Origin of the sequence: Enterobacter sp. Ap-867 (assembly GCF_011752855.1) — a bacterium.
Classification (GTDB): Bacteria; Pseudomonadota; Gammaproteobacteria; order Enterobacterales; family Enterobacteriaceae; genus Cedecea.
This window is the reverse complement of sequence record NZ_VWWS01000002.1, coordinates 228,168-284,326: the sequence shown is the minus strand read 5'-3', so window position 1 is coordinate 284,326 and position 56,159 is coordinate 228,168. Positions and strand designations below refer to the sequence as shown.

Here is a 56,159-nt window from a genome sequence, read left to right as displayed (position 1 = left end):
CTTTTGTGATATCACTCAACTTATAAAGATGTATGACAAGTTATCGTTCAAACCGTCGCAGTACCTCTTGCCGGGCAACGCTTGCCCCGGCCCATGGGTGACAAGAGCAGGAACGGAGCCGATTTATCGGGAACAACGTTCACAATAAAGACGGGATGGGGTTAGAAATGCGAAAAATAAAAGGTTTACGCTGGTACATGATAGCGCTGGTGACGCTGGGCACCGTGCTGGGCTATCTGACCCGCAACACGGTGGCCGTCGCGGCGCCCACGCTGATGAGCGAACTGAATATCACCACGCAGCAATACTCGTGGATCATCGCCGCCTATTCGGCTTGTTATACCGTTATGCAGCCCGTCGCGGGCTATCTGCTCGACGTGCTGGGCACCAAAGTGGGCTACGCGGTGTTCGCCGTCGCCTGGGCTATTTTCTGTGGAGCAACCGCGCTGGCGGGGAGTTGGGGCGGTCTCGCACTTGCCCGTGGCGCAGTCGGTGCCGCCGAAGCGGCGATGATCCCCGCAGGATTAAAGGCCAGCAGCGAGTGGTTCCCCGCCAAAGAACGCTCTATTGCGGTGGGCTACTTCAACGTCGGCTCTTCCATTGGGGCAATGATTGCCCCGCCGCTGGTGGTCTGGGCCATTGTGATGCACAGCTGGCAGATGGCGTTCATGATAACCGGCGCACTGAGCTTTATCTGGGCCATGATCTGGCTGTGGTTCTACAAAAACCCCCGCGACCAGAAAAAACTCACCAGCGAAGAGCGTGAGTACATCATTAGCGGCCAGGAAGCCCAGCACCAGACCGATAACACGAAAAAGATGTCGGCGTGGAAAATCCTGCGTAACCGCCAGTTCTGGGGCATCGCCCTGCCACGCTTCCTGGCCGAACCCGCGTGGGGCACATTCAATGCCTGGATCCCGCTGTTCATGTTTAAGGCCTACGGCTTCAACCTGAAAGAAATCGCGATGTTCGCGTGGATGCCCATGCTGTTTGCCGACTTTGGCTGCATTCTTGGGGGCTATTTACCGCCGCTGTTCCAGCGTTGGTTTGGCGTTAACCTGATTGTTTCTCGCAAGCTGGTGGTCACTATGGGGGCCATCCTGATGATTGGGCCTGGCACGATAGGCCTGTTTACCAGCCCTTACGTGGCGATTGCCTTGCTCTGCGTGGGTGGATTTGCTCATCAGGCGCTGTCCGGGGCGTTAATCACCCTGTCGTCCGACGTTTTTGGCCGGAACGAAGTCGCCACGGCGAACGGCCTGACGGGCATGGCAGCCTGGACCGCCAGCACCTTGTTTGCCCTGGTCGTCGGCGCGCTGGCCGACACAATGGGATTCAGTCCGCTTTTCGCGGCGCTTGCCGTGTTCGATCTCCTCGGCGCGATTGTTATCTGGACGGTGCTGAAAAACCAGTCTGCCAGCGAACTCGCAGCCACTGCTCCCGCCCCGGAGGCCGTGACACAGTCTTGATATAAAAACCGCCGCCTTCGGGCGGCAATTCTCACGTTGGTTGCTAGAGCGTCACCGGGAAAAGTGGTATAACAAATTTATTCACGTACAGCCCTCTTCCGGAGCAACTTATGGATGCCGTAGAACCCCGCCGCCTTTATCAGCAGCTTGCCGCCGAATTAAAACAACGCATTGAAACCGGTGTTTATCAGGTCGGGGAAAAACTGCCTGCGGAGCGGTTTATCGCCGAAGAGAAAAACGTCAGCCGCACCGTCGTCCGCGAAGCAATCATCATGCTGGAAGTGGAAGGCTACGTTGAGGTTCGCAAGGGCTCGGGCATTCACGTCATGTCTAACCAGGCAAAATACATGACCGTGCCGGATGAGCGTTTTGAGTTTGCCAATTATGGCCCTTTCGAGCTGCTGCAGGCGAGGCAGCTTATTGAAAGTAATATCGCGGAGTTCGCCGCCACCCAGGTCACCAAGCAAGATATTGTGAAACTGATGGAGATCCAGGAAAAAGCGCGAAAAGAGCAAACTTACCGTGATTCTGAGTGGGATCTGCAGTTTCACGTCCAGGTTGCACTGGCTACGCAAAACGGCGCGCTGGCGACCATCGTCGAAAAAATGTGGAGTCACCGCATCCACAACCCGTACTGGAAGAAACTGCACGAACACATCGATATGCGCCCGGTAGACAACTGGTGTGATGATCACGATCAGATTCTTAAAGCTCTGATTCGTAAAGATCCACATGCGGCAAAACTGGCGATGTGGCAGCATCTGGAAAACACCCGTCAAATGCTGTTTAACGCCACCAGCGATGATTTTGAATTCAATGCCGACCGCTATTTCTTTGCAGAAAACCCGGTCATTCACCTTGATACAGCCGCAAACGGTCAAAAATAGTCATTTTTCCGGTCGAGGGTAAGCAAACCATAAATAGTGTCAGCGTTTGTAAATACCCTCGCCAGCCTCTCCCCCAGTAAGCAAAATCATTCCTCAACAAACTGCAAATACTGTGACGTATAACGCGTAGTTTTGTTACAATTAGATGCAATTTCACAGCCTGTGTGGGCTCAGCGCCATCCCGCTGTCGTTTCGCGTGGTATTAGTCCGACACCGCAGCACAGGCAGTGGGTTGTTGTCAGCAAATAAGAATAAAAACCATGCTGCATTCTGCTCATCCGTTTCACCGGCGGCCTAAACGAAGTGCCAGGAACCCTGAATGGAACTACTGACTCAACTGCTTTCCGCTCTCTGGAGCCAGGATTTTGAAACGCTTGCCAATCCATCGATGATTGGCATGCTCTATTTTGTGCTGTTCATGATTATATTTCTTGAGAACGGCATACTTCCGGCTGCGTTCTTACCCGGCGACAGCCTGCTGGTACTGGTCGGGGTACTGATCGCCAAAGGGGCGATGGGTTTCCCGGAAACGCTGGCGCTGTTGACCATAGCCGCGAGCCTCGGCAGCTGGCTGGGCTATATCCAGGGGCGCTGGTTGGGAAATACCCGTATTGTACAAAACTGGCTGTCGCACCTGCCGGCCCATTATCACCAGCGCTCACATCAGCTTTTCCATAAGCACGGGCTGTCTGCGCTGCTCATTGGCCGCTTTATTGCTTTTGTTCGTACCCTGCTGCCAACTATTGCCGGATTATCAGGTCTTAGTAGCGCACGTTTTCAGTTCTTCAACTGGATGAGCGGCCTGCTGTGGATATTGATTCTGACCACCCTGGGTTATCTGCTGGGCAAAACGCCTGTCTTCCTGAAGTACGAAGACGCCCTGATGTCATGCCTGATGCTGATCCCGGTGGTGCTTCTGGTCATCGGTCTGGTCGGTTCGTTAATCGTGCTTTGGCGTAAAAAACGCGGCCAGAGCAGTTAGAGGGATTCGATGAAATTAGCGTTCACACGCCGCCTGAAGGCGGCGCTGCTTGTTGGGGCCCTGGCGATTGCATCGCTGATGGTGTGGTCCGGCATGCAGAATAAGGATTCCACCCTCGAAATTCGTGCCTCGCGGCAGGGCGGGAGTATTCCCGATGGCTTTTATGTCTGGCACCACCTGGATGCCAACGGTATCCGCTTTAAAAGCATTACGCCGCTCAATAACACGCTATTGGTTACGTTTGATTCCAGCGCGCAGAGTGAGGCGGCGAAAGAAGTCCTCAACCGCACGCTGCCTCAGGGGTATGTCATTGCCCAGCAGGACGGCGATAAAGACGCGCTAGCCTGGCTCTCTATTCTGCGCCCTGACCACAACCACCTCGGCTGACCCCTTCTTTCAGTCTGAATTTGCTATCATCTTCTAGGTTTTTAGCAGATTCATGACTATGCTTTAGCTGTTTTTACTACGCTTTATCTGCGCTTTTTCGACACTCTGGAACGACGCATGGAGTATGATCGTCTGATACTTTTATGATTCGTCTTACAATGGAAGGTTTAACCATGAATTACCGCACCGTACTGGCTCTTGCTTTACTCACGCTAACCTCTGCCGCACAGGCAAATACCTTGTGCAACGAGAAAGAGCAGGATATTCAACGCGAGATTGGCTATGCGGAAAAACATAATAATCAGCACCGTATTGATGGCCTGAAAAAGGCCCTGAGTGAAGTACGCACCAACTGCAGCGACACTAGCCTGCGTGCGGAGCACCAAAAGAAGATAGCCAAACAAAAAGCGGAAATCGAAGAGCGTAAAGCCGATCTCATCGAAGCCCGTCAGAAGGGTGACCCGGACAAAATCACCAAACGCGAGAAGAAACTTGCGGAAGCAGAAGATAGCCTCAAAGCTTTAGAGAAGCGTGATTACTGATTGTGTAGTCGCAGACTTTAAGGATCCATCTCAAACACTCGGAGAGAACTATGTCAAAAGATACTACGTCAGAACATTTACGCGCTGAGTTGAAATCCCTGGCAGATACGCTTGAAGAAGTCCTGAGTGCGTCCACGGACAAGTCAAAAACTGAACTGGACAAACTGCGTGCCAAAGCGGAAAAAACGCTAAAAGAGAGCCGGGATCGCCTGGGTGAAACCAGCGAAGCCATCGCCAAACAGACCCGTGAAGCGGCTGCCAAAGCGGATGATTATGTTCGCGAGAACCCTTGGACCGGTGTAGGCATTGGTGCGGCGGTAGGCGTCGTGCTGGGTGTGCTGCTGGCACGTCGCTAAGATGGCGGATTCTCACCAAAGCCAGGGGCCGGGCAAAAGCGTACTCGGCGTTGGCCAGCGGCTGGTGACGATTCTGGTCGGCATGGTCGAAACGCGCGTGCGTCTTGCCGTCGTCGAACTGGAAGAGGAAAAAGCGCACATCGTTCAGCTGCTGCTGATGCTGGGGCTGACCATGCTGTTCGCTGCCTTTGGCTTAATGAGCCTGATGGTGCTGATTATCTGGGCCGTTGATCCGCAGTATCGTCTTAACGCCATGATTGCTACCACCGTCGTCCTGCTGTCGCTGGCATTGATCGGCGGTATCTGGACGCTGCGGAAGTCCCGTCAATCAACCCTGCTGCGCCACACCCGGCGCGAGCTGGAAAACGACAGGGCCCTGCTGGAAGAGGATAAGCGATGAGCGATGCCGAACGTGATAAACGTAAAGCCTATCTGCTCAGTCAGGTTCAGCAGCAGCGGCTCGATCTCAGCGCCGCAAAACGCGACTGGCTGCAGGTCACCAGCCCCTACGATCGCGGCTGGAACACCTTAGTCAGCCTGCGTAGCTACGCGATGATCGCCAGCAGCGTGTTGGCAATCTGGACGGTGAAGCACCCAGGTAAGTTCATGCGCTGGGCCAAACGAGGATTTGGCGCCTGGAGCACCTGGCGGCTGATTCGTAACACGCTTAACACGCCTTCGCGCTAAACTTAAACACCGCCTCTGGCGGTGTTTTTATTTCTGCCCCTTCTCTTCCATACCTCGTATTTTTACTTTCCTGACTTAGTTTCCTCAGGATATTTGAAGAACTTAGACAGTTTTCCTTGCTAACAATCTTTTTTCACCCCGTCTATTATCCTCCCCATCGACAGCAAACATCGGTAATCACTGGAGTTTGCACACCTTTTAAGCCCTGGCCGAGAACGCCGGAAAAAAAGAACCGCTGGAGAGAAAAATGAAAAAATTAGAAGATGTTGGCGTACTGGTTGCTCGTATTCTGATGCCAATCCTGTTTATTACCGCTGGCTGGGGCAAAATCACCGGTTATGCAGGCACACAGCAGTACATGGAAGCCATGGGCGTGCCGGGTGCGCTGCTGCCGCTGACCATTCTGCTTGAGTTCGGCGGCGGTCTGGCTATTCTGTTCGGCTTCCTGACCCGTACAACCGCGCTGATCACTGCGCTGTTTACCGTGCTGACCGCGTTCCTGTTCCACAGCAACTTTGCTGAAGGCGTGAACTCTATTATGTTCATGAAAAACTTCACCATCGCAGGTGGCTACCTGTTGCTGGCGGTCTTCGGCCCAGGCGCAATCAGCCTTGACCGCGTCCTGAATAAAAAATGGTAAGCGTTCTATACTGATGAACACCGAGAAAGCGAAGACACCGTCTTCGCTTTTTTGCTATTGAGGAGGAGAAAAAATGGGACAACTCATCGACGGCGTCTGGCATGACGTCTGGTACGACACCAAATCGACCGGCGGCCGCTTTAAACGCTCTGAATCCGCCTTCCGCAACTGGCTGACTGCCGACGGTGCAGCAGGCCCTTCCGGCAAAGCGGGATTCGCCGCAGAGAAAGATCGCTATCATCTCTATGTGTCTCTTGCCTGCCCCTGGGCGCACCGGACGCTTATCGTGCGTAAGCTAAAAGGCCTCGAGCCCTTTATTTCCGTTTCCGTCGTTAACCCGTTGATGCTGCAAAACGGCTGGACGTTCGCGGAAAATTTCCCGGAGGCAACCGGCGACACGCTTTACCACCATGAGTTCCTCTACCAGCTTTATCTGCAGGCCGATCCTCATTACACGGGCCGCGTGACGGTGCCCGTACTTTGGGATAAGAAAAACCAGACGATCGTCAGCAACGAGTCCGCAGAAATCATTCGGATGTTTAATACGGCTTTTGATGCCCTGGGTGCGCGTCCCGGCAACTATTACCCCGACGAGCTAAAAGGCGAGATTGATGAGCTGAACGGCTGGATTTATGACACGGTGAATAACGGCGTATACAAAGCGGGCTTTGCCACTTCTCAGGAAGCCTACGATGAAGCCGTTGAAAAAGTCTTTATCTCCCTGGCGCGTCTGGAGCAAATTCTTGGCCAGCATCGCTACTTAACCGGCCCGCAGCTAACCGAGGCAGACATTCGCCTGTGGACGACCCTTGTCCGTTTTGACCCGGTGTATGTCACCCACTTTAAGTGCGATAAATACCGCATCAGCGACTACCCAAATCTTTACGGCTTCCTGCGCGATATCTATCAGTTACCCGGCGTCCGTGAAACGGTAAGTTTCCCGCATATCCGTACCCACTATTATTGCAGCCATAAAACTATCAACCCAACCGGCATCATTTCCATCGGCCCTGCACAAGATTTAGACGAGCCGCACGGGCGAGATGAGCGGTTTAGGAAGAGTTAAGAATATTCAGCACAACAACGATTTACGGCCTGTGCATTCACGACTATTCTTGAATCGATCGCTTCCCGTTCAGGTGATTGTCGGATAATCAAGGCAGGCCTTAGATGGATTGGTATTTCAAAGCATTAAGAAATTACATTGGGTTTGGCGGGCGGGCTCGCCGCAAAGAGTATTGGATGTTTCATCTGGTGAACTTCATCCTGGCGGGCGTGCTGAGCGTGCTGGATAAAATGCTTGGGCTTCACATCGCCAAGGATGAAGGGGCGCTCACCACGATTTATACCGTTCTGGTTTTGCTGCCGCTTTGGGCAGTCCAGTTTCGCCGCCTGCACGACACCGACCGCTCAGCCTGGTGGCTGCTGCTGCTGTTAATCCCGATTGTCGGCTGGCTGATTATTCTGGCATTCAACTGCCAGGATGGCACGCCGGGAACTAACCGCTTTGGGCCAGATTCTAAGGCCCCCTGAACTCTACTAAACAAAAAGGGCGTCCCGTAAGGCACGCCCTTTTTCTCATCATACTCTGCGCTTAAAACGCCTGCTCACTCTGCTGTTCAGCTTTCTTCGCCAGACCATCCAGCAGTTTCTGATGAATACCGCCGAAGCCGCCGTTGCTCATGACCAGAATATGGTCGCCAGGCTGGGCCGTTTTCACTACCATCTCCGCGAGCGTGTCCACGTCTGCGCTCCAGTGCGCTGGCTGCACGCACGCTTCCGCCACTTCAGCAACCTGCCACGGAATGTGCTGCGGCTGAAGCAGGAACACTTCGTCCGCGCGCCCCAGCGAAGGAGCCAGATCGTCTTTGCAGACGCCCATTTTCATGGTGTTAGAACGAGGTTCCAGCACGGCCAGAATGCGAGCGGTGCCGCCCACTTTCCCGCGCAGGGCAGCAAGCGTAGCCAGAATCGCCGTCGGGTGATGTGCAAAATCGTCATAAACGGTGACGCCATGCGCTTCGCCGCGCAGTTCAAGGCGGCGACGAGCGTTCACAAAACTACCCAGCGCCTGGGCCGCGTCAGCGGGGGTAACGCCAACATGGCGGGCAGCGGCAATAGCCATCAGGCCGTTATGCATGTTGTGTTCGCCGACCAGCTGCCAGTTCACGGTGCCAACGCATTCGCCATCCAGGTAAACTTCCCACTGAGAAGCATCGGTCGTCAGCTTCTTCGCCTGCCAGTGGCCCTGATCGCCCACCAGCTCCTGCTCACTCCAGCAGCCCATCGCCAGGGTTTGCTTCAGATTGGCGTCGTTTTCCGGCCAGATAATTTTGCCCTGCCCCGGGACAATGCGCACCAGGTGATGGAACTGCTTCTGGATCGCTTTCAGATCGTCAAAGATATCCGCGTGATCGAACTCAAGGTTATTGAGGATCAGCGTCCGCGGGCAGTAATGGACAAATTTGGAGCGTTTGTCGAAGAACGCGCAGTCATATTCATCGGCTTCAATAACGAAGAAGGGGCTATCGCCCAGACGCGCAGAGACGTCAAAGTTGCCCGGTACGCCGCCGATAACAAAGCCAGGCTTGTAGCCGCAGGCTTCAAGGATCCAGGTCGCCATACCGGCGGTGGTGGTTTTCCCGTGCGTCCCCGCCACCGCAATCACCCAGCGGTCACGCAGCACAAAATCATGCAGCCACTGCGGGCCGGACATATACGGAATGCCCTGCTCAAGAACGGCTTCCACGCACGGATTACCGCGCGTCATCGCGTTGCCGATGATCACCAGGTCCGGGTGCGGGTCGAGCTGGCTTGCGTCATAACCTTCGATTAACGAGATCCCCTGCTCTTCGAGCAGCGTACTCATCGGTGGGTAAACATTGGCGTCCGAGCCCGTCACTTCATGCCCTAAAGAGCGTGCCAGCATCGCCAGGCCGCCCATAAAGGTGCCACAGATCCCTAGAATATGAATGCGCATACGAAACTATCCTTTCTTTGTTTGGCGCACATTCTAACCGCATGGCTGCGGAGGCGAAACGCATTTCAGGATATTCCTTATCTTGCTGGCGCGATTCACCAGTGCGCGACAATTTGAAAATTTGTTAAGATTGTTGCGATCGCTTTATCCAACATAATGATGCAGGGAAAGTGTTATGAAAACGTTAGGTGAATTTATTGTCGAAAAGCAGCATGAGTTTTCCCATGCTACCGGTGAGCTCACGGCTTTACTGTCGGCAATAAAGCTGGGCGCTAAAATCATCCACCGCGATATCAATAAGGCCGGTCTGGTCGATATCCTGGGGGCGAGCGGTGCCGAAAACGTGCAGGGCGAAGAGCAGCAAAAACTCGACCTGTTCGCGAATGAAAAACTGAAGGCAGCGTTAAAAGCGCGCGGTATTGTGGCCGGTATCGCCTCCGAAGAAGAAGACGAGATCGTGGTCTTTGAAGGCGCCGAGCAGGCAAAATATGTCGTGCTGATGGACCCGCTTGACGGATCTTCTAACATCGATGTCAACGTGTCCGTTGGCACCATTTTCTCTATTTACCGCCGCATTACGCCAGTCGGCACGCCGGTCACCGAGGAGGATTTCCTCCAGCCGGGTAACCAACAGGTTGCCGCCGGCTACGTGGTTTACGGCTCATCAACGATGCTGGTTTACACCACCGGCTGCGGCGTACACGCCTTCACCTACGATCCTTCTCTCGGCGTTTTCTGCCTGAGTCAGGAACGTATGCGCTTCCCGGAGAGAGGCAACACCTACTCCATTAACGAAGGCAACTACATTAAATTCCCGACCGGCGTGAAGAAGTACATCAAGTTCTGCCAAGAAGAAGATGCCGCCAGCAAGCGCCCGTACACCTCGCGCTACATCGGTTCACTGGTGGCGGACTTCCACCGCAACCTGCTGAAAGGCGGGATTTATCTTTACCCAAGCACCGCCAGCCACCCGGAAGGCAAGCTGCGTTTGCTGTATGAGGGCAACCCAATGGCGTTCCTCGCGGAACAGGCCGGCGGGAAAGCCAGCGACGGGAAAGAGAGAATTCTGGATATCATCCCAACCACGCTGCACCAGCGCCGCCCGTTCTTCGTCGGCACAAAACACATGGTCGATGACGTAGAGCGTTTTATTCGCGAATACCCGGACGCCTGATTTCCCAACGTGATACGCCTCTCCTTTATGGGAGAGGCGTGACGAGATTAATAGCGGAACGAAGCCATCGCGGCGACCAGCTGCTGCGACTGCTCTTCAAGCGAATGCGTTGCCGCAGTGGACTGCTCAACTAAAGCCGCGTTCTGCTGTGCCGCTTCATCCATCTGGCTGACCGCAATATTCACCTGCTCAATACCGTGGCTTTGCTCGTTTGACGCGTTGGCAATTTCGCGAACCAGTTTGGTCATGCGCATAATTTCTTCGGCGATTTCGTCCATGGTTTCCCCGGCCTGCTGCGCCAGCTCGCTGCCCTCACCCACGTGCGTTTGCGAATCGGAAATCAATGCGCGGATCTCTTTTGCTGCCTCGGCGCTGCGGCTTGCCAGGGTACGAACTTCACCGGCGACCACGGCAAAACCACGGCCTTGTTCACCCGCGCGGGCAGCTTCCACCGAAGCGTTAAGGGCCAGAATATTGGTCTGGAAAGCGATGCCGTCGATAACGCTCAGGATGTCGGCGATACGCCCCGCGCTACCGGAAATATCGCGCATTTTCTCAATGACGTAGCACACCATTTCGCTGCCGCGGTCGGCGGTATCGGAGACGACTTTCGCCAGCTTGTGCGCCTGCTCGGCGTTATCGGCGTTTTGCTTCACCGTCGCGGTAATTTGCTCCATGCTGGCCGCTGTTTCTTCCAACGAGGTCGCCGTGGACTCCGTACGCTGAGAAAGATTGAGGTTGCCGGCCGCCAGTTCACGGCTGCCGGTATCAATCTGGGAAGAGGCATCCCGCACGCGGCTGACCGACTCCACCAGCGAGGTTCTCATCGCCACAATCGCGCTGGCAAGACGGCCAAATTCATTGTTGCCCGTTTGCGGAAGCGGTTGGGTCAGGTCGCCATCGGCCACAAACTCCAGTTGGTGAATCGCCTCATCCAGCGGCTTCAACAGCAGGTGACGCAGCGCCAGCCAGACCAGCACAATAATCGCGGCGGTCAGCAGTGCGGCAAAAATAATAAAGCCCAGAACAAGGGTCTTGTGCAGCTGAACGGCAGCCACTTCACTGTTTCCGCGCGTTTCGCCCCAGCTCTGGAAAGCCTGCACGTCATTATCAAACTTCTGTCCCAGCGGGATCAGGCTTTTTTCCAGCAGGTCGTAATAGTCGTCCGGGCTTTGCTTTTGCAGCGCGGCCAGCATCGGCGTAATACCTTGTGCCTGATAGGCGCCAAAGCTTTGCGCCAGGCCGGTAAGCAGGGCGTTACCCTGGTCGTCATTCACGCCGCTGTCGATGACGGACTTCAGGTTTTTCTGCGCCAGCCCAACTTCACCCACGATATTCTGCGTGGCTTTTGTCGCGTCGTCCAGCATGCCAATTTCCATCTGGCGCACCGCCTGGCTTGCCTCGTTTCTGGCGCGAAGCAGCAGAATATAGCCATCGCTAATGCGCACCATTTGCTCACCCTGCAGGCGGTTGATGCGCTCAAGAGAAGTGGAACTTTGCTGCAGGGCATAAATGCCGATGCCGCTTACAACCAACAGCAAGAACGTCATAACCGCTAACAGCGTCAGCAGCCCCGTGCGAATCGACAAATTTCTCAACATGCTTAATTCCCGGTTTAACGATGGCTCATGAATAAAGTAGTGAGCGTGTTATCGGCAATTTTCGGAAATTGTTTAATCAATTTGCGTGATTTACGTTCGTTAAGTGCTTGTTGCCATGATGTTTAACTCAATTATGACAATGAAATGACTCAAGATTTGAGTAGCCTGAAGCGGGGCATTTGGTGCATCCGGAGGGTAGCGGTCAAAAAACAGCAAAAGACATTTAACCGCAGTTGGCTATAATATCGGGCACTTGAAATACACCAGGTTAAAGGAAACAGACATGAGCTTACTCAACGTCCCTGCGGGTAAAGATCTGCCGGAAGACATCTACGTTGTTATCGAAATCCCTGCTAACGCCGATCCAATCAAATACGAAGTAGACAAAGAGAGCGGCGCGCTGTTTGTTGACCGTTTCATGTCTACCGCGATGTTCTACCCGTGCAACTACGGTTACATCAACCACACCCTGTCTCTGGACGGTGACCCGGTTGACGTGCTGGTCCCAACTCCATACCCGCTGGAGCCAGGTAGCGTGATCCGTTGCCGTCCAGTTGGCGTTCTGAAAATGACCGACGAGTCTGGCGAAGATGCAAAACTGGTTGCGGTTCCGCACACCAAACTGAGCAAAGAGTACGATCACATCAAAGATGTGAACGACCTGCCAGAACTGCTGAAAGCGCAGATCACTCACTTCTTCGAGCACTACAAAGATCTCGAGAAAGGCAAATGGGTGAAAGTTGACGGCTGGGATAACGCCGAAGCTGCTAAAGCTGAAATCATCGCTTCTTTCGAACGCGCAGCTAAGAAGTAAGTTAGCCCGCCAGAAAGAAAAAACACCGCCCAAGGGCGGTGTTTTTGTTTCTGCCTCCACCTCATCAGGCAGACAGGCAAAAAAACGGCCACGTGTTGGCGTGGCCGCTTAGGTGTGATTAATACTTTTCTCGATCCAGCCAGTTCCCGCTGTCGATACGGGTTAACCCCTCGACAGGACGCTGATAGACATACATCCACGCGCCGCCGTAAGGGGTCTGAATCAGCTGACGGCTGTACTCTCCCCCTTTGGTGCGCAGCGCGTCCAGCTCAGAAAGCGTAGAGGCGTCTATCCGGTAAACTTCGCCGGAGACCACGCCATCACCCGGCACGGCGCCTGGATAATGCCCAAGGCTATACAACACGTAGTTTTCCTGCGTGTGGTCGCCCAGCCACTGGGCGTTGGTCATCCAGTGGCTGTTGCCTTGTTTGCGTCGTAAACTGCCGTAAACAAATATTCGCATTGCTAAAACTCAAACTGATAGAGCAGATCTAGTGCCTGATCTACGCCAGACACCGCTTCCAGATACAGCTTAGGCATCAGACGATAACGTAACGTTAACGTCGCCAGAGAGTCAAAAATACCTACGCCATATTTAACCTGTAGACCCGGCAGTACATAGCCGCTAACCACCACCTGAGAGGAATCACCCACCCCCGCGGTGTCGAGCGCCAGATTGCTTACGCCAAACGTCTCGCCGATTTTACCCACAACCTGACCACTTTGTGCAACCCCCAGACCCACAAGCATCGATGTCATCGCGTCGCCGTCGTTGCCGGAAGTGTCTAAGCCCTGGCCGCGAAGCAGGTAGGACAAGGCTTCCTGCTGGGACATCGCCGGATCCGAGAATATTTCAGCTTTTGGTTCATCTGCCGGGCCGGTCACACGCACGCCAGCCGTCACGCTGTTTTCGGTCGAGTCCGGGTTACGGATGGCTTCAATATTCAGGTACGGGTTGTCCGGCGGGCCGGAGAACAACAGCTCGCCTTTGCGGACGATAAGATCCTGCCCGTAAGCATGGAATCGGCCCTGAGGAATGTTGATCTGGCCGTTGAGGCCGAGTCCCTGCTTGTCCTGCACCATTTTCAGGTCGCCGGTCAGACGTGCTTTCAGGCCGAAAGCGTCCAGCCGCACGTTGTTGCCGACGTGAATCGTCAGGTTGCTGTTGATCGGGATCCCGGCAGATTTAGGGTTAATCGGCTTCAGATCTTTATCCAGCATCACTTCATCGCTGGAGACGCCCACGGCGCTGTCCGGCACATCATGCACCACGATTCGCGCCCACGGCACATCAACGTTACCGTTGAGGGTAAACAGGCTTGGCGTGGCCACAAATTCAATATCCGGGGAAACGTCCAGGCGCACCATCGGCGGCACGGTAATGCGCACTTTGCTGCCCTTCGCGGCTATGCGCGCCCGCCAGTTGTCGATTTGCGTCCAGTCGGCGTCACCGCTTAACACAATCTGCCCCTGCTTCGTGCGCACCACGCCCTGCAGCGTGGAGTTCATCCCGTTAAAGTTCATGGCAATCTGGCTAGGCTGCATCTCGAACGGCATAAAGTTGCCTTCGACATCGACGCCATTAAGCTGCATTTGTCCGAACATCTGCGGCCGCTCAAGGTTGCCGCCGAGGCGTAAGTTCGCGTTCAGCGTACCGTCCGCCTTTTCGCCTTTCGAGAAGATGGCGTTAGCAATCGCCAGGGAGAAGTTGCGAATATTGACGTTGCCGCCAAGGTTACGCCGCCCCTGTGGGTCGGTGATTTGAACCTGGCCGTCGAACTGCCCGTTATTCGCCACCTTCACCAGCCAGCCAAGCTGGGCGCGGTTATTCTTCAGTTCGGCGTTGAGGTTTAGCGTGTCGAAGGCAACCGGCAAAGTATTGCCGTTCACGACCTGCGCCACTTTCACGCCGCGCCCGCTGAGCGTCACCTGGCCCTGCGGCAGGCCACCAGCTTCGCTGTCCCAGCTCACGTCTGCCTTACCGGTAAACATGCCGCTGGCCTGAGTATCCGCCGGCATCACTGGTTTAAGCATGGCAAGATCGAAGCGGTTGAGGTTTACCAGCGCCCGCCCCTTCGCCCCGGCGTCGATAGTTTGCGGCACACACAGTTCGGCATTCGGGTTAACCCAGCAGTGCGGGCCAATGGCGATTTTCTGTTCTTTATTGCGGAAGTCCAGCGTCAGCTCGCGGTTGAGCGCCCACGGTCCTACCGGCGTATCAAAACGCGTATCCGTTAACTTGCCGCGCCAGCGCTCTTCGTTACGGTCGAAGCTGCCGCTCAGGTTGAGGCGCCCGGAAACAGGCTCTCCCTGAACGCGCAGTTGAAGCTGGTGCTGCTTCTCATCACCCTTCGCGTCCAGCGTGACCAGATCAACCTTCACGCCCGGCTGAGCAACACGTTCTACGCGCAGGTTGAGGTTCCCGGCAATTTGGTCGCTCGATTTTACATCGCCTTTCAGCAGAACACGGGCAATCGTCAACTCCTGCCAGCGCAGGCCGTTAGCGGTCAGGTCAGCCAGCAATTGTGGCGCTTTCACGTCGCCGCGAACCTTCACGATCCCTTTCGCCGTTCCGCCTAAACCAGGCAAGGCGTTATCCAGATTTGGGGCATTGATATTTGCGTCCAGGTTGAGATCTTTTTCGCCCAGTTCGCCTTTCACATCCACCGTATTGCGGCCCAGCGCCACATGCAGGCCCGGCACCTTCCACTGCATGTAGCTGCTACCCTGCAGAGTGCCTTCCACATTGACCTTATTCTGCTTCACATTGCCGGCAAGCTTCAGCTCGGGAATATCCAGCTGCCAGCTGCCGCCATACAGGCTGCCCCGGGTTTTGATCTTACCGTCCAGCTTCGCGGGCCAGTCCGGGAACTGCTTAGCCGTGTTGATGCCGGCCAGCGTTAACTCCCCCTGCCAGCTGATGGCTTTGCTCCAGTCCACCAGCGCTTTCAGATCCGTATTCCCCTGTAGCGCAGCCACGCGCAGCTTATCGAGGCTAAACTGCTGTTCGTTGCCTTTGCCGTCCAGCGTGATGGTGGCAGGTGGAACCTGATCGCCCTTCACGGCAGTACTAAAGGCGAGCTTGTAGTCGGTCATTTTACCGGTCAGACGCAGTTTAAGATCGTCGGCCTGGTACTGCTTCTCGCCGGTCAGCGGCCAGGCAAGCTGCTTGCTGTCCAGTTCAACGTTGAGCGGCAGCCCGGCTTCGGCAAGTCGGGTTTTGGCATTCAACTGCATCCCCACCGGCCCTGAAAGGTTGACGCCCACTTTGAGCTCGTCGCGCAGGGCGCCGCCCACGGTCATCTTCACCTTTTCGCCTTTCAGCGGGTCGATGTTCAGCGTGCTGTTGAGCGTTAAGTCAACCGGCCAGTTGTCGCGTAGCTGCGCGCTGCCGGTGGCATTCACCAGCCCCTGAGAGGAGTCCACATCCAACGCATCCAGCTTGAGATTGCCGTCGATGCTGCTCACTTTCAGCAGCAGCGAGTTGACCAGCAAATCCGTATCGCCGGTCAGTCGCAGGCGTGCGCCGCGAAACTCCTGAATATTCAGATTTACCGGCAAATTCACATCCGTCATTTCCGGCAGCAGCGGCTTCTCAAACAGTTGCTTCAGCGTTTCCCCGAGCGGCGCTTCTTCCGGCTGAGGGTGTTGAATTTTCGGCTCAACAATCTCTTCTTTTGCCACCTGCGCGGCCTTCGGCAACGCAATCAGCAAGCCTTCAAGCGATGTCGGGGTCAGCGTCAGGTTGCGCTGCTCCCAGGTCAGGCCGCTGGTGAAGTCCATCACCGAGACGGTGGTGTCGTCGATTTTCACGTTAACGTTATTCAACGCCACGCGGCTCAGGGTAATCGGGTACGGCGTGGAGAGGTTCAGCGGGCCGCTGTCCTCTTCCTGCACCGGGGCAGACGGCGGCATTTTTTTCGTGTCGACCGCAACATCCACATCTTTCAGCGAGAAATCATTTACGCACAGGCTGCTGTGCCACAGGCAGTTTAGCTTCACCGCAAGGTGAACCTCGCCCGCACGCACCGCGACCCCGGGCTGCTCATAGCGCAGGTTCTTTAACATCAGATTACGCCAGCCGCCGTCAACCTGAGCGATATTCAGCCCCGGCACCCAGCGATTAGCGCCTTTAAACAGCAAATGCAGTCCTGGCGTAGTCCCCACCAGGAAACCGACTGCTGCGATCAGCAGCACAATCACAGCCAGCACCGCGAGGCTTATTTTCTTCCAGCGACTCATAGTTCAGGCCCCAAACCGATGTAAAACTGTAAACCGTGCTCTTCCTTGTCACCCACCGGTACGGCGAAGTCGAGCTTGATAGGCCCAACCGGGGACTGCCAGCGCACGCCAACGCCCGCGCCGGTTTTGAAGTTGCTGCGTTTGATGTCATTCACCGCTTCACCGGAGTCAACGAACGCCGCGCCCCACCATTTGCCGGTCACGTTGTACTGGTACTCCAGCGAGCCGGTTGCCAGCTTGGAGGCCCCCGTTAACTTGCCGTTGCTATCTTCTGGCGATATCGATTTGTATTTATAGCCACGAATACTGCGGTCGCCCCCGGCGAAGAAACGCAGATCAGGCGGCACTTTTTTGAAGTCGTTGGTTTCGATCCACCCCACGTTGCCGCGCACGACAAAACGATGTTTTTCATACAGCGAACGTATCCAAACGTTTTGTGCCTGGAACACGCCGAAATCGACGCCGGAACCCCAGGCCGTATTAGAGACATCGATCGAGTAACGCTGTGAGTCACCCCACGTAGGCATCAGGCCCCCACGTGAGCGGGTACGGTTCAGGCTGACGCCGGGGTAAAGCAGCATGGTCGTGTTGGTGACATCTGCCTGCGTAAAGTGGTCGAGGCTCCAGCGCAGGTTAACGGCGCGTTGCCAGCCGCTGGACATATCCCAGTAACGGGACAGCGCTACGGTGGTGGAGTCCGATTTTGTGTCGTTGAGATCGGTTCGCTTAAAACCGCCCTGGACCAGGTAGTACTGCTCCAGCGGACTTTTTAACAGCGGAACTTTGTAGCTGAAATCGAGCGTTTGCTCCGGCCCGGAAAGGCTGGTGCTGGTTGTCAGGCTGTGGCCGTAGGAGTTCATCCACGGTTTTTTCCAGCTGGCCTTCACGCGCGGCCCTACGTCCGTGGAGTAACCCACCCCGGTTTCAATTGTGTTTTCAGTGCGCGGCGTCACCACGCCCTGCAATGGCAGCACTTTAGTCTGGCGTGATTTGTCAAATTCGGGCGCCACCACTACGGAGTTAAACCAGCCGGTGGCGGACAGGCGGCGGTTAAGCTCGGCCAGATCGCTCGACTGGTAATAGTCCCCTTGCTTGAAGGGCACAAGATTTTGCAAATACTCTTCGCGAATCTGGGAGCCCTGAAAGGTCACCGCCCCAAAGCGATAGCGCTCGCCGCTGTCGTAGTCGATATCCCAGAATGCCTGATGCCTTTCGAGAGATACACCTAGCTGGCTCTTACGGAAATCGCTGTCGAAGTAGCCCTTACGCAGCGCGATACTGGAGAGGCTTTTTTTGAAGTTATCGTAGTCAGCGTGATCGAGCACGGTACCTATTTTTGGCCGCTTGGGCAGCAATGCCAGATAGTCTTTATCCGTCCGCGCACCGCCGCGCAAAATCACATCAGTGCCGCCGATTAACACGGGCTGCCCGGCGTCAACTTGTGCCAGCAAAACCTGACGCCCCCCGTTCTGCGGCGGTGGTTTAAGCGTGAAATTGATGGTGGGCTCGTAGTAGCCCAACGCCTTTAGCCCTGCGCGAATGGCGTCGTCGACGCGTGCCTGGAAGCGACGATCCGGCGTCACTTCATCGCTTTGGATGGTTGAAAGCTGAGCGCGGACGTTTTTTTGCAGTTCACCGCTGAGTCCCTCAACCTGCAAACGCACGCTCGCGGCGTTTGCCCATGCGCTCGCCACACACAGGCTTGTAATACATAAAGTACGGATTACTGGCACGTTTTCTCCTGAATATCCTTGTTCCCACCCCTGGAAGGAAACGTCATTCCCGCTCCGCGGATTAACAAAACCCTAACATCGAGGGTTGAAAATAACTCACTAGCCTAAATCTTTCTTATATGTAATGTAGTCTGTAACTCGGATGTATTGTCTGCAATTGCAGGTCTGATGACAACCGCTCGCTTTTTTGCCGATTTTCGGGAGATCCAACACCATGTCATTCTTCGACAAAACTCACAATGTGACGCAGGCCGATGCCCTGCCGGGCCGCAACACGCCGATGCCGGTCGCCACGCTTCACGCGGTTAACGAACACTCGATGACAAATGTACCAGACGGGATGGAAATCGCGCTGTTTGCGATGGGATGTTTTTGGGGCGTAGAGCGCCTGTATTGGGAGATTCCTGGCGTCTACAGTACGGCGGCCGGCTACAGCGGCGGCTACACGCCCAACCCAACCTATCGCGAAGTTTGCAGCGGCCAGACCGGCCATGCTGAAGCGGTGCGAGTGGTTTATGATCCGAAAGTCGTGAGCTACGAGCAGCTTTTACAGGTGTTCTGGGAAAATCACGATCCGGCTCAGGGGATGCGCCAGGGCGGGGACGTCGGCACCCAGTACCGTTCGGCCATATACCCGCTCACGCCGGAACAGGACAAAGCCGCCCACGCCAGCCTTGAACGTTTCCAGGCCGCGATGAATGCCGCCGGCGATAAACGCCAGGTCACCACTGAAATCGCCAACGCAGGTCCGTTCTACTACGCGGAAGACGACCACCAGCAATATCTGTACAAGAATCCGCACGGCTACTGCGGCATTGGCGGCATCGGCGTTTGTCTGCCGCCTCAGTAAGCTTCGCGATAAAGCCAGTCAACCGACTGGCTTTTTCTTTAACGTCGTTAGCCAAAGCCAACCCAGGCCTTTTGATTATTCACATCCAGCGTAGCGGAAGTATGCCCATTCCCGAGGCTGGCCATGCTGATGTTATTTGCCACGCCATGCTTATTCAGCGCCGCCAGCATCGCCCGCACGTTACCCGCCGATCCCTGATCGTTAGCCCCGACCAGGAACACCTCGGTTTTGCGCGCCGACGGATGCAAATGCCGGGACAGCATATCCTCCAGAGGGATCCCACCTGAGCCACTGCGCTGCGGATTATCCATATGCAGAGCCAGGCTTTTCCCATCCTGAACAATCATCGCCGCCAGACAAGGTGCCAGGTCGGTGGTGAATAAGGCCGTTTTCTGCCGGGGAGGCTGATGAATTACCTGCGCGCGGTTATTGCCCTGGGCAAAAAACTGCAGTTTGTAACCTTCATCCGCAAAACGTTCATGCGAGCGACGAAACGGTACGCCCTGGTTGTGCTGATTCATCGCCAGTTGCAGCGTTTGCAGGGAGCCCAACTGTAAAAGCGCTTTGGCCGGAAAGGTCTGCAGCGGGTTGCCGGACAAATTCAAATGTTTAAGGTGCGTCAGCGCGCCCAGGGAGTCAGGTAGCGCCGTCAGACCTCGCTCGCTCAGATCTAATGTTTCCCCACGGCACTGAAAGTTATTCATTATTTCGCTACACGCCGCCGCTCTGGCTTTGCCTTCTTCCGCTGTAGGAGCCGCAGCGGTCCAATTCTTGAGATCGCCGTGTAAATCACTCGCGTGCAGGCCAGAGGAAGCGGCCTTCACCGCTGCCGTTGAGGATGTGGTGGAGAATGGTGGCAGACCTGAAGGTCGCGCTGCCGTAGAATTAATATGCATAATCAGGCTCCGAAAATAGACTGCCTGTGTGTGGACGTAACTCCCCCATCGGTTCCTTTACACCTGCTGCTCTGCGGCATTAAGGGAAGTTGCTGGCTGGCGATTTAAGGCCGCCCGCAGCTGATGCCCGATCCAGCCTGCCGCCGAGTTCACGGCAGCAGGGACCTTTTCCTGCAGCGTTTGTGTCATTTTGTCCGCCACGGCGTCAGCAAGGATCTCAGCCGCAGGTACGGCGAAGAACACCGGGGCAGAGGCCACGACGTTGGTCGAATGGCTGATGGCGCTCAGCGAAGCGGCATTCACTCTGGGGAAGGCGTGGGCAACAGCTGCGCCAATCGCGCTACGCAGGCTAATCACACCGGCAAAGCCCCCGGCCAGCATCGCCGTTTTCCCAAGGCTCGGTGCAGAAAGAACGCTTGCCGTCGCTTTCAGGCTATCCGTGGCAATGTCCAGGGGCAGCTTCGCCACGCGCTGAGCGGCGTTTTTAAGCGTATCGCTCACCACATGCGTATTTTTCAAGTCAGTGAACCGCTGCTGCCAGTCGTTGCGCCCCAGCAAATACTCGGGCCCGGTTCGGCCTTTGTTTTCGTCCACCGCATGCAGAATGGCGCTCATCGCACCACCCGCCACCACGCCGCCCGCTGCGGACAGCCACGTATCGGCTTCACCGGCCACTTTCGCCCCGGCAAAATGCGTCAAGGTGGCCGCCGTCGCCAGGCGCGCCAGGTTACGTGCCGAATAGGTCTGAATGGCTAACCCGGTTTCTGCCACCGTCGTCAGCAAGCTCGCTTTTGCCTCTTTTACCGCTTCACGCATGGCCGGATGCAGGTCGCTGTCTTTGGCAGACAGCCACGGATTTGTTGCCGTGGCGCGGTTAAGCAGCGTGGTGCCAATGGTGTCGGCGATGCTGGACTGCAGGCCAGCATGGAGGCCAATTTCCGCCGCAGTGTGGGCAAAAGCGCTCAGCAGCGGAACTTTATCGTAGGCAACAGACGCGGCGGCAAACGGGATAGCTCGCACAGCACCTCGCGCAACTTGCCCTAGCCTGTCCAACTGGTGCCCTTTAGTCAGCACGGCTTCAACAGAGGCAGGCGTTTCCCCCATTTTGTGTAATTCACGGGTTCTCGACTCAATCAGAGCATGCATTTCAGCATGGTTATCGCCGTTAATATGTTTGCCAAACAGCGTGCCAAGCTGGTGATGGATCGCGGCTTCATTGGCCGAGCCATAAACGCTGTTACCCACGAAATGCAGGCTTTCATGCGCGCTTACGGCAGCAGAAGTGGCCACAGATGAACCCGAAGCGATCGACGCCGGTCGCTGGCTGCTGTGTTCCGGTAAGGGAGGAAGCTCCGCCGCCTGTCTGTGCACGGAAGTAACGGAATTGACCATGTGAACGCTCTCCTGATAGTGGGCTAACCGGTCAGGTGAGTGGCAAAAATAGAAGAAAAGTTCCGGGGATAAAAAGAAGAACAGCAGCTTATACAATGCGCCAAACGTTAATCCCATTAATCAAAAAACAGATCAATATAAACGCGGCTTTCCGCCGGTTAAATTACAGCCTCTGGTAGCACATCCCATCCTTACGCTATACTACCCCTTGAATTTGCTGGCTCGTTCACAAAAGCGGCCAGCATTTCTTGTGTTTGACCCCTGAGATTTATCCACTTTTCCCTTCCGAGGACCTGGCCACAACAGCCAGATAAATTATGTTAAACAGTATTTTGATAATACTTATCCTGATTGCTATTAGTGCCTTTTTCTCAATCTCTGAGATCTCGCTTGCCGCCTCTCGTAAAATCAAACTTAAGCTGCTGGCCGATGAAGGCAACGTCAATGCCCAGCGCGTGCTAAAGATGCAAGAAACGCCGGGCATGTTCTTTACCGTCGTACAAATTGGCCTTAACGCCGTGGCAATTCTCGGCGGTATCGTCGGCGATGCGGCTTTCTCACCGGCGTTTAAAATTCTGTTGGAGCGTTTTCTGGCTCCAGAACTCGCCGACCAGCTCAGCTTTATTATCTCATTCACCCTCGTCACCAGCCTGTTCATTCTGTTCGCAGACCTCACCCCGAAACGCATCGGTATGATTTCTCCCGAAACGGTTGCTTTACGTATTATCAACCCGATGCGCTTCTGTCTGTTTGTTTTCAGACCTTTAGTGTGGTTCTTCAACGGCCTGGCTAACGTTATTTTCCGCATCTTCAAGCTGCCAATGGTGCGTAAAGACGACATTACTTCTGACGACGTTTACGCGGTGTTTGAAGCCGGTGCGCTGGCAGGCGTGCTGCGAAAGCAGGAACACGAACTGATTGAAAACGTCTTTGAGCTGGAATCGCGTACCGTGCCGTCTTCCATGACCTCGCGCGAAAACGTGATTTGGTTCGACCTGCACGCCGACGAGCAAAGCCTGAAGTCCACCATCGCTGAACATCCGCATTCCAAGTTCCTGGTGTGTAACGGCGATATCGACCACGTCGTTGGCTATGTTGATTCCAAAGAGCTGCTGAACCGCGTGCTGGGCAACCAAAGCATGGCGCTGAACAGCGGCGTGCATCTGCGTAACGCCCTGATTGTGCCGGACACCCTGACGCTCTCCGAAGCGCTGGAAAGCTTTAAAACCGCCGGGGAAGACTTCGCGGTTATCATGAACGAATACGCGCTGGTGGTGGGTATCATTACCCTGAACGACGTGATGACGACGCTGATGGGCGACCTGGTCGGCCAGGGGATGGAAGAGCAAATCGTTGCCCGCGATGAAAACTCATGGCTGGTGGAAGGCGGCACGCCAATTGACGACGTGATGCGCGTGCTGGATATCGATGAGTTCCCGCAGTCCGGTAACTACGAAACCATCGGCGGGTTCATGATGTTTATGCTGCGTAAGATCCCGAAACGCACCGACTCGGTGAAGTTCTCCGGCTACAAGTTTGAGGTGGTGGATATTGATAACTACCGCATCGACCAGCTGCTGGTAACGCGTATCGACAATAAGCCTGTCGCGCTGTCGCCAAAGCTGCCTGATGGCGAAGCGCCTCAGGAGCAGTAAGCAAGCTCTACAAACACTAACGGCCCCTTCGGGGCCGCTTCAGGCAACGAGCAGCAGAACCAGAAAGAAGCATTGTCAGCCGCAGTTTCTACATAAACCAGGAAAACCATTGCATTGGTTTTCGGCTGATAGCCACAAAGAGGGAAAAACCACGCTTTTTCCCTCTTTGTCTATAAACACTAACGGCCCCTTCGGGGCCGTTTTTTTTACAACTTTTGGGCCTAACCCATATCCGCCTGTAAGCGCATCACCTGGCGGTTGACCTCGGACATGACCGAGTAGTGCTGCTTATCCTTAACTTTAGGGACAAGGATTTTGCCCTTATCAAATTCGAAAGCGCCAACGTCCTTGATATACAACCGTCCACGGAACAGGATCTTCACGTACTTCGCCACCTGAAGGGGGTTGTAACGTTGGAAAATTTTCATTGTTCTTTACTCCTGCATGTTAACGCCTCTGCGAGCTACATTTGGCCCGACAAAATGAGGCGAAAAAGTTTGGTGCTCGAAAACTATAGTCCAGATATCGAAGGTCACCTAGTGTGTAGAAGTTTTTTTACTAAAAGATTACAAAGTTGCAGAACAATATTTTTAAATGTAAAAAACGGCAGCGTAAGCCTTCAAATTTCAGGGTTATGTGCGTCAGCCCGCAAACTGGCACTTTGCTTGCGGGACAGATGCTTATTCAGCACATATGCTTAAAACATCGGCCCAAGTGGTCGGATCACCTGCTAACAACAATAAGGAGTCACCGATGACCCTGCGCAAAACGCTGGCGCTGTCTCTTCTGCTGCTGCTGCCGCTCATGGCCTCAGCCCACAACTTTGAAAATAATCAGCGAGTTTCCCCTATTGGCATTACCGATAAGGGCGAACTGGTGCTGGATAACAATAAGTTTAGTTATAAAAACTGGAATAGCGCGCAGCTGCCTGGGAAAGTGAGAGTCCTGCAGCATATTGCCGGCCGTTCGAGCGCCAAAGAAGAAAATGCGGCCATGGTCGAAGCCATCAAAGCGGCAAAATTCCCGCATGATAAGTACCAGACCACCACCATTGTGAACACCGACGACGCAATTGTTGGCACCAGCATGTTTGTGCGCAGCAGCATCGAAAGTAATAAGAAAGAGTTTCCGTGGTCGCAGTTTATCGTCGACAGCAACGGCGTAGCGGCGAAAGCGTGGCAGCTGCAACAGGGCGGCTCAGCTATCGTGGTACTGGATAAAGAAGGCAGAATTCAGTTCGCCAAAGATGGCCCGTTAACCCAGCAGGAAGTGCAGCAGGTGATTAGCCTGCTGCAAGGGTTACTCAGTAAATAGAAACACGGAAACCGGGGTTCAGGAACGACTCGCGCGGGGTATAGTCCAGCGGCTTACCCTGCCAGTCATGAACGTGCGCCCCGGCAGCGACCGCCACGGCGTGCCCTGCTGCGGTGTCCCAGATATTGGTTGGCCCAAAGCGAGGATAGAGCTGGGCCTGACCGTCTGCCACCAGGCAGAACTTCAGCGACGAGCCAATGGCCGTGGTTTGGTGCTCACCCATCTGCTGGAGATACTCTTTTAGCTCGCTATCGTTGGCGGCATGAGACCGGCTGACCACCACGCGCGGTGGGCGGGCATCCCGCACATGAATCTGATTGCGTACGCCGCACTCTTCTTTCCAGGCCTTCCCCTCTGCGGCGCTGTACATAATCTTCAGCACCGGCGCGTAGACAACGCCCATCACCGCTTTTCCACCTTCAATAAGCGCGATATTCACGGTGAACTCGCCGTTACGCTTAAGAAACTCTTTTGTACCGTCCAGCGGATCAACCAGCCAGTAGCGCTGCCAGCTTTGGCGGGTATCCCACGACTGGGGATCTTCTTCTGACAGCACAGGGATGTCCGGCGTCAACGCTTTCAGCCCTTTCAGAATAATGTCGTGGGCAGCAAGATCCGCCGCCGTTACCGGAGAGTCATCAAGCTTATGTGTCGCCTGAAGCGGTTTCTCTCCCTCATAAACTTGCATGATAGCGGCCCCGGCCTCGCGGGCCAGCTGGCAAATTTGTTCTAACATTCTCCACCTCGCGTTGTGTCTCTGCGCTACATCGAGCGAATAACTTATTGTTTTACTTATATCTCATTGCACCACGATGCGCTATCTGTGAAGCATTTCTGGTTTACCGGGCTTAAATTCTGGCAGACTTCACAAAATTGTAAGCAACAGTCTGTATATACATTGCCCTCTGTGGCGTACCTCTAAAAAGGACATTTAAACATGATTAAGTTTAGCGCAACGCTTCTGGCGACGCTGATAGCCGCCAGCGTCAATGCGGCCACCGTTGACCTGCGGATCATGGAAACGACCGATCTGCACAGCAACATGATGGACTTCGATTACTACAAAGATACGCCGACAGAGAAGTTCGGTCTGGTACGCACAGCAAGTTTGATCAATGCCGCGCGCGGTGAAGTCACTAACAGCGTGCTGGTGGATAACGGCGATATTATTCAGGGCAGCCCGCTCGGTGATTACGCGGCCGCAAAAGGGCTTAAAGCCGGGGAAATTCATCCGGTTTATAAAGCGCTGAATACGCTCGACTATACGGTCGGCAACCTGGGCAACCACGAATTCAACTACGGCCTCGACTTCCTGCACAAAGCCCTCGCTGGCGCGAAATTCCCGTATGTGAACGCCAATATCATCGACGTGAAAACCCAGAAGCCAATGTTCACGCCGTACCTGATTAAAGAAACAGAAGTCAAAGACAAAGACGGTAAAACCCAGACGCTGCGCATCGGCTACATCGGCTTCGTGCCGCCGCAAATCATGACCTGGGATAAAGCCAACCTGAGCGGCAAAGTGACGGTGAACGACATTACCGAAACCGCCAAAAAATACGTGCCGGAAATGCGCCAACAGGGCGCTGATGTAGTCGTCGTGATTGCCCACTCGGGGCTGTCCAGCGAGCCTTATCAGGCGATGGCAGAAAACTCCGTTTATTACCTCAGCCAGGTACCAGGCGTGGACGCCATTATGTTCGGCCATGCCCATGCCGTATTCCCTGGAAAAGACTTTGCCAATATTAAAGGGGCCGATATCGAAAAAGGCACCCTGAACGGCGTGCCTGCCGTGATGCCGGGCATGTGGGGCGACCACCTCGGCGTGGTAGATCTGGTGCTGAACAACGATTCTGGCAGTTGGAAGGTCACCAGCAGCAAGGCGGAAGCGCGGCCAATTTATGACAGCGTAGCCAAAAAATCGCTGGCGGCAGAAGATCAGAACCTGAAGAAAGTGCTTGAGCACGATCACACTGCAACCCACGAGTTTGTCAGCAAGCCGGTGGGTAAATCGGCTGACAACATGTACAGCTATCTGGCGCTGGTGCAGGACGATCCCACCGTTCAGGTGGTGAATAACGCGCAGAAGGCCTACGTCGAGAAATACATTCAGGGCGACCCGGATCTTGCGAATCTGCCGGTGCTTTCCGCCGCCGCGCCGTTCAAAGTGGGCGGGCGTAAAAACGATCCGGCGAGCTTTGTTGAAGTTGAAAAAGGCCAGCTGACCTTCCGCAACGCCGCCGATCTCTACCTTTACCCGAACACGCTGGTGGTGGTGAAAGCGACCGGGAAAGAAGTTAAAGAGTGGCTGGAGTGTTCCGCCGGGCAGTTCAACCAGATCGACGTGAACAGCACTAAGCCTCAGGAACTGATCAACTGGGACGGCTTCCGTACCTACAACTTCGACGTCATCGACGGCGTGAACTACCAGATAGACGTCAGCCAGCCGGCTCGCTACGACGGTGAATGCCAGATGGTGAACCCGAAGGCCGAGCGCATCAAAGACCTCACCTTCAAGGGTAAACCTATCGACCCGAATGCCGTCTTCCTGGTGGCAACCAATAACTACCGCGCTTACGGCGGCAAGTTTGCCGGAACCGGCGACAGCCACATCGCGTTTGCTTCCCCGGATGAGAACCGCTCGGTGCTGGCTAACTGGATCGGTGCTCAGGGCGAAATTCATCCTGCGGCGGACAACAACTGGCGTCTGGCGCCTATAGCCAGCAAGCAGCCGCTGGACATCCGCTTTGAAACCTCGCCGACCGACAAAGCCGCCGCCTTTATCAAAGAAAAAGGCCAATACCCAATGAAAAAAGTCGCTAACGACGACATTGGTTTTGCTGTCTATCAGCTTGATTTAAGCAAGTAAGTGCCTCAGGCGTCCCGTTTCTCCCGGGACGCCATTACCTGCGGCAAATTCCCCTCGATCCAGTCGGCCAGCGCGGCCACTTTCTCGGCAATTTCGTGGCCCATCGGCGTCAGCGTGTACTCTACGTGCGGCGGTACAACCGGGTAAGATTTGCGATCCACAAAACCGTCCGCCTCCAGCCACTGCAGCGTCTGCGCCAGCATTTTCTCGCTCACGCCGCCCATCTTGCGCCTTAAATCGCTAAAACGATGAGTGCCGTCCTGTAATGCCACTAAAATTAAGACACCCCAGCGGCTGGTCACGTGTTTCAGCACATCCCGCGAGGGGCATTTGTCGCTAAACAGATTGCCGTTGCGCAGCTGCTCGCTCAGCGTCATGGGCGCTTCGATGATTTCACTCATTTAACACTTACCTTTTTGTACGTACTTACTAAAAGTTAGTTAGGGTGCTAGTGTGGCACAACTTGTTCGAAACATCACTCAGGAGATTGATCATGATTGCGATTACCGGCGCATCCGGCCAGTTGGGCCGCCTTGTTATTGAAGATTTGTTGAAAACCGTGAAAGCCGAAGAGATCGTGGCCGTTGTGCGTAACCCGGCCAAAGTTGACGATTTTGCCAGCCGTGGCGTACAGGTTCGCGAGGCAGATTACGGGGATGTGTCAGCCCTGGCAAAAGCGTTCTCAGGTGTGGAAAAAGTGCTGCTGATCTCCTCCAGCGAGGTTGGCCAGCGCGCCGCTCAGCACAACAATATTATTGCCGCAGCTAAACAGGCAGGCGTGAAACTCATCGCCTATACCAGCCTGCTGCATGCCGACAAATCGCCACTGGCCCTCGCCGAAGAACACATTGTCACGGAGCAGCAGCTCAAAGCCTCCGGCGTTCCATTCGTGCTGCTGCGTAACGGCTGGTATACCGAAAACTACCTGGCCAGCGTACCGCCTGCGATTCAGCACGGCGTGTTTATCGGCAGCGCCGGGGAAGGCAAAATCGCCTCTGCAACGCGGGCTGATTACGCGGCAGCGGCTGCTAAAGTGATGACGCTGGATAACCAGGCAGGCAAAGTTTATGAGCTGGCGGGAGATCGCGGCTGGACGCTGACCGAACTGGCGGCGGAAGTCAGCCAGCAAAGCGGCAAGCCCGTGGTTTATCAGAACCTGAATGAGGCCGATTTTAAAGCTGCGCTGCAGGGCACTGGCCTGCCGGAAGGCTTTGCCGCGCTGCTGGCCAACTCCGATGCTGGAGCGGAAAAAGGTGGTCTTTTTGACGACAGCCACCAGCTCAGCAAACTGCTCGGTCGCCCAACCACATCGCTTCGCGACAGCGTGAAAAGCGCCCTTTAATTGTTAAAAAGTGGTTAATAACTAGCCCTGTACGCGGACATCTCTATAATAACGGGAGAATCCGCGTGGAGAGAAAGCGTGCAGGGAGTTCCCGAGCAGTTTAGCGATGAGAGAGACAGCGCCCAGTTTCGGCATTTGCCGCAGTTGCCGGGCGTTGAGCTTTATCATGCCCATATTGCGAAGTACGCCTTTGAGCCACACACCCACGAAGCCTTCGGCATCGGGGCCATCACCTGGGGTGCAGAGCGTTTCCGCTACCGGGGCGAGCAACTGGTTGCCCCCACGGACTCGCTGGTGCTCATGAACCCGGATGAGCTGCATACTGGCGAAGCCGCCAGCGAAGACGGCTGGCAGTACCGCATGATTTACCTGGATCCTAACCTGCTGGAGTCGCTGACCGGGGAGAGAAGCTGGTGGTTTAACGCCGCCGTGAATCACGATCCCGCCCGCGCCCGCCAGGTTTCGCAATTTATTGCGGGCCTTTGGCAGGCCGAGGATACGCTCACTCAGCAGGGGCTGTTGCTGAATCTTGTTGAGGCATTTCGCCCCTATGCCCGCCATCTTCCAGGGCCTCACGAGGCGGCGAACCGCTTCGCCCTCGTCCGCGAATACCTTTACGACAACTATATGCACACCATCACCCTTGAAGATTTATCGGGGCTGGTGTCCCTTAGTCCTTACCATTTCCAAAGGCAGTTCAAAGCCTGTTATCACGTCACTCCGCATCAGATGCTGATGGCGATTCGCCTGTGGCACGCCAAACAATTCCTCACTAACGGCATGCCCGCGGCCCAGGTTGCCGCCGCCAGCGGCCTGACGGACCAGGCGCACCTGACCCGCGCCTTTGCCCAGCGCTATGGCATTACTCCCGGGCGTTACCAAAAGCAGGTCACCCGCTAACAAGACAGCAACCTGGTACAATACGCCACAGTACGATCACCCTACACTGCCGCTAAATTGTGTTGTTGCAGGAAATAAAGATGTTAAGTGGTGTGCTGTACGCCCTGCTGGCGGGGCTGATGTGGGGATTAATTTTTGTAGGGCCAATTATCGTCCCGGACTATCCGGCTGCCCTGCAGTCGACCGGGCGCTATCTGGCCCTTGGGCTGATTGCGATTCCCATTGCCTGGCTTGGGCGTAAGCGCCTGCGCGAGCTGAGCCGCCAGGACTGGTTTACCGCCCTGAAGCTCTCGAGCGTCGGGAACCTGATTTATTACGTCTGCCTGGCAAGCGCCATTCAGCGTACCGGGGCGCCTATCGCGACGATGATCATCGGCACGCTGCCGGTGGTGATCCCCATTTTTGCTAACCTGCTATACAGCAAAAGAGACGGCAAGCTGCCGTGGCGACGCCTTGCCCCGGCGCTGGTGGTGATTGCCGCCGGGTTAATTATGGTAAATACCGCCGAGCTTCGCGGAGAGCAGGCCGATTTCAGCTGGTGGCGCTACGCCAGCGGTATTCTGCTGGCCTTTGTTTCGGTGGCCTGTTGGGCCTGGTATGCCCTGCGCAATGCCCGCTGGCTTCGGGAAAATCCGGATAAAAACCCAATGATGTGGGCCACGGTTCAGGGGCTTTCCACGCTGCCCTTCTCGCTTATCGGTTATGTCGCCGTGTGCATTTGGATGGGCAGTCATGATTCAGGCTTTACCCTGCCTTTCGGCCCGCGCCCGGAAGTCTTTATCACCCTGATGCTGGCGATTGCCGTTCTTTGTTCGTGGCTGGGTAATCTGTGCTGGAACATCGCCTGCCAGCGCCTGCCGACGGTCATTGTCGGCCCGCTGATCGTCTTTGAGACCTTAGCCGGCCTGGCTTACACCTTTATGATTCGCCAGAGCTGGCCGCCGCTGCTGACGCTCGGCGGGGTGCTGTGCCTGACGATTGGCGTGGTGCTCGCGGTGCGATCCAAACCGGAGAAAGCAACGGTGGTTCAGGTTTCCGAGGCATAAAAAAGCCGGGATTTACCCCGGCCTTAAGAAGAAGGTCCCGGCTAAATATCGCCGGGGTTTTTTTAGAAGGTTTCCCAGTTCGCATCCGAAACCGGCATCACCTGTTTGGCTTTTAATTGCGGCGTTTTTACGTGAGCTGCTTTTACGAGACTCGGCGCACGACGGCTGATTTTAAACACCGCTACCGCTTCATTAAGGCGCGAAGCCTGCTCTTCAAGCGCAGCCGCTGCGGCCGCGGACTCTTCGACCAGCGAGGCATTCTGCTGGGTCACGCGGTCCATCTCCGCCACGGCCTGCCCAACCTGGTCGATACCCCGGCTTTGCTCGTCCGACGCGGACGCAATTTCACCCATAATATCGGTAACCCGGGTTACGGCGCTGACGATTTCCGCCATCGTTTTACCGGCTTCATTCACCAGATCTGAGCCTGCGTTAACGCGCTCGCCGGAATCATCGATCAGCGCTTTAATCTCTTTTGCCGCCTGGGCACTGCGCTGGGCAAGCGTCCGCACTTCACCCGCGACCACGGCGAACCCACGCCCCTGCTCACCCGCTCTGGCCGCTTCTACCGCAGCGTTAAGCGCCAGGATGTTAGTCTGGAAAGCAATACCGTCAATCACGCTGGTGATTTGGGCGATTTTGCTTGAGCTGGTGGCAATTTCATCCATCGTCCGCACCACGCCTTCGACCACATTGCCGCCTTTTTTCGCGGTCGTGGAAGCGTCCAGCGCAAGACGAGAAGCCTGCCGTGCGTTGTCGGCGTTTTGCTTCACCGTCGCCGTCAGCTGTTCCATGCTGGCCGCCGTTTCTTCCAGCGAAGCCGCCTGCTGTTCGGTACGGGAAGAGAGATCGTTGCTGCCGGCAGAGATTTCACCGGCGCCGGTATAAATGGTGTCGGCCCCGTCGCGCACTACGCTGACGGTATTTGCCAGGGCGGTTTGCATCTCTTTCACGCTATTAGCCAGCAGGGCCATTTCGTTTTTGCCTTCGGCCTCAATAGGCCGGGTCAGGTCACCTGCGGCAATGGCACGAATATGATCCATCACTTCACGCAGCGGCATCAGCAGGACGCGACGCATCGCGACCCAGCTCACCACAATCACGCCGATGACGCCAAGCATGACGACGCTGAGGATCCACAGAATCCGCTGGTAGTCGGCCTGATTATCGCGCACGCCCTGGCTGGACAGCTCGGCCTGCTCATCGCGCCATTCGCGGTAGACCTTCTGCATCACCACCTGCTTTTGTTCCGCATTCTGCTTGAACATTTGCTCGAGGTTGCCCTCGGCCAGGAAGGTGTTCATTTTGGCAAGCGTTGAAGCGTAGTTATGGTATTGCGCTTCCAGCTCATCGCTCAGGTGTGGACGTAAACCTGGGGTATCGGGTAACGCCTGATACTTTTCGAAATGGCTTTGCGCTTCCGCCAGCAGTGAATTAGCCGTGGCGACTAACTCCTGGAGCTGCCCGCCGTTGATCTGATTCGCCATGCTGCCCTGAATACGCAGCATGCCGCGGTTCAGCGTGACGCGAGCCTGGTTGAGGCCGATCCAGGCATCGGTAAATTCAGCCACGTTCTGGCTGGAGAGTTGGGAGACAGTGAAGTTGTTCTTATCGTTATTGAGGGCATTGATGAAAACCGTGGCTGACAGCAGCTGCATGAGCCCCAGCACAATTAACACGGTAACCAGTAAGGTGATAACTTTCATTCTTTTAAACATGTATAGCCTTTTCTTATGCAGATATTGTCCGACGTCTAACTATCGGCAGTACCTCATGGTTATTTATGCTTCGTCCATCAACAAACCACCATTTTTGGGGATTTTTTGTAATCATTCAGTATGTTAAGCAGAAAACATTTTTTGTGATCCACATCTCGCTATGATCGCTGCCCCGAAAGGGTTATAGTGCCCACATAAAGATGCATTTAAAATGCATCTTATATTTCATGATGAGGAATCAAGCTATGGCCTACCGCGATCAACCTTTAGGTGAACTGGCGCTGACTATTCCACGCGCTTCCGCGCTGTTTCGTAAACTGGATTTGGATTTTTGCTGCGGCGGGAAACAGACGCTACTGCGCGCGGCAACGCGTAAGGAATTGGATCTGGACGCTATCGAAGCTCAGCTGACCGCATTATCCGAAGAGCCGGTAGAAAAAGACTGGCGCGCTGCGCCGCTGGCAGAAATCATCGACCACATTATTGTGCGCTTCCACGACCGCCACCGTGAGCAGTTGCCGGAGCTGATTCTGCAGGCAACCAAAGTCGAGCGTGTCCATGCCGATAAGCCCAACGTGCCGAAAGGGCTGGCGAAATACCTCACCATGCTGCATCAGGAATTGAGCAGCCACATGATGAAAGAGGAACAAATCCTGTTCCCAATGATTAAGCAGGGCATGGGCACTCAGGCCGGCGGCCCGATTAGCGTGATGGAAAGCGAGCATGATGATGCGGGCGAACTGCTGGAGGTGATTAAGCACACCACCAATAACGTCACGCCTCCGCCGGAAGCCTGCACGACGTGGAAAGCGATGTATAACGGGATTAATGAACTGATTGAAGACCTGATGAACCACATCAGTCTGGAGAATAACGTCCTGTTTCCACGCGCGTTGAGCGGGGAAAAATAAGTAGTTCGCCTTACAAAAAAACCTCTCCAGAAAAGGAGAGGTTTTTTAACATTTATACTGCGCGCTTACTTACCGATATTTGCCAGACGTTTCTTACCGATGAACAGCCAACCAGCCCCCAGCACAATGAACCACAGCGGCGTCACGATCAGCGCCTGACGGGTATCATCTTCCAGCGTCAGCAGGACAATCACAAAGACGAAGAACGCCATGCACACCCAGCACATCAGCTTGCCCAGCGGCATCTTATAGATGGACTTCTCGTGCAGATGAGGACGCTGTTTGCGGTACACCAGATACGAGCAAAGAATGATGGTCCAGACGAACATGAACAGAATCGCGGAAACCGTGGTGATCATAGTAAAAGCCGCAATCACGTTCGGGTTCACGTAAAGCATTACCACGCCGCCCAGCAGACAGATACAGGAGAAGGTTAACCCTTTCGCCGGTACCGCACGTTTGGAAAGCTTAGCGAACGCTTTAGGCGCCACGCCGTCCTGCGCCAGGCCGAACAGCATACGGCTGGTGGAGAACACGCCGCTGTTCGCGGAGGAAGCCGCAGAAGTCAGCACCACAAAGTTGATGATACTTGCCGCAGCCGGCAGGCCGACCAGCATGAAGAGCTCAACGAACGGGCTCTTGTTCGGCACCACGGAGCTCCACGGCGTCACCGACATGATGATGATCAGCGAGAAGACGTAGAACATAATGATACGCACCGGGATCGAGTTAATCGCCCGCGGCAGTGATTTTTCAGGATCTTTGGTTTCCGCGGCCGTGGTGCCCACCAGCTCAATGCCCACGAAGGCAAAGACCGCTATCTGGAACCCGGCAAAGAAGCCGCTGATGCCTTTCGGGAACCAGCCGCCATCGTTCCAGAGGTTGTTGAAGGAGGCCTCAACGCCGGACGGGGAATGGAAGCTAGTCAACACCATCACCAGGCCGATGACGATCAGCGCCACAATAGCGACGATTTTGATCATCGCGAACCAGAACTCCATCTCACCGAACATTTTCACGGTGGCCAGGTTCAGGCTCAGCAGCACCAGCACAACGGCCAGCGAGGCGACCCAGTCGGAAAGCCCGGGGAACCAGAACTGGGCGTAGGCGGTTATCGCCACGACGTCCGCCATACCGGTCACCACCCAGCAGAACCAATACGTCCAACCGGTGAAATATCCCGCCCACGGCCCCAGCAAATCTGCGGCAAAATCGCTGAACGATTTATATTCCAGATTCGATAGCAGCAGCTCGCCCATCGCACGCATCACGAAGAACAGCATAAAGCCGATGATCATGTAGACGAAGATGATGGACGGCCCCGCAAGGCTGATGGTTTTCCCTGACCCCATGAACAAGCCGGTGCCGATGGCACCCCCAATGGCAATAAGCTGAATATGGCGGTTTGTTAAATTACGCCGCAGCGACTGCTCGGTCGGCGCCTGAGCGTCATCCGCGACTTTGACCTGATCTACCATGTTTGTATTTTCCTGTACCTGTCTGTTTTTTCAGGCTCTACTGGCCCGTGAACTGTTTTTACGTGATGTTGTTTTGTGTGATACGAGGTAAGAATCGGTGGGATAAATAATAAGCACAAGGGTAATGTTAATTTTTTGTTTAATTTGAGTGTGAAATCGCATTCACTGCGCGATATGGCTCACAAAAATACCCGTAAAACAGGTTAATGCAAGATAAAATCACGCTAGTTTATTATTAGGCAATGCAAAACCCCGCACCTGGCGGGGTTCTGAGCGCTTTACAGAATTTCCAGCAGCTCGACTTCAAACACCAGGGTGCTGAATGGTGGGATAGAAGCACCGGCACCGCGCTCACCGTAAGCGAGGTTGTGCGGAATGGTCAGTTCCCATTTGGAGCCAACCGGCATCAGGGTCAGCGCTTCGATCCAGCCAGCAATAACGCCGCTTACCGGGAACTCTGCCGGTTCGCCACGCTGGACGGAGCTATCGAAAACGGTGCCGTCGATCAGCTTACCGGTGTAATGCACGCGCACGTGATCTTTCCGGGCAGGAATTGGGCCAGTACCCTGAGTGATAACGCGGAACTGCAGGCCAGATTCGGTGCTGCTCACGCCTTCTTTCTCTGCGTTCTCAGCCAGGTATTTCTGGCCTTCTACCGCCAGCTCTTTCTGACGTTCGCGACGCACTTCGTCCGCACGTTCGTGAACTTCACGCAGAGCGCGGTGTACAACGTCAACAGGCACGGCAGGGGCATTCCCTTCCAGCGCGTCACGGAGGCCAGCGACCAACGCTTCTGGCAGTAAACCTTGCAGGCCGGACTCGCTCAGCTGCTGGCCTACCTGCAGACCAATACCGTAACTTGCTTGCGCTTCGACGCTGTCAAAAGAAGGGGTTGTCATGGATTTTCCTTTCATGATGTTTAAAAGCAAGCCCGAAGCATAACAGCGTCAATCCGCAGGGTAAATGACATTGGAGGAAAGGTGACAAATGCAAACGAAACGGGAACAATAGCTTAAGCGGGCGCAAAACTGCGGTTCACCGTCACGGAAACCGGGATTGCCACAGGCATCAAACAGTTAGCGTTTACACTCTAAATAATTCGAGTTGCAGCCAATACCGGCAGCTTGAAGCAGGACGAGTCTATACTGGAAAGTATTCTTTTGAGGAGGGTTGCCCATGCAATTCGCTGTTAAACCATGGCTTACGCGGATTTGGCATGCACCTGAGCATATCCGCTTGTTGGATCCGTTACCTCCCCTGCACCGCCGAGGCATTATCCTTGGCTTCGCGTGCGTCATTCTCGGCTTTCTCCTGCCAGGGGCAGATAATGATAGTCGCCCGGTCTCACGCGATGCACAGCTCTCCGTACAATCTCAGTCACCGATGCAGGCTGAACTGACGCCTTCAACCAATAGCAATGTTCCAGCGACACCGGTTGAGCCTCCACGCGTGGAGGAGCAACCCCAGGCTCCCGTTCCCCATGACAACAATGATATTGAGCAGCAGTGGCGCTCCTATCGCGTAGCGGCCGGCCAGACGATGGCCCAGCTGTTCCGCGATCATAATTTACCGCCAGCGGACGTTTACGCGATGGCGCAGGTTGAAGGTGACAGCAAGCCGCTGAGCAACCTACAGACCGGGCAAATGGTGCAGATCAGGCAGAATGCCAACGGGGTGGTGACGGGCTTAACCATCGATATCGGCAACGATCAGCAGGTGCTGTTTACCCGCCAGCCGAACGGCAGCTTTATTCGCGCGCAGTAAACGCGTCCGGCCTCAGAAAAGCAAAACGCCAGCACGAGGCTGGCGTTTTTACGAGCAGTGAATAAAAACTTATTCAGCTACAACGTTTACAGTCAGTTTAGCGAATACTTCGCTGTGAACCTGGAAGTCCACTTCGTGCTCACCGGTGGTGCGCAGAACGCCGTTCGGCAGGCGAACTTCGCTCTTAGCAACAGCAACGCCAGCTGCAGTTACAGCGTCAGCGATGTCGCGAGTACCGATGGAACCGAACAGTTTACCTTCGTCGCCAGCTTTGGACGCGATGGTTACGGTTTCCAGTGCGTTGATTTTCTCAGCGCGAGCTGCAGCAGCAGCCAGAACGTCAGCCAGTTTAGCTTCCAGTTCTGCACGGCGTGCTTCGAAGAACTCAACGTTTTTCTTGGTAGCAGGAACAGCTTTACCCTGTGGTACCAGGAAGTTACGAGCATAGCCCGCTTTAACGTTAACCTGATCACCCAGGCTACCCAGGTTTGCTACTTTATCAAGCAGAATAACTTGCATTACCTTATCCTCTCAAAGTCGTATTAATGGACCGTGACCGATTACTGATGACGATCAGTGTACGGCAGCAGAGACAGGTAGCGAGCGCGTTTGATAGCGCGAGCCAGCTGACGCTGGTATTTTGCACGGGTACCGGTGATACGGCTTGGGACAATCTTACCGCTTTCGGTGATGTAGTTTTTCAGCGTAGCGATATCTTTATAGTCGATCTCTTGAACGCCTTCCGCGGTGAAACGGCAGAACTTGCGACGACGGAAATAACGTGCCATATGGCTAGTCTCCAGAATCTATCAATTCAATCTGCTCGGCATGCAAGACCACTTTGTTCAGGCCATTTTTCATCTGATGACAAGTAATGAACCCATGAACCGTGATTTGCGTACCGACCGTTATACTGTGAGTAATGGCCTGGTTCGCGTGCCCGCTAACAATCACTGGCATTCGGCACCATGCCTGCCGGTTAAGACCGGCTTCCTCTTGCACAGAACGGTGCTCAAGCACGAACTGGCAGTGAGGAATTCCTGAGGGGCTGACCTTGCGAAGGGGCGTCTTGCACACTGTGCCAGACAACGCCAGGCGGTTGGCCATCATCAGAATTACTCTTCAGAATCCCCAGCATCTGCATCATCAGCGGTTTCGTTAGCGAAATCATCGCGACGCTCACGGCGCTCGTCTTTCGCTTTAACCATTGGAGATGCTTCGGTAACCGCGTGCTTAACGCGCATAACCATGCTGCGGATAACGGCGTCGTTGAAGCGGAAGTTAGTTTCCAGCTCATCGATCGCTTCCTGCGGAGCTTCAACGTTCAGCAGAACGTAGTGAGCTTTGTGCAGTTTGTTGATCGGGTAAGCCAGCTGACGGCGGCCCCAGTCTTCCAGACGGTGGATCGTACCTGCTGCTGCAGTGATTGCACCAGTGTAACGTTCGATCATGCCCGGAACCTGTTCGCTCTGGTCAGGATGGACCATAAAAACGATTTCGTAATGACGCATCGAATTGCTCCTTACGGATTATTCAGCCTCCTGTCAGGGTCAGCCGCGGCCCATGGAAGCAAGGAACGTGTTTGAATTGCGGCTGAAAAATTGACGCGTAATCATACTTACCCAGGCCGCCAAACTCAAGGCCGCAGGCAAATAAATTCTCTTTATGACAGGGGGAATGGCTAACCCTGTGAATTTCAAAACAAAGCAGCAGATCGTCAAAATATTTTGAAAGAGACCATCAGAAATGGTCACTTTTTATTCAGCCATCAGGAATTACACTTATTGGTAACAGGCCGCCACAGCCATTAACAGGAGCGACGACCACGGATTTCAGGTTTGTTGTAGTGGAGCGCATCATGAAAAATATCGTTATTGCCCTTGCCGCTGTTCTGCTCTTTAGCGCAACTGCGGCCGCAGCTATAAAAATCGACGCCCGCCAGGCCAGAAATATGGACGACGTTCAGAGCCTGGGCGTTATTTACATCAACCACAACTTCGCTACCGTTTCTGAAGCGGAATCGGCAATTCAACAGGATGCTGACCAGCACAACGCGAAGTTTTATCACACGATAATCATGAGAGAACCGGGCAGCAACGGCAATATGCACGTCAGCGCTGATATCTACCGGTAGTTTGAGAGTACGCGTAAACACCAGAGAAGACACCACGACCTAAAAATCCATGTTTGACTTGCCCCCGCTTGCGGGGGCTTTTTTTGGATAACGCCCCAATACCGCTGGTGACAGCGGCTTTAACATCCAACACACGCGTTCACTTTTGCCCGTAATAGGCATTCGGACCATGCTTACGCATGAAATGCTTGTTTATCAGGTAATCATCCATGCGGCCAAGGAGGGGATTAATGCCGCGAGCAATCCACGCCATTCTGGCGACTTCTTCCATAACGACCGCGTTATGCACCGCATCATGAGCATCTTTGCCCCAGGCAAAAGGCCCGTGTTGAAACACCACAATTCCCGGCGTATGCAGTGGCTCCATTACGTCCAGCGTTTCAATGATCACCCGCCCGGTGTTCAGCTCGTAATCCTCTTCAACTTCACTGGCGCTTAACGCTCTGGTGCACGGGATGTCGCCAAAGAAGTAGTCCGCATGAGTCGTGCCCAGCGCAGGAATGGCAAGACCGGCCTGCGCCCAGGCCGTAGCATGCGTCGAGTGGGTATGCACCACGCCGCCAAGACGCGGATAGTGGCGATACAACGCCAGATGCGTAGCCGTATCGGAAGAAGGACGGAGCTTACCTTCCACCACATTGCCCTCCAGATCCACCACCACCATATCGTCCACACTCATGATCTCGTAGGCTATGCCGCTGGGTTTAATGACCACCAGCCCACGCTCCCGGTCAATGGCACTCACGTTGCCCCAGGTGAAGGTCACCAGGCCATAGCGCGGTAAATCCATGTTAGCGTCAAAAACCTGCTGTTTGAGCTTTTGCATTATGATGCCTCCACCAGTCCAGCCTGCACCATCCGCGCTCTCACCCAATCGCGCGCGCGCGCCACTTCTGCTGCCGGGTCATCGGCCGTTTCACTCCACATTTCAATCAGGTAGGGGCCACAATAGCCACTCTGTTGGAGAGTCTCAAAACAACCTTCGAAATCAACCACGCCTTCACCAAACGGCACGCTTTTAAACACACCTGGCCTTGCATCCTTCACATGCACTGCGACGATATGCCCCATCCCGGCCTGTAGCTCCATCTGCACATCGTTATCCCACGCGGACAAGTTGCCAATATCAGGATAGAGCTGGAACCACGGATTATTCAGGTAATGGACATAGCCCAATGCCTTACTGACTGAATTCATCAGCGGGTAATCCATGATTTCCATCGCCAGCATCACCTGCGCGCGGCTTGCCAGTTCGACGCACTCTTTAAGGCTCTCGCGAAAACGGCGGCGCGTCTCGTCATTGGCCTCCTGATAATAAACGTCATAACCCGCCAGTTGGATAACTCGAATGCCCACATCCTGTGCCAGTTGAATCGCCTTGCGCATGATCTCCAGACCGTGGTTCCGTACCGCATCGTCTTCGCTACCGAGAGGGAAACGTCGATGAGCACTGAGGCACATAGAAGGAACACGCACACCGGTTTCGGCAATCGCGTTGATCAAAGCGAGGCGCTGTTCTTTGCGCCAGTCCAGGCGAGCCAATCGGGCATCGGTTTCATCAACCGACATCTCGACGAAGTCAAAAAGGAGTGTTTTCGCCAACCGCAGGCGTTCCAGCCAGCACTCCCCGGAGGGAAGTGCTTTTTCATAGATGCCGAGCGGAATATGTTTCGACAGCATAACCGCTCCTTAGCCCCACAACTGGGCAATAGAACGTTTAAACTGCCGTGCCGCTTCCGCAGGTGCAGCCGCATCGCGAATGCTGCGACCGGCAATAAAGACGTGAATCGGAATCCCCTGGAAAAGCGGCAAATCTTCCAGCGTCAGGCCGCCGGTTACGGTGACCTTAAAGCCCATATCAGACAGACATTTAATGGCATTGATATCTGCTTCGCCCCACGCCATACCGGCCGCCTGTGCATCACGGCTACGGTGATAAACCACCTGCGCGATGCCCGCATCACGCCACGCCTTCGCCTGCGACCACGTCCAGTAGCCTGTCAGTTCAATCTGTATGTCACCGTCAAACTCTTTCGCCACATCCAGTGCGCCCTTGACGGTGTTAAGATCCGCACAGCAAATAACGGTTACCCAGTCGGCGCTCGCTTCAAAACACATGCGGGAAAGAATTTTACCGGCATCGGCAATTTTGGCATCAGCCAGCACAATTTTTTGCGGATAGAGCGACTTCAGATCGCGAACGGAGCGTACACCTTCAGCCACACAAAGAATGGTACCAACTTCAATGATGTCCACTTCATCGGCAATCAGGCGGGTTGTTTCATATGCGGAAGACATTGATTGATTATCCAGCGCAACCTGCAACATTGGTAATGACATTTGATGCTCCTTTTAAACAGCCGCCGCAGTGGCATTATCAATTAAATCGAGTACTTCCTGCGTGGTGCGGCAGGCACGTAAACGGTCAAAATTAGCCTCATCTTCAAAGAGATTGACGATCTGCATGATGCCCACTTCCTGATGGGTGCTGGCGTCAATGGCCGCCATGGTGATAAGAATATCGACCGGATCATTATCTTCATGGTTGAACACCAGAGGCGTTTTTAGCGTCACCAGCGCGAAGCCGGTTTTCTTGACCCCCTCTTCCGGGCGGCCATGCGGCATCGCCAGCCCTGGCGCAATCACAAAGTAAGGACCATGCTGCTCAACACCATCAAGAATGGCCTGGTAATAACGCGGCTCAACAATGTCAGCCTTAACCAACAGATCAACACTCAGCTTTACCGCTTCCTGCCAGGTACGGGCCTCAGCCTGTAAAAGGATGGTGTTATTGTCTGCCAGCGAATTACGTAGTTTCATTAGCTGCCCTCCTTCACATCCTGTGGAAAGTGAGCATTGATCACCTCCAGCAGTTTTGGTCCAAAATCAGCAGGCGAGAGCATATTTCGCACCCCCACAACATATTTATTGCCTGTTACGGTGATTTCTCCCGCGATATGCGTGGATGCGATGATGATGTCCGCGCCGTTGAGTTCACTTTTGTATTCCCCCACCGCGCAACTGTTTACCGTATGGTCAATATTTGACTGAGTTAAAAACTGGTCCACTTTCATCTTCATGATCATGGAACTCCCTTGCCCATTGCCACACACGGCCAGGATACGTACGGTCATAATCGAGACTCCTTAGCGAGCAGAAACTTCTGCTGTTTGTTTTTCCGCATCTTCCTCCGCTCGCAAACAACGGCCAGCGAAGAACATATAGGCCAGAGCAATCAGAATGATGACGGCCATAAAGACCAGTCCGACAGAGGCGAAGCCCTGCATCATCGGTGGTGCCAGAATTGACCAGTCGGCCATCCCCATCCAGGCGCTCATGCCAGTGAGTTTTACCGCCCAGACACAGCCAAAGATTTCAATCATCCCCATCACCAGACAAATCTTCAGCGCAGCACGCCAACCGCCAAAGTGATTAGCAAAGACGCCGATGGTGGCGTTCGAGAAGAACATTGGGATAAAGCCCGGAATAATCAGAATGGAAGAACCGAGGCCCACCAGAATACCGACGGCGATCAACTGGCCGATGGTGCCCCACAAAAAGCCCCAAACTACGGCGTTTGGCGCAAAGCTATAGATAGCGGCACAATCAATCGCCAGCACTGCGCCAGGAATCAAACGCTGGGAAATACCGTTGAACGCTTCGGACAGCTCGGCGACGAACATACGCACGCCCTGAGTGATGATGAAAATAGCCACGGCGAACGAGAAACCGGTTTGCAGGATATAGACCGTCCAGTGGGTGCTGCCCGCCATCGCCTGGACAACGTCGATACCAAAGGAGAGCAAAATGGCACCGAAGAAGAGGGTCATCACAATCGCCGTAGAGACGATGTTGTCATGGAAAATATTAAGCCAGCCCGGTAGCTTGAGGTCTTCAACGCTCTCCTCTTTTTTACCAAGATACGGCGCGACTTTATAAGCCACCCAGGAGGCAAACTGCTGTTGATGGCCAATAGAGAAACCGCAGCCGTCAGTCACTTCCTGCGTCGGCTTAAACATCATATTGGCGGTAATGCCCCAGTAGAGCGACACCAGCACTGCAGTACAGATAATCGTCGTCAACATTGGGTAGCCGAAGATATAGAAAGCAACGGCAATCAACCCCGCCTGCTGGAACATGATGTGGCCGGTCAACATGATGGTGCGAATGCCTGTGATCCTGCGAAGCAGAACGTAAATGATGTTCAGCGCCAGCGCGAGTAGTACGGCATATCCCACCCAACTGTAGGCATCACCCATACGCTCAATAGTTGCCATCATTGACGCATAGGTGTCAGAGATCGCGCCATTGATACCATACACTTCCGACATTTTTGCCACCACGGGCTTAAAAGTGCTAGTCAGAATGCCGGAACCCGCCTGCAGCAACATGAAACCAATAATGGTTTTGATGGTGCCTTTAATGATGACGCTGACGCTTTTGCGTAGAAGGATGTAGCCCAGACACGTCACGATACCCAGCAACAGCGGGGCGTTAGTCATGACCTGATTAAAGAACACGGTAAAGACGTTGTAGAGGATCTCCATAACTCTCTCCAGAAATAAGAACGCGAGGGGCAATCCCTTCGTGGTGGGTGCCATCACTCTAGCAATCACAAATGATCACAAAAAGATCAAATTTGATTATTTGTGATGCATCACGCAAATTATTTCCATAGGATGAGAATGGATTATCACCGCCGTTCAAAGCAAAGAAAATAAATCATTAAATTCAATTAAATAACCACAGTTCACCGATATCAAACCAACATAAAGATAGATTTACGCTGCCGTTTTCAAGTCGAAATATCACTATCAGGCTATTGCAAGCTGAATCAAATAGTGCCACTTTAAATCAAATGAAATCACCATATGATTTATTTTGAATTAAAAAGGAGTGAAAACGATGAATAAAGTGAACACGATCACCCGTGAATCATGGGTTCTGAGTACCTTTCCGGAATGGGGGAGCTGGCTGAATGAAGAAATTGAACAAGAGCAGGTTGCGCCGGGCACCTTTGCCATGTGGTGGCTGGGCTGTACAGGCATCTGGCTGAAATCAGAAGGCGGGGCCAATATTTGCACCGATTTCTGGTGCGGAACAGGTAAGCAAAGTCACGGCAACCCGCTGATGAAAATAGGCCATCAGATGCAACGCATGGCGGGCGTGAAGAAACTCCAACCCAACCTACGTACTACACCGTTTGTTCTGGATCCATTCGCCATTCGCCAGATAGATGCCGTACTGTCCACGCACGATCATAATGATCACATTGATGTGAACGTTGCTGCCGCAGTCATGCAGAACTGTGCTGATGACGTACCGTTTATCGGCCCGCAAACCTGCGTTAATCTGTGGATTGGCTGGGGTGTACCGAAAGAACGCTGCATCGTGGTAAAACCTGGCGACGTTATAAAAATAAAAGATATTGAAATCCATGCGCTCGATGCGTTTGACCGTACCGCGCTGATCACGTTACCGGTCGATCAAAAAGCTGCGGGGGTGCTGCCGGACGGGATGGACCAGCGCGCAGTGAACTACTTATTCAAAACGCCGGGTGGCACGCTGTACCACAGCGGTGATTCTCACTACTCTAACTACTACGCAAAACACGGTAACGAGCACCAAATCGATGTGGCTCTGGGCTCCTATGGCGAGAACCCACGCGGTATTACCGACAAAATGACCAGCGCGGATATCCTGCGTATGGCCGAATCACTGAACGCCAAAGTGGTCATCCCGTTCCATCACGATATCTGGTCAAATTTCCAGGCCGACCCACAGGAAATCCGCATGCTGTGGGAAATGAAGAAAGATCGGCTGAAATATCACTTTAAGCCCTTCATCTGGCAGGTTGGGGGGAAATTCACCTGGCCGTTGGACAAAGACAACTACGAATACCACTATCCACGTGGGTTCGATGACTGCTTCACCCTGGAACCCGATCTGCCCTTTAAGTCCTTCCTGTAAGATGTCTCCGGCGAGCGGTCAATACAAACCGCTCGTCGGAATTTCTTTCCGTCCACATTAGTATTTTCATCTGATTTTAAATATTATCTTTGCTTATCACTTTTAATCGGATTTGCTCATGACGGAAGCGCAAAGACATCAAATTTTACTGGATTTGCTTGCACAAACGGGGTTTGTCACCGTGGAGCAAGTGATATCCCGGCTGAAAATCTCTCCCGCAACGGCTCGGCGTGATATCAATAAACTCGACGAGAGCGGCAAACTGAAAAAAGTCCGCAACGGTGCGGAAGCCGTTAGTGAGCAGCGTCCGCGCTGGTCGCCGATGAACATTCATCAGGCTCAAAACCATGATGAAAAAGTACGGATTGCCCGCGCGGCTTCTCAGTTGGTCAGCCCAGGTGAAAGCATTGTTATCAACTGCGGCTCCACAGCCTTTCTGCTCGGCCAACAGATTTGTAGTAAACCGGTACAAATCATTACCAACTACTTACCGCTGGCAAATTATCTTATCGAACAGGAGCATGACAGCGTGGTTATCATGGGGGGGCAGTACAATAAAAGCCACTCTATCACCCTCGGGCCACAGGAGAATGAAACGTCGCTGTATGCCGGACACTGGATGTTTACCAGTGGCAAGGGACTGACCGCCGAAGGTTTGTATAAAACCGATATGCTAACCGCAATGGCAGAGCAGAAGATGCTGGGAGTGGTGGGCAAACTGGTGGTGTTGGTTGACAGCAGCAAAGTCGGGCAACGGGCTGGAATGCTGTTCAGCCGCACAGATCAAATAGATCTGGTCATTACCGGCAAGCAGGCCGATCCTGAAGTCGTGTTAAAACTTCAGGAACGTGGCATCAAAGTCATCCTGGTTTAGTGCTTACAGGTACCGGACAAAAAACTGGCTTGTGGCGTCTAACGCTTCGGGCGTAATGCGATGTTTGACGCCCGCTTCCCATACGCAAGTCAGGTTTTTATCCAGCTTGTTCGCCCCCAGCGCCTGCTGCAACCTGAACGTTTCGACGGCGGGCACAACATCATCTTCTTCACCGTGCCAGAGCAGTAACGGCCTGTTGCTTAGCGCTTCAAGCTGCTCGCCAACATCGTAATCCTTCAGACTGACGATAATCTTGTCACGTACCTCCACCGAAGGTGGAAACAGCGTCTGGGCGAGCGTCGTAAAATAGCCAGATCCCATCAGGCAGGCAACGCAGCGGACTTCAGGCTGCCGCGCCATAATCCCCAGCGCCGTCATGCCCCCCATAGAAGCCCCTCCCACGGCAAGTCTGCCCTCAGCAACACTGCCGGAGTTGATTAATGCCTGATAGAGAGCCGGGAATTCATCAATACTGTTTTTTAAAATCGGCCAGAACTTCTGCAGGCGAGCGTGAGCATCACCGCTGTATCGAGCGCCATGATCGAGCGCATCAGGCATGACAACACGAAATCCCCGCTGCGCCAGCGCCACAGCGAAATAGCTATAGACCAGTTTTGAAGAGGTAAACCCGTGATAGAAAATAACCGTCGGCAGCGGGGACTGCTTCATTCTGGCAGGGACCGCGTGCAGCACTTCAACATCGGCAAACCGCTCATTATAAATTTCGATCATCTTCTCTTCTCCTCCGGCGAAATATCAGGGAAAGTAACGCAGATTAGGGATTATTGTAACGATGAGATCTAGCTAGCGATTTTCATTCGAAAGTCAGCCAAAAGCGCGCCTGAGATAACAAATCGGGAACATTCCCCCTTTGCACGGCCAAACCCGGAACTACACTATGATCGTCAAGAAACGAGAAACCATCATGCCACGGCTATCCGTACTATTTTTGGCAGCCTTACTCAGCGCCTGCAGCGTGCTTCAGGGTACACCGCAACCAGCACCGTCGCCGACGAATTATCCGCAGGAAGTACAGCGCACTCAGACTGCGGAATTAACAAAAATAGGCACCGTGACCGCCGTGGTACGTGGCTCTCCGATGGACTCAGAAGCCATTATTAAGAAGAAAGCCGCAGCAGCAAAAGCCGATTATTATCTCATCATTATGAATGATGAGACGGTTATCCCGGGCCAGTGGTATTCACAGGCTATTTTGTATCGAAAATAGCCGAGGCCGATAGCCGTTATTTATTGATATTTACACAGCTTTTCGCCGCTTGATCGTTTCTTATGCACAATGGACCTCGCCCTCAGGAAGCGGGGTCAGCTTTGAGTAAGCGAAGGATTGCCCTGTCACTTCGGGGTAAAATGATAAGGAACTGACAATGAAACGATCCCTTGCCTTAACGACACTGCTGTTATCTGTTGGCCTCATTCCGACTCTGGCGCAGTCCGCCGAGTTTGCCAGCGCGGACTGCGTAACGGGCCTCAATGAAATCGGATTAATTTCGGTCAATAACATTGCCGGCAGCCCGCAGGACGTCGAACGTATGATCGCGCTGAAAGCTGACGAGCAAGGCGCTTCCTGGTACCGCATTATTCAGATGCAGGAAAACTCTCTGGCCGATAGCTGGCGAGCGCAGGCCATTCTCTACGCGTAAAGGCCCGCGATTTTATTAAGCCACGCCTCCCGTTGCCCGCAGCAGCACGTCATTGATGACCTGCTCGGGCAAAAGCGATTCTCCCCGTTCATCCAGCATCATACGGCACCAGGCTTCCGCTGCCGGGGGTGAAAGTGATTTAAGTAATTGTGCCCCACAGGCGAGATTAGCCAGCTGCTGAGTAATTTCTCTGCCTCTCTCCTCCTGAGGCTTCCGCAAACGCTGCTGCAACTGCCGCCAGTTGCGATCGAAATGCCGGTTTTGCCCTTTAACCTCATCAAATTCGCTGCACAGCATCTCCATTGCCGCAGGCTGTTTGGCGAACACGCGCAGCACATCAAGGCTCATAATATTGCCCGATCCTTCCCAGATGCTGTTTACAGGCATTTCACGATATAACCGAGGCAACTCGCTCTCTTCGCAGTAGCCCACGCCACCCAGTACCTCCATCGTTTCTGCCACAAAAGGGATCCCTGCTTTACAGATGCTGAATTTCGCGGCCGGGGTCAACAAACGACTGTAGGCCAGCTGTAGAGCATTGTCCGGCGACTCCCACGCTCGCGCCAGACGGAAAAGAAAAGCCGTCTGGCCTTCAAGCCGCAGCGCCATTTTTCCCAGTAGCTGACGCATCATCGGCTGTTCGATAAGCGTTTTGCCAAAGGCCTGCCGCTGAAGGGCGTGGCACAAGGCCACGGAGAGTGCTCGCCGCATCAGACCGTGACTCCCCAGCGCACAGTCGAAGCGGGTAAATCCGCCCATCTTCAAAATATGACGAATGCCTTCGCCTTCCTCACCAATAAGCCAGGCCGTGGCATCACAGAACTCGACTTCACTGCTGGCGTTTGAACGGTTACCCAGCTTGTCCTTGAGCCGTTCAAGACGAACGGCATTGCGCTGGCCGTCCGGCAGAATACGCGGTAAGAAGAAGCACGACAGTCCGTCCTTAGCCTGAGCAAGCACCAAATGCGCATCGCTTTGCGGCACGGAGAAAAACCATTTGTGCCCCACCAGCCGGTAAGCCTCACCGGCCCCTCGGCCAGCCAGCGGTTCTGCGCGAGTCGTGTTACTCAGCACGTCAGATCCACCCTGCTTTTCAGTCATTCCCATACCGATCAGCAAACCACGTTTTTGTTCACCCGACAGCAAATGTGCATCATAGCGATCGCTCAGCAAGGGCTTGCGCCAGCCTTCAAATACTTTGGGTAAATGCTGTAGCAGCAGTGGCGTTGCTCCAAACGTCATCGTAATCGGGCAAAGCGTGCCCGCTTCAACCTGAGCATGTTGGATAAACCGAGCCGCACGGGCAACAAAAGCGCCCTGACGAGCATCTTCTTGCCAGGCCAGGTTGTGAACCCGATTAGCAAACAGGCCTTGCATCAGCAAATGCCAGGCGGGGTGAAAACGAACGTCGTCCAGGCGCTCTCCGCTGGCGTCAAACCGCAGCAGCTCCGGCGGATTGATGTTTGCCAGGCGGCCGAGCTCCAGAGATTCTGCAGATCCCAGCTGTTGGCCGATGCTGGCCAGCAGTTCAACATCCCAGCCAGCCCCTTCACGGACGACAGCTTCTCGCAACGGGATGTCTGAAAGAAAAAGATTGCTGTTGCTGAGGGGTTTGGGTTGATTAAAAACGGTGTGAGTTTGCCAGCGCATGCTGTTCCCTCCATCTGTGGCAATGCCAGTAAGTATGGACGGAGATGCGGGTTCTGCGCGGAGGGGGATCACAAACGGGGTGTTTCCACCCCATTCAGATGATGTGGCTTAACCGCGCTGACGCACGATTTCGAACAGGCAAACGCCGGTGGCAACGGACACGTTCAGAGAAGAAACGGTCCCGGCCATTGGAATGCTGACCAACTCATCGCAGTGCTCGCGGGTCAGACGACGCATGCCTTCACCTTCTGCGCCCATAACCAGCGCCATCGGGCCAGTGAATTTGCTCTGGAACAGAGTATGGTCCGCTTCACCGGCGGTGCCGACGATCCAGACGTTCTCTTCCTGCAGCAGACGCATGGTGCGGGCCAGGTTGGTGACGCGAATCAGCGGCACATTCTCCGCTGCGCCACAGGCAACTTTTTTTGCCGTCGCATTCAGCTGCGCGGAACGATCCTTCGGGACGATAACGGCATGCACACCGGCCGCGTCTGCGCTACGCAGGCAGGCACCAAGGTTATGCGGATCTGTTACACCGTCCAGAATCAGCAGGAACGGACGTTCGTGTTCGGCGATCAGGTCAGGCAAATCGTTTTCCTGATACTGGCGGCCCGGCTTCACTCGGGCGATGATACCCTGGTGTACCGCGCCTTCGGCTTTCTCGTCGAGCCACTGGCGATTTGCCACCTGCACCGGGATCCCTTGTGCTTCAATAGCGTGGATCAGCGGCAGCAGGCGCTTGTCTTCGCGACCTTTCAGGATAAAGACTTCCTGAAAACGCTGCGGAGCACGTTCAAGCAGGGCCTGGACGGCGTGAATGCCGTAAATAATTTCACTCATCGATATCACTCATTGCGGACGAGGGTTCGCCCGTGTTGGTTTGTTCATAATCGGGATTTTTCCCCTCACCCCGGCCCTCTCCCCAAAGGGGCGAGGGGGAAAACGATAAAAGCATACATTATCGTTCTGTTTGCCCCCTCTCCCTCTCCGGGAGGGAATACGCCAGAGTGAGGGTAATATCAGCTCGCCTGCTTCTTCGCGGCGCGCTTCGCCTTCGTTGCTGCGGCTATTTTACGGGTTTTGTCAGACGGCGCTTTGGCTTTCTTCGGTTTCTTTCCAGCCTTCTCTTTCTTTGCTTTCGCTCCGTCTTTCTCTTTACGGAAAGCATTGTCCGGTTCGAAGTTTACGCGCTTGCCTGCCTGACGGCGCTTAGATGGCGCACCACCCTTTCCGCCTCGCTTCGCTTTGTCTTTTGCCGTTTTACCTTCGCCACGCGGCGCACGCGAGCTTGAGATCAACGCGAAGTCAATTTTACGTTCGTCCATGTGTACAGCTTCCACCCGAACCTCAACGCGATCGCCCAGACGATAAGTCTGCCCGCCGGATTCGCCAATCAGGCGCTGACCAATCTGGTCAAAGCGGTAGTAGTCGTTGTCCAACGTCGAGACGTGAACCAGGCCGTCGATAAACAAATCGTCCAGACGCACGAAGAAACCGAAGCCTGTTACGCTGGCAATAATGCCGTTGAATACCTGGCCGACCTGATCCTGCATAAAGTCGCACTTCAACCAGTCCGCTACGTCGCGAGTCGCTTCGTCAGCGCGGCGTTCGGTCATCGAGCAGTGCTGACCCAACTGCAGCATCTCTTCCATGCTGTAGTGCCAGCCGCCGGATTCGGTGCTGTTCCCGGTATGCCCCTGCTCTTTTGCCAGTAAGTATTTAATGGCGCGGTGCAGGGACAAGTCCGGGTAGCGACGAATTGGCGAAGTAAAGTGCGCGTAGGACTGCAGCGCCAGACCAAAGTGCCCCCGGTTTTCCGGATCGTAAATCGCCTGTTTCATCGAGCGCAGCAGCATGGTTTGCAGCATTTCGTGGTCAGGGCGATCGGCGATAGATTCCAGCAGATCGGCGTAATCACGCGGTTCTGGTTTCTGCCCGCCTGGCAACTCAAGGCCCAGCTCAGCCAGCACCGAACGGAACGCAGTGATCGCATCGTTGCTTGGGCGATCGTGATCGCGGAACAGCGCTGGCTCGTTATTCTTCTCGACAAAACGCGCCGCCGAGATGTTAGCGAGGATCATACACTCTTCGATCAGTTTGTGTGCATCGTTACGCACGGTCTGCTCGACGCGCTCAATGCGGCGCTCAGCGTTGAAGATAAACTTTGCTTCTTCGCTTTCAAACGAGATCCCGCCGCGTTGAGCACGAGAAACTTCCAGCACTTTGTAGAGGTTATGCAGCTCTTCGATGTGTTTAACCAGCGGCGCATATTGCTCGCGCAGTTCCTGATCGCCCTGCAGCATATGCCAGACCTTGGTGTAGGTCAGACGCGCATGGGAGCTCATCACCGCTTCATAGAATTTATAGCCCGTCAGGCGCCCTGCCGCGGAGATGGTCATCTCGCAGACCATACACAGGCGGTCAACCTGCGGGTTGAGGGAACACAGGCCGTTTGAAAGCACTTCCGGCAGCATCGGTACTACCTGCGACGGGAAGTAAACTGACGTCCCGCGATTGCGGGCTTCGTTATCCAGCGCCGTAGGGGGACGAACGTAGTAACTTACGTCGGCAATCGCAACCCACAGGCGCCAGCCACCGCCGCGTTTTTTCTCGCAGAATACGGCATCGTCAAAGTCACGCGCGTCTTCGCCGTCGATGGTCACCAGCGGTAGATCGCGCAGATCAACACGGCCGATTTTAGCTTCTTCCGGCACTTCTTCTTTCAGTTTTGCAACCTGGGCTTCAACTTCTTTCGGCCAGACGTGCGGGATTTCATGGGTACGCAGCGCCATATCAACGGCCATGCCGGTATCCATGTTGTCGCCAAGCACTTCAACAATCTTACCGATCGCTTTGGTACGACGGGTCGGACGCTGGGTCAGCTCGACCACCACCACAAAGCCCATACGGGCGCCCATCAGCGCTTCCGGCGGGATCAGAATGTCGAAGCTCAGGCGGCTGTCGTCCGGCACCACAAAACCTACGCCTGCGTCGGTAAAGTAGCGGCCAACAATCAGCCCGGTTCTTGGCTCCAGCACTCGCACAATACGCGCTTCGCGGCGGCCTTTACGGTCCGCGCCGAGCGGCTGCGCCAGCACCAGATCGCCATGCATGCACATTTTCATCTGCTCGGATGAAAGATAGAGATCGTCTTTACTTCCTTCAACTCGCAGGAAACCGAATCCGTCGCGGTGGCCGATCACTTTACCTTTCAGCAGATCCAGGCGTTCCGGCAGCGCGTAACACTGGCGGCGGGTGAAGACCAGTTGGCCATCACGCTCCATCGCACGGAGGCGGCGGCGCAAAGCTTCAAGCTGTTCTTCACCGGAGATTTTTAGTTCTTCCGCCAGCTCTTCGCGGCTGGCCGGTTTTTCACGTTTTGAGAGATGGTCGAGAATAAACTCCCGGCTTGGGATCGGGTTTTCGTATTTTTCGGCTTCTCGTTCCTGGAAAGGATCTTTTGACATTTCGGGTCCTCCGTTGTCATCCGCAGATGGAATCGTGATTATTCCACCAGCAGTAATTTGTAGAGCGGTTGGTTTTGGTCCACCAGGTCGGCCAGCGTGTGCTTGTCCAGTTCCTGAAGGAAACTCTGCACCGCCTCAGCCAAAGCCTGTTTGAGTCGGCAGGCGGGGGTGATATGACAAAACTCACTGCTACAGTTCACCAATGAGAGCGGCTCCAGCTCGCGCACCACGTCGCCAATGCGGATCGTTTCCGCTGGCTTACCAAGGCGAATGCCGCCATTTTTTCCTCGCACGGCCATAACATAGCCCGCGCGGCTGAGTTGATTGATGATTTTCACCATGTGATTACGGGACACGCCGTACACCTCTGTGACTTCAGAGATATTGGTCATTCTCCCTTCGGGAAGAGAAGCCATATAAATCAAAGCACGTAAACCGTAATCAGTAAAACTCGTTAACTGCACATCAACCTCATGGGTGGGAGGGGAAACGCTTTGCGTAAGGCAAGTTGTACCTTAAAGCAGGTACATATTGATGATAAACCAGCCATATGGTTGCCAGCTAATTTATTTGATTGGAATGATGAATAAAGCGGCGGGAAGAAAGCGATACGGGGTGTGAAACCACACCCCGTGACATCATTATGCGTCGAACGGATCGCGCAGAATCATGGTTTCAGTCCGGTCCGGGCCGGTTGAAATAATATCAATCGGTACGCCGGTGACTTCTTCAATGCGTTTGATGTAGTTCAGCGCTGCCTGCGGCAGACCGCTGCGCTCTTTCACGCCGAAAGTGGTTTCAGACCAGCCTGGCATCACTTCATAAATCGGTTCGATACCTTCCCAGTCATCCGCAGCCATTGGCGTGGTGGTCACTTCACGACCATCAGGCATACGATAGCCTACGCAGATTTTCACTTCTTTCAGGCCGTCCAGGACGTCAAGCTTGGTCAGGCAGAAGCCGGACAAGGAGTTGATCTGCACGGCACGACGCACGGCAACCGCATCCAGCCAGCCGGTACGACGGCGACGACCGGTAGTAGCCCCGAATTCGTTACCCTGTTTGCACAGGAATTCGCCGATGTCATCAAACAGTTCAGTTGGGAACGGACCAGCACCCACGCGAGTGGAGTAAGCTTTGATAATACCCAGAACGTAATCCACATAGCGCGGACCGATGCCGGAGCCGGTCGCAACGCCACCTGCGGTGGTGTTAGAGGAGGTTACGTACGGATAGGTACCGTGGTCGATGTCCAGCAGCGTACCCTGAGCACCTTCGAACATGATGAAGTCGCCGCGTTGACGCGCCTGATCCAGCAGGTCAGAGACATCCACAACCATGCTGGTCAGAATGTCGGCAACCGCCATCGCATCGTCCAGCACTTTCTGGTAGTCAACGGCTTCAACTTTGTAGAAGTTCACCAGCTGGAAGTTATGGTATTCCATCACTTCTTTCAGCTTGTCTGCAAAGGTGGCTTTGTCGAACAGGTCGCCAACGCGCAGGCCACGACGGGCCACTTTGTCTTCGTAAGCCGGCCCGATGCCGCGACCGGTTGTACCGATAGCTTTCGCGCCGCGAGCTTTTTCACGCGCAACGTCCAGCGCAACGTGGTAGTCAAGGATCAGCGGGCAAGCTTCTGACAGCAGCAGACGCTCACGTACTGGAATACCGCGGTCTTCCAGACCTTTCATCTCTTTCATCAGCGCAGCTGGAGACAGCACAACGCCGTTACCGATGATGCTGGTGACGTTTTCGCGAAGAATGCCTGATGGAATAAGATGAAGAACGGTTTTTTCACCGTTGATTACGAGAGTGTGACCTGCGTTGTGACCGCCCTGGTAGCGCACAACATATTTAGCCCGTTCAGTCAGAAGATCGACGATCTTTCCTTTACCTTCGTCACCCCATTGGGTGCCCAGTACGACGACGTTGTTACCCATTTTTCAAAATCACCGTTTGCTTAAAAATGGATTCTACCATCGGTTTCTCAGATGAACAGCCCTTTTAGTATACAAAATCAGTTTCTGCCGGATAAATTTCACTCAGCTACTGGCGCGACTCAACATGTAGTAGATAACGATGCCAGCAACCACAAGACCACCGCCAAAACGGCGCAATAGCGTGTCCGGTAATTGCGCCATAGCCAGAATCATTCGCCGCCAAATGCGCGGAAAAAGCATCGGTCCCAGGCCTTCGAGTACCAAAACCAGCGCAAGCGCCAGCCAGATTGTTGAATTCATAATCATCCTTTGCGGGCATAAAAAAAGAGCCGGTAAACCGGCTCTTTCTCATTACTCAGCGATTAGCGTGAGCTATTAGCTGGCGTTTTCATGTAGCGGAAGAAGTCGCTGTCCGGGCTCAGTACCATGATGTCCTGATTAGACTGGAAGCTGGCTTCATAAGCACGCAGGCTACGGATAAAGGCGTAGAAGTCTGGATCCTGGCTAAACGCATCAGCAAACAGCTTCGCGGCTTCAGCATCACCTTCACCACGAGAGATACGTCCTTCACGCTCGGCTTCTGCCAGCGTACGGGTAACTTCGTAGTCTGCGGTTGCACGCAGCTTCTCAGCTTCTTCCTGACCCTGTGAACGGTGACGACGGGCAACCGCTTCACGCTCTGCACGCATACGGTTGTAAATCGCCTCGGACACTTCAGCAGGCAGGTTAATCTGCTTAATACGGACGTCCACAACTTCAATACCCAACGCCGCCATACTGTTCGGGTTAACCACCGGCACTTTACCGTTGGTCTCTTCAGTAATACGCGCCGCTGCGGAAGCAATGGCATCGTCAGCTGCAGGCGTTGCGACTTCATCATCCGTGCCCGCAGAACCGGAGTTCAGAGCGTCACGGACGTCCAGCGTCAGGCGACCACGGGAATCGGTCACGATGTCTTTCACATCCAGACGACCAATCTCAGACCGCAGACGGTCACTGAACTTACGCTTCAGCAGGACTTCTGCCTGAGAAACATCACCACCACCGGTGGCAAGGTAGTAACGGCTGAAGTCGCTGATGCGCCACTTGATGTAGGAGTCAACGATCAGGTCTTTTTTCTCTTTGGTTACAAAGCGATCGGCCTGGTTGTCCATCGTCTGGATACGCGCATCCAGGGTTTTCACGGTTTCAATGAACGGGATCTTGAAGTGCAGACCAGGCTCATACACGACCGGTTTGTTTTCATCATCACGCAGGACTTTGCCGAAGCGTAATGTAATGCCGCGCTCGCCCTCATGCACCACAAACAGCGAGGTGTAGATCACGACCAGCACGATGATAATTACTGCCACAAAAGACTTACGCATCGTTATTCACTCCCTACGCGCTGGGTATCGTTGCGCAGTGCGTTGGCACGGCGCTGATCCATGATATCGCCACTCGAGGAGGACGAAGAGGTACTGGCACTGCTGCTTGAGCTGGACGCTGGCGGCAGACGCAGCAAATTGTTCGCTGCGCTGTTATCGCTCTTCGCGGCCGGCTGCTGAGCGCCGCCCTTCAACATCTGATCCAACGGCAGCACCATCAGGTTGCCACCTTTATCGTTAACCAGCACTTTACGGGTGTGGCTAAGGACTTTTTCCATGGTTTCGATATATAGACGCTCACGAGTAATCTGCGGTGCGGCTTTATATTCTGGCAGCATCTTAGCGAAGCGAGCCACTTCACCCTGCGCTTCCAGAACGGTTTGTGCTTTATATGCACGCGCTTCTTCCAGAATACGCTGAGCCTGGCCGTTTGCACGCGGCTGTACTTCGTTGCTGTAAGCTTCTGC

Annotated in this window: 59 protein-coding genes (1 of these 59 only partly in view); 27 read left to right on the top strand and 32 right to left on the bottom strand. The window is 54.4% G+C overall.

From position 1 onward, the window contains the following. The first annotated feature begins 167 nt into the window (after positions 1–167). The 11 genes from F3J26_RS08930 (at position 168) to F3J26_RS08880 (ending at position 7,483) form a co-directional block, all read left to right on the top strand. Positions 168–1,469, top strand: coding sequence for an MFS transporter (locus F3J26_RS08930; protein ID WP_166877176.1), 1,302 nt, complete (start codon positions 168–170; stop codon positions 1,467–1,469). A 110-nt stretch (positions 1,470–1,579) separates the two neighbouring features. Then, positions 1,580–2,356 (top strand): transcriptional regulator ExuR, encoded by a 777-nt coding sequence (gene exuR / locus F3J26_RS08925; RefSeq protein ID WP_039299895.1) that lies wholly within the window; start codon positions 1,580–1,582, stop codon positions 2,354–2,356. A gap of 319 nt (positions 2,357–2,675) precedes the next feature. Continuing rightward, the gene (yqjA, locus tag F3J26_RS08920; protein WP_008460467.1) at positions 2,676–3,338 is read left to right on the top strand and encodes a DedA family general envelope maintenance protein YqjA; all 663 of its coding nucleotides are present in this window, start codon (positions 2,676–2,678) and stop codon (positions 3,336–3,338) included. 9 nt (positions 3,339–3,347) lie between these two features. Next, a complete protein-coding gene (mzrA, locus tag F3J26_RS08915) occupies positions 3,348–3,725 on the top strand; it encodes an EnvZ/OmpR regulon moderator MzrA (RefSeq protein ID WP_166867124.1) in 378 nt (125 codons plus the stop codon). Between the two features lie 173 nt (positions 3,726–3,898). Continuing rightward, the gene (locus F3J26_RS08910; protein ID WP_008460462.1) at positions 3,899–4,267 is read left to right on the top strand and encodes a DUF1090 domain-containing protein; all 369 of its coding nucleotides are present in this window, start codon (positions 3,899–3,901) and stop codon (positions 4,265–4,267) included. 50 nt (positions 4,268–4,317) lie between these two features. Continuing rightward, positions 4,318–4,623 carry an ElaB/YgaM/YqjD family protein gene (locus F3J26_RS08905; protein WP_008460461.1) on the top strand — a complete coding sequence of 102 codons (306 nt, stop codon included), beginning with the start codon at positions 4,318–4,320 and terminating at the stop codon, positions 4,621–4,623. A gap of 1 nt (position 4,624) precedes the next feature. Continuing rightward, entirely contained in the window at positions 4,625–5,023 is a 399-nt protein-coding gene (locus F3J26_RS08900) for a phage holin family protein (RefSeq protein ID WP_008460458.1), read from the top strand. After that, entirely contained in the window at positions 5,020–5,310 is a 291-nt protein-coding gene (locus tag F3J26_RS08895) for a YqjK-like family protein (protein WP_008460455.1), read from the top strand. Before F3J26_RS08900 ends, F3J26_RS08895 begins: the two co-directional genes overlap by 4 nt. Positions 5,311–5,557: 247 nt before the next feature. Beyond that, a complete protein-coding gene (locus tag F3J26_RS08890; RefSeq protein ID WP_038476076.1) occupies positions 5,558–5,950 on the top strand; it encodes a DoxX family protein in 393 nt (130 codons plus the stop codon). Between the two features lie 73 nt (positions 5,951–6,023). Further along, positions 6,024–7,016 carry a glutathione S-transferase family protein gene (locus F3J26_RS08885; protein ID WP_166993361.1) on the top strand — a complete coding sequence of 331 codons (993 nt, stop codon included), beginning with the start codon at positions 6,024–6,026 and terminating at the stop codon, positions 7,014–7,016. A 104-nt stretch (positions 7,017–7,120) separates the two neighbouring features. Continuing rightward, positions 7,121–7,483 carry a DUF805 domain-containing protein gene (locus F3J26_RS08880; protein WP_166993359.1) on the top strand — a complete coding sequence of 121 codons (363 nt, stop codon included), beginning with the start codon at positions 7,121–7,123 and terminating at the stop codon, positions 7,481–7,483. A gap of 61 nt (positions 7,484–7,544) precedes the next feature. Here F3J26_RS08880 and mpl read toward each other — a convergent pair whose 3' ends face one another. After that, positions 7,545–8,930, bottom strand: coding sequence for a UDP-N-acetylmuramate:L-alanyl-gamma-D-glutamyl-meso-diaminopimelate ligase (gene mpl / locus F3J26_RS08875; RefSeq protein WP_008460447.1), 1,386 nt, complete (start codon positions 8,928–8,930; stop codon positions 7,545–7,547). 175 nt (positions 8,931–9,105) lie between these two features. On the opposite strand from mpl, the gene fbp reads away from it, so the two are divergent. Next, on the top strand, positions 9,106–10,104 hold the full coding sequence (gene fbp / locus F3J26_RS08870; RefSeq protein ID WP_008460446.1) for a class 1 fructose-bisphosphatase: 999 nt from the start codon (positions 9,106–9,108) through the stop codon (positions 10,102–10,104). A gap of 47 nt (positions 10,105–10,151) precedes the next feature. Here the strand turns inward: fbp and F3J26_RS08865 are convergent, their stop codons facing one another. Next, positions 10,152–11,705: a methyl-accepting chemotaxis protein gene (locus tag F3J26_RS08865; RefSeq protein WP_166993357.1), complete on the bottom strand. Its 1,554-nt coding sequence runs from the start codon at positions 11,703–11,705 to the stop codon at positions 10,152–10,154. A 283-nt stretch (positions 11,706–11,988) separates the two neighbouring features. On the opposite strand from F3J26_RS08865, the gene ppa reads away from it, so the two are divergent. After that, positions 11,989–12,519 (top strand): inorganic diphosphatase, encoded by a 531-nt coding sequence (ppa, locus tag F3J26_RS08860; RefSeq protein WP_008460444.1) that lies wholly within the window; start codon positions 11,989–11,991, stop codon positions 12,517–12,519. A 118-nt stretch (positions 12,520–12,637) separates the two neighbouring features. Here the strand turns inward: ppa and F3J26_RS08855 are convergent, their stop codons facing one another. The 3 genes from F3J26_RS08855 to tamA are packed head-to-tail and all read right to left on the bottom strand — an operon-like array spanning position 12,638 to position 18,494. Beyond that, positions 12,638–12,982 (bottom strand): gamma-glutamylcyclotransferase family protein, encoded by a 345-nt coding sequence (locus F3J26_RS08855; RefSeq protein WP_008460443.1) that lies wholly within the window; start codon positions 12,980–12,982, stop codon positions 12,638–12,640. Between the two features lie 2 nt (positions 12,983–12,984). Beyond that, positions 12,985–16,761, bottom strand: coding sequence for an autotransporter assembly complex protein TamB (gene tamB / locus F3J26_RS08850; RefSeq protein WP_166993354.1), 3,777 nt, complete (start codon positions 16,759–16,761; stop codon positions 12,985–12,987). After that, entirely contained in the window at positions 16,758–18,494 is a 1,737-nt protein-coding gene (tamA, locus tag F3J26_RS08845) for an autotransporter assembly complex protein TamA (protein WP_008460440.1), read from the bottom strand. The genes tamB and tamA overlap by 4 nt, the downstream gene beginning before the upstream one ends. A gap of 214 nt (positions 18,495–18,708) precedes the next feature. Here tamA and msrA point away from each other — a divergent pair, with 214 nt between their 5' ends. Further along, complete coding sequence (gene msrA / locus F3J26_RS08840) at positions 18,709–19,344, top strand: peptide-methionine (S)-S-oxide reductase MsrA (RefSeq protein ID WP_008460438.1); 636 nt, start codon at positions 18,709–18,711, stop codon at positions 19,342–19,344. A gap of 47 nt (positions 19,345–19,391) precedes the next feature. Here the strand turns inward: msrA and F3J26_RS08835 are convergent, their stop codons facing one another. Further along, positions 19,392–20,048, bottom strand: a complete 657-nt coding sequence (locus F3J26_RS08835; protein WP_008460437.1) for a leucine-rich repeat domain-containing protein — start codon at positions 20,046–20,048, stop codon at positions 19,392–19,394. Positions 20,049–20,297: 249 nt separating this feature from the next. Continuing rightward, positions 20,298–21,632 carry a hypothetical protein gene (locus F3J26_RS08830; RefSeq protein ID WP_166993350.1) on the bottom strand — a complete coding sequence of 445 codons (1,335 nt, stop codon included), beginning with the start codon at positions 21,630–21,632 and terminating at the stop codon, positions 20,298–20,300. Between the two features lie 317 nt (positions 21,633–21,949). Here F3J26_RS08830 and paeA point away from each other — a divergent pair, with 317 nt between their 5' ends. Beyond that, on the top strand, positions 21,950–23,287 hold the full coding sequence (paeA, locus tag F3J26_RS08825; RefSeq protein WP_039299843.1) for a polyamine export protein PaeA: 1,338 nt from the start codon (positions 21,950–21,952) through the stop codon (positions 23,285–23,287). 221 nt (positions 23,288–23,508) lie between these two features. Here the strand turns inward: paeA and F3J26_RS08820 are convergent, their stop codons facing one another. After that, positions 23,509–23,715: a DUF1107 domain-containing protein gene (locus tag F3J26_RS08820; RefSeq protein WP_008460430.1), complete on the bottom strand. Its 207-nt coding sequence runs from the start codon at positions 23,713–23,715 to the stop codon at positions 23,509–23,511. A gap of 325 nt (positions 23,716–24,040) precedes the next feature. Between F3J26_RS08820 and F3J26_RS08815 the strand changes: the two genes are divergently transcribed. Further along, on the top strand, positions 24,041–24,601 hold the full coding sequence (locus F3J26_RS08815) for a YtfJ family protein (RefSeq protein ID WP_166993347.1): 561 nt from the start codon (positions 24,041–24,043) through the stop codon (positions 24,599–24,601). Here F3J26_RS08815 and cysQ read toward each other — a convergent pair. Beyond that, a complete protein-coding gene (cysQ, locus tag F3J26_RS08810) occupies positions 24,591–25,337 on the bottom strand; it encodes a 3'(2'),5'-bisphosphate nucleotidase CysQ (RefSeq protein WP_008460426.1) in 747 nt (248 codons plus the stop codon). The two genes, F3J26_RS08815 and cysQ, sit on opposite strands and share 11 nt — an antisense overlap. Positions 25,338–25,538: 201 nt before the next feature. Between cysQ and F3J26_RS08805 the strand changes: the two genes are divergently transcribed. After that, the gene (locus F3J26_RS08805) at positions 25,539–27,470 is read left to right on the top strand and encodes a bifunctional 2',3'-cyclic-nucleotide 2'-phosphodiesterase/3'-nucleotidase (RefSeq protein ID WP_166993344.1); all 1,932 of its coding nucleotides are present in this window, start codon (positions 25,539–25,541) and stop codon (positions 27,468–27,470) included. Between the two features lie 5 nt (positions 27,471–27,475). On the opposite strand, the gene F3J26_RS08800 is transcribed toward F3J26_RS08805, so the two are convergent. Then, positions 27,476–27,871 carry a winged helix-turn-helix transcriptional regulator gene (locus F3J26_RS08800; RefSeq protein ID WP_008460422.1) on the bottom strand — a complete coding sequence of 132 codons (396 nt, stop codon included), beginning with the start codon at positions 27,869–27,871 and terminating at the stop codon, positions 27,476–27,478. Between the two features lie 92 nt (positions 27,872–27,963). Here F3J26_RS08800 and F3J26_RS08795 point away from each other — a divergent pair, with 92 nt between their 5' ends. The 3 genes from F3J26_RS08795 (at position 27,964) to F3J26_RS08785 (ending at position 30,758) form a co-directional block, all read left to right on the top strand. Beyond that, the gene (locus F3J26_RS08795) at positions 27,964–28,812 is read left to right on the top strand and encodes an SDR family oxidoreductase (RefSeq protein ID WP_166993341.1); all 849 of its coding nucleotides are present in this window, start codon (positions 27,964–27,966) and stop codon (positions 28,810–28,812) included. A 78-nt stretch (positions 28,813–28,890) separates the two neighbouring features. Continuing rightward, on the top strand, positions 28,891–29,712 hold the full coding sequence (locus F3J26_RS08790; protein ID WP_166993338.1) for an AraC family ligand binding domain-containing protein: 822 nt from the start codon (positions 28,891–28,893) through the stop codon (positions 29,710–29,712). A gap of 80 nt (positions 29,713–29,792) precedes the next feature. Further along, on the top strand, positions 29,793–30,758 hold the full coding sequence (locus tag F3J26_RS08785; protein ID WP_008460419.1) for a DMT family transporter: 966 nt from the start codon (positions 29,793–29,795) through the stop codon (positions 30,756–30,758). 62 nt (positions 30,759–30,820) lie between these two features. On the opposite strand, the gene F3J26_RS08780 is transcribed toward F3J26_RS08785, so the two are convergent. Then, positions 30,821–32,476, bottom strand: a complete 1,656-nt coding sequence (locus F3J26_RS08780; protein WP_166993335.1) for a methyl-accepting chemotaxis protein — start codon at positions 32,474–32,476, stop codon at positions 30,821–30,823. A 245-nt stretch (positions 32,477–32,721) separates the two neighbouring features. Between F3J26_RS08780 and ytfE the strand changes: the two genes are divergently transcribed. Then, positions 32,722–33,387: an iron-sulfur cluster repair protein YtfE gene (gene ytfE, locus F3J26_RS08775; protein WP_008460417.1), complete on the top strand. Its 666-nt coding sequence runs from the start codon at positions 32,722–32,724 to the stop codon at positions 33,385–33,387. A 65-nt stretch (positions 33,388–33,452) separates the two neighbouring features. On the opposite strand, the gene cycA is transcribed toward ytfE, so the two are convergent. Both cycA and bamJ read right to left on the bottom strand, forming a co-directional pair. Next, a complete protein-coding gene (gene cycA, locus F3J26_RS08770; RefSeq protein WP_039289735.1) occupies positions 33,453–34,865 on the bottom strand; it encodes a D-serine/D-alanine/glycine transporter in 1,413 nt (470 codons plus the stop codon). Between the two features lie 278 nt (positions 34,866–35,143). Further along, entirely contained in the window at positions 35,144–35,764 is a 621-nt protein-coding gene (gene bamJ, locus F3J26_RS08765; protein WP_008460415.1) for a BamJ family beta-barrel-assembly machinery protein, read from the bottom strand. Between the two features lie 271 nt (positions 35,765–36,035). Between bamJ and F3J26_RS08760 the strand changes: the two genes are divergently transcribed. After that, entirely contained in the window at positions 36,036–36,629 is a 594-nt protein-coding gene (locus F3J26_RS08760; RefSeq protein ID WP_166993332.1) for an OapA family protein, read from the top strand. 69 nt (positions 36,630–36,698) lie between these two features. On the opposite strand, the gene rplI is transcribed toward F3J26_RS08760, so the two are convergent. From rplI to rpsF, 4 genes are read right to left on the bottom strand one after another with little or no spacing between them, the layout of a single operon-like run. Continuing rightward, a complete protein-coding gene (rplI, locus tag F3J26_RS08755; protein ID WP_008460412.1) occupies positions 36,699–37,148 on the bottom strand; it encodes a 50S ribosomal protein L9 in 450 nt (149 codons plus the stop codon). A 41-nt stretch (positions 37,149–37,189) separates the two neighbouring features. Beyond that, positions 37,190–37,417, bottom strand: coding sequence for a 30S ribosomal protein S18 (gene rpsR, locus F3J26_RS08750; protein ID WP_000135199.1), 228 nt, complete (start codon positions 37,415–37,417; stop codon positions 37,190–37,192). A 4-nt stretch (positions 37,418–37,421) separates the two neighbouring features. Next, on the bottom strand, positions 37,422–37,736 hold the full coding sequence (priB, locus tag F3J26_RS08745; RefSeq protein ID WP_008460409.1) for a primosomal replication protein N: 315 nt from the start codon (positions 37,734–37,736) through the stop codon (positions 37,422–37,424). An 8-nt stretch (positions 37,737–37,744) separates the two neighbouring features. Next, complete coding sequence (rpsF, locus tag F3J26_RS08740) at positions 37,745–38,140, bottom strand: 30S ribosomal protein S6 (RefSeq protein ID WP_008460407.1); 396 nt, start codon at positions 38,138–38,140, stop codon at positions 37,745–37,747. Between the two features lie 347 nt (positions 38,141–38,487). On the opposite strand from rpsF, the gene yjfY reads away from it, so the two are divergent. Then, positions 38,488–38,763 carry a DUF1471 family protein YjfY gene (yjfY, locus tag F3J26_RS08735; RefSeq protein WP_166993329.1) on the top strand — a complete coding sequence of 92 codons (276 nt, stop codon included), beginning with the start codon at positions 38,488–38,490 and terminating at the stop codon, positions 38,761–38,763. 139 nt (positions 38,764–38,902) lie between these two features. Here yjfY and F3J26_RS08730 read toward each other — a convergent pair whose 3' ends face one another. Genes F3J26_RS08730 through ulaA form a run of 6 tightly spaced genes read right to left on the bottom strand, consistent with a single transcriptional unit; the run spans position 38,903 to position 43,310 of the window. Further along, positions 38,903–39,589, bottom strand: a complete 687-nt coding sequence (locus tag F3J26_RS08730; protein WP_008460404.1) for an L-ribulose-5-phosphate 4-epimerase — start codon at positions 39,587–39,589, stop codon at positions 38,903–38,905. After that, on the bottom strand, positions 39,589–40,443 hold the full coding sequence (locus F3J26_RS08725) for an L-ribulose-5-phosphate 3-epimerase (protein WP_166993326.1): 855 nt from the start codon (positions 40,441–40,443) through the stop codon (positions 39,589–39,591). The genes F3J26_RS08730 and F3J26_RS08725 overlap by 1 nt, the downstream gene beginning before the upstream one ends. A 9-nt stretch (positions 40,444–40,452) precedes the next feature. Continuing rightward, positions 40,453–41,103, bottom strand: coding sequence for a 3-keto-L-gulonate-6-phosphate decarboxylase UlaD (locus F3J26_RS08720; RefSeq protein ID WP_008460402.1), 651 nt, complete (start codon positions 41,101–41,103; stop codon positions 40,453–40,455). Positions 41,104–41,115: 12 nt separating this feature from the next. Continuing rightward, positions 41,116–41,583, bottom strand: coding sequence for a PTS ascorbate transporter subunit IIA (gene ulaC, locus F3J26_RS08715; protein ID WP_166993323.1), 468 nt, complete (start codon positions 41,581–41,583; stop codon positions 41,116–41,118). Further along, complete coding sequence (gene ulaB / locus F3J26_RS08710; RefSeq protein WP_008460400.1) at positions 41,583–41,897, bottom strand: PTS ascorbate transporter subunit IIB; 315 nt, start codon at positions 41,895–41,897, stop codon at positions 41,583–41,585. The genes ulaC and ulaB overlap by 1 nt, the downstream gene beginning before the upstream one ends. A gap of 12 nt (positions 41,898–41,909) precedes the next feature. Further along, positions 41,910–43,310: a PTS ascorbate transporter subunit IIC gene (gene ulaA, locus F3J26_RS08705; protein ID WP_008460399.1), complete on the bottom strand. Its 1,401-nt coding sequence runs from the start codon at positions 43,308–43,310 to the stop codon at positions 41,910–41,912. A gap of 358 nt (positions 43,311–43,668) precedes the next feature. On the opposite strand from ulaA, the gene ulaG reads away from it, so the two are divergent. Together ulaG and ulaR are read left to right on the top strand one after the other, a co-directional pair. Further along, a complete protein-coding gene (gene ulaG / locus F3J26_RS08700) occupies positions 43,669–44,733 on the top strand; it encodes an L-ascorbate 6-phosphate lactonase (protein WP_166993320.1) in 1,065 nt (354 codons plus the stop codon). A gap of 118 nt (positions 44,734–44,851) precedes the next feature. Continuing rightward, positions 44,852–45,607: an HTH-type transcriptional regulator UlaR gene (ulaR, locus tag F3J26_RS08695; RefSeq protein ID WP_008460394.1), complete on the top strand. Its 756-nt coding sequence runs from the start codon at positions 44,852–44,854 to the stop codon at positions 45,605–45,607. A 3-nt stretch (positions 45,608–45,610) separates the two neighbouring features. On the opposite strand, the gene yjfP is transcribed toward ulaR, so the two are convergent. Beyond that, positions 45,611–46,339 carry an esterase gene (gene yjfP / locus F3J26_RS08690; RefSeq protein ID WP_166993317.1) on the bottom strand — a complete coding sequence of 243 codons (729 nt, stop codon included), beginning with the start codon at positions 46,337–46,339 and terminating at the stop codon, positions 45,611–45,613. Between the two features lie 166 nt (positions 46,340–46,505). Between yjfP and bsmA the strand changes: the two genes are divergently transcribed. Next, positions 46,506–46,835, top strand: a complete 330-nt coding sequence (gene bsmA, locus F3J26_RS08685; RefSeq protein WP_008460390.1) for a biofilm peroxide resistance protein BsmA — start codon at positions 46,506–46,508, stop codon at positions 46,833–46,835. A gap of 157 nt (positions 46,836–46,992) precedes the next feature. Beyond that, the gene (yjfN, locus tag F3J26_RS08680) at positions 46,993–47,268 is read left to right on the top strand and encodes a DUF1471 family protease activator YjfN (protein WP_008460389.1); all 276 of its coding nucleotides are present in this window, start codon (positions 46,993–46,995) and stop codon (positions 47,266–47,268) included. A gap of 15 nt (positions 47,269–47,283) precedes the next feature. Here yjfN and F3J26_RS08675 read toward each other — a convergent pair whose 3' ends face one another. From F3J26_RS08675 to hflK, 8 genes are all read right to left on the bottom strand, one after another. Further along, on the bottom strand, positions 47,284–48,918 hold the full coding sequence (locus F3J26_RS08675) for an isovaleryl-CoA dehydrogenase (protein ID WP_166993314.1): 1,635 nt from the start codon (positions 48,916–48,918) through the stop codon (positions 47,284–47,286). A gap of 108 nt (positions 48,919–49,026) precedes the next feature. Then, entirely contained in the window at positions 49,027–49,758 is a 732-nt protein-coding gene (rlmB, locus tag F3J26_RS08670) for a 23S rRNA (guanosine(2251)-2'-O)-methyltransferase RlmB (RefSeq protein WP_008460387.1), read from the bottom strand. Between the two features lie 179 nt (positions 49,759–49,937). Then, the gene (gene rnr, locus F3J26_RS08665) at positions 49,938–52,385 is read right to left on the bottom strand and encodes a ribonuclease R (protein ID WP_008460386.1); all 2,448 of its coding nucleotides are present in this window, start codon (positions 52,383–52,385) and stop codon (positions 49,938–49,940) included. Positions 52,386–52,423: 38 nt separating this feature from the next. Then, positions 52,424–52,849: a nitric oxide-sensing transcriptional repressor NsrR gene (gene nsrR, locus F3J26_RS08660; RefSeq protein ID WP_008460383.1), complete on the bottom strand. Its 426-nt coding sequence runs from the start codon at positions 52,847–52,849 to the stop codon at positions 52,424–52,426. 177 nt (positions 52,850–53,026) lie between these two features. Then, complete coding sequence (locus F3J26_RS08655) at positions 53,027–54,325, bottom strand: adenylosuccinate synthase (RefSeq protein WP_008453598.1); 1,299 nt, start codon at positions 54,323–54,325, stop codon at positions 53,027–53,029. Between the two features lie 102 nt (positions 54,326–54,427). Further along, positions 54,428–54,625 (bottom strand): DUF2065 domain-containing protein, encoded by a 198-nt coding sequence (locus tag F3J26_RS08650; RefSeq protein WP_166993311.1) that lies wholly within the window; start codon positions 54,623–54,625, stop codon positions 54,428–54,430. Positions 54,626–54,687: 62 nt separating this feature from the next. Then, positions 54,688–55,692 carry a protease modulator HflC gene (hflC, locus tag F3J26_RS08645; RefSeq protein WP_008453602.1) on the bottom strand — a complete coding sequence of 335 codons (1,005 nt, stop codon included), beginning with the start codon at positions 55,690–55,692 and terminating at the stop codon, positions 54,688–54,690. A gap of 2 nt (positions 55,693–55,694) precedes the next feature. Further along, positions 55,695–56,159, bottom strand: partial view of an FtsH protease activity modulator HflK gene (hflK, locus tag F3J26_RS08640; protein WP_166877258.1) — the 3' portion only. It continues 795 nt past the right edge of the window; the window shows 465 of its 1,260 coding nt (coding positions 796–1,260); its start codon lies off the right edge, out of view; its stop codon occupies positions 55,695–55,697.

Coding starts and splice junctions, on each gene's coding strand:
- F3J26_RS08930 (WP_166877176.1), top strand. CDS start 168: ATGCGAAAAATAAAAGGTTTACGCTGGTACATGATAGCGCTGGTGACG.
- exuR (WP_039299895.1), top strand. CDS start 1,580: ATGGATGCCGTAGAACCCCGCCGCCTTTATCAGCAGCTTGCCGCCGAA.
- yqjA (WP_008460467.1), top strand. CDS start 2,676: ATGGAACTACTGACTCAACTGCTTTCCGCTCTCTGGAGCCAGGATTTT.
- mzrA (WP_166867124.1), top strand. CDS start 3,348: ATGAAATTAGCGTTCACACGCCGCCTGAAGGCGGCGCTGCTTGTTGGG.
- F3J26_RS08910 (WP_008460462.1), top strand. CDS start 3,899: ATGAATTACCGCACCGTACTGGCTCTTGCTTTACTCACGCTAACCTCT.
- F3J26_RS08905 (WP_008460461.1), top strand. CDS start 4,318: ATGTCAAAAGATACTACGTCAGAACATTTACGCGCTGAGTTGAAATCC.
- F3J26_RS08900 (WP_008460458.1), top strand. CDS start 4,625: ATGGCGGATTCTCACCAAAGCCAGGGGCCGGGCAAAAGCGTACTCGGC.
- F3J26_RS08895 (WP_008460455.1), top strand. CDS start 5,020: ATGAGCGATGCCGAACGTGATAAACGTAAAGCCTATCTGCTCAGTCAG.
- F3J26_RS08890 (WP_038476076.1), top strand. CDS start 5,558: ATGAAAAAATTAGAAGATGTTGGCGTACTGGTTGCTCGTATTCTGATG.
- F3J26_RS08885 (WP_166993361.1), top strand. CDS start 6,024: ATGGGACAACTCATCGACGGCGTCTGGCATGACGTCTGGTACGACACC.
- F3J26_RS08880 (WP_166993359.1), top strand. CDS start 7,121: ATGGATTGGTATTTCAAAGCATTAAGAAATTACATTGGGTTTGGCGGG.
- mpl (WP_008460447.1), bottom strand. CDS start 8,930: ATGCGCATTCATATTCTAGGGATCTGTGGCACCTTTATGGGCGGCCTG.
- fbp (WP_008460446.1), top strand. CDS start 9,106: ATGAAAACGTTAGGTGAATTTATTGTCGAAAAGCAGCATGAGTTTTCC.
- F3J26_RS08865 (WP_166993357.1), bottom strand. CDS start 11,705: ATGTTGAGAAATTTGTCGATTCGCACGGGGCTGCTGACGCTGTTAGCG.
- ppa (WP_008460444.1), top strand. CDS start 11,989: ATGAGCTTACTCAACGTCCCTGCGGGTAAAGATCTGCCGGAAGACATC.
- F3J26_RS08855 (WP_008460443.1), bottom strand. CDS start 12,982: ATGCGAATATTTGTTTACGGCAGTTTACGACGCAAACAAGGCAACAGC.
- tamB (WP_166993354.1), bottom strand. CDS start 16,761: ATGAGTCGCTGGAAGAAAATAAGCCTCGCGGTGCTGGCTGTGATTGTG.
- msrA (WP_008460438.1), top strand. CDS start 18,709: ATGTCATTCTTCGACAAAACTCACAATGTGACGCAGGCCGATGCCCTG.
- F3J26_RS08835 (WP_008460437.1), bottom strand. CDS start 20,048: ATGAATAACTTTCAGTGCCGTGGGGAAACATTAGATCTGAGCGAGCGA.
- F3J26_RS08830 (WP_166993350.1), bottom strand. CDS start 21,632: ATGGTCAATTCCGTTACTTCCGTGCACAGACAGGCGGCGGAGCTTCCT.
- paeA (WP_039299843.1), top strand. CDS start 21,950: ATGTTAAACAGTATTTTGATAATACTTATCCTGATTGCTATTAGTGCC.
- F3J26_RS08820 (WP_008460430.1), bottom strand. CDS start 23,715: ATGAAAATTTTCCAACGTTACAACCCCCTTCAGGTGGCGAAGTACGTG.
- F3J26_RS08815 (WP_166993347.1), top strand. CDS start 24,041: ATGACCCTGCGCAAAACGCTGGCGCTGTCTCTTCTGCTGCTGCTGCCG.
- cysQ (WP_008460426.1), bottom strand. CDS start 25,337: ATGTTAGAACAAATTTGCCAGCTGGCCCGCGAGGCCGGGGCCGCTATC.
- F3J26_RS08805 (WP_166993344.1), top strand. CDS start 25,539: ATGATTAAGTTTAGCGCAACGCTTCTGGCGACGCTGATAGCCGCCAGC.
- F3J26_RS08800 (WP_008460422.1), bottom strand. CDS start 27,871: ATGAGTGAAATCATCGAAGCGCCCATGACGCTGAGCGAGCAGCTGCGC.
- F3J26_RS08795 (WP_166993341.1), top strand. CDS start 27,964: ATGATTGCGATTACCGGCGCATCCGGCCAGTTGGGCCGCCTTGTTATT.
- F3J26_RS08785 (WP_008460419.1), top strand. CDS start 29,793: ATGTTAAGTGGTGTGCTGTACGCCCTGCTGGCGGGGCTGATGTGGGGA.
- F3J26_RS08780 (WP_166993335.1), bottom strand. CDS start 32,476: ATGTTTAAAAGAATGAAAGTTATCACCTTACTGGTTACCGTGTTAATT.
- ytfE (WP_008460417.1), top strand. CDS start 32,722: ATGGCCTACCGCGATCAACCTTTAGGTGAACTGGCGCTGACTATTCCA.
- cycA (WP_039289735.1), bottom strand. CDS start 34,865: ATGGTAGATCAGGTCAAAGTCGCGGATGACGCTCAGGCGCCGACCGAG.
- bamJ (WP_008460415.1), bottom strand. CDS start 35,764: ATGACAACCCCTTCTTTTGACAGCGTCGAAGCGCAAGCAAGTTACGGT.
- rplI (WP_008460412.1), bottom strand. CDS start 37,148: ATGCAAGTTATTCTGCTTGATAAAGTAGCAAACCTGGGTAGCCTGGGT.
- rpsR (WP_000135199.1), bottom strand. CDS start 37,417: ATGGCACGTTATTTCCGTCGTCGCAAGTTCTGCCGTTTCACCGCGGAA.
- priB (WP_008460409.1), bottom strand. CDS start 37,736: ATGGCCAACCGCCTGGCGTTGTCTGGCACAGTGTGCAAGACGCCCCTT.
- rpsF (WP_008460407.1), bottom strand. CDS start 38,140: ATGCGTCATTACGAAATCGTTTTTATGGTCCATCCTGACCAGAGCGAA.
- yjfY (WP_166993329.1), top strand. CDS start 38,488: ATGAAAAATATCGTTATTGCCCTTGCCGCTGTTCTGCTCTTTAGCGCA.
- F3J26_RS08730 (WP_008460404.1), bottom strand. CDS start 39,589: ATGCAAAAGCTCAAACAGCAGGTTTTTGACGCTAACATGGATTTACCG.
- F3J26_RS08725 (WP_166993326.1), bottom strand. CDS start 40,443: ATGCTGTCGAAACATATTCCGCTCGGCATCTATGAAAAAGCACTTCCC.
- F3J26_RS08720 (WP_008460402.1), bottom strand. CDS start 41,103: ATGTCATTACCAATGTTGCAGGTTGCGCTGGATAATCAATCAATGTCT.
- ulaC (WP_166993323.1), bottom strand. CDS start 41,583: ATGAAACTACGTAATTCGCTGGCAGACAATAACACCATCCTTTTACAG.
- ulaB (WP_008460400.1), bottom strand. CDS start 41,897: ATGACCGTACGTATCCTGGCCGTGTGTGGCAATGGGCAAGGGAGTTCC.
- ulaA (WP_008460399.1), bottom strand. CDS start 43,310: ATGGAGATCCTCTACAACGTCTTTACCGTGTTCTTTAATCAGGTCATG.
- ulaG (WP_166993320.1), top strand. CDS start 43,669: ATGAATAAAGTGAACACGATCACCCGTGAATCATGGGTTCTGAGTACC.
- ulaR (WP_008460394.1), top strand. CDS start 44,852: ATGACGGAAGCGCAAAGACATCAAATTTTACTGGATTTGCTTGCACAA.
- yjfP (WP_166993317.1), bottom strand. CDS start 46,339: ATGATCGAAATTTATAATGAGCGGTTTGCCGATGTTGAAGTGCTGCAC.
- bsmA (WP_008460390.1), top strand. CDS start 46,506: ATGATCGTCAAGAAACGAGAAACCATCATGCCACGGCTATCCGTACTA.
- yjfN (WP_008460389.1), top strand. CDS start 46,993: ATGAAACGATCCCTTGCCTTAACGACACTGCTGTTATCTGTTGGCCTC.
- F3J26_RS08675 (WP_166993314.1), bottom strand. CDS start 48,918: ATGCGCTGGCAAACTCACACCGTTTTTAATCAACCCAAACCCCTCAGC.
- rlmB (WP_008460387.1), bottom strand. CDS start 49,758: ATGAGTGAAATTATTTACGGCATTCACGCCGTCCAGGCCCTGCTTGAA.
- rnr (WP_008460386.1), bottom strand. CDS start 52,385: ATGTCAAAAGATCCTTTCCAGGAACGAGAAGCCGAAAAATACGAAAAC.
- F3J26_RS08655 (WP_008453598.1), bottom strand. CDS start 54,325: ATGGGTAACAACGTCGTCGTACTGGGCACCCAATGGGGTGACGAAGGT.
- F3J26_RS08650 (WP_166993311.1), bottom strand. CDS start 54,625: ATGAATTCAACAATCTGGCTGGCGCTTGCGCTGGTTTTGGTACTCGAA.
- hflC (WP_008453602.1), bottom strand. CDS start 55,692: ATGCGTAAGTCTTTTGTGGCAGTAATTATCATCGTGCTGGTCGTGATC.